This is a genomic window from Sphingomonas sp. Ant20 (assembly GCF_000783375.1).
Taxonomy (GTDB): domain Bacteria; phylum Pseudomonadota; class Alphaproteobacteria; order Sphingomonadales; family Sphingomonadaceae; genus Sphingomonas; species Sphingomonas aerolata.
On sequence record NZ_JRVI01000299.1, the window covers coordinates 56,451 to 114,121 of the forward strand.

Genomic DNA, 57,671 nt, shown 5'->3' on the forward strand with positions numbered 1-57,671 from the left:
TCGTACAATCGCAATTGAGGCGACTTTTTCACGCATCTGGATGCGAAACGGCGATAATGGAAGAAAGTCGCATTGCCTACTTTCGAAGCCGTAACTCGGGAGACCTGCTGCGAATGTGCTCGCCAATTTCATCATCTTCTTCGCATTAGAGGATGCAAAGCTTTTTGTCGATCTTTGGCCGATTGTGCGCTTTGTGAGCTAAGCATCACGAACGATTGTCGGTTGTCTGCGAGCGCGCTGCGACGTTTGGGTCTGGCCCGACATTGTTATCGGTGAGGAAACGGGCAACGGTCTGGATCATAGTCTGGTTCGTAACGCTGTCGAAAGTCGTGTTGAAATCATGACCTGAGTAAGGAAACAGCACCAGCTTGGTCTCGTTACCTTCAGCGGCCAACCGACGTGCAAAGTCCTCTATTGAAGCAGCTGGTAACAGCGGGTCGTTAGCGCCGGCTAGGAGCAGGGTAGGTGGGTTGGTCGGCCCAATGTAGCGGCGCACGTCTACTGCTGCGTAACGTTCGGGATAGCGCTCCGGCGGCCCGCCCAGATAATTAGACATATACGAGCGCTGCAGATCTTTCATCTCTCCTGCGTGCTGCCAGGATCCCAGCGCATCGATGAGCGGGGCCTTAGCAACGACAGCTGCGACATGAGGTACACGCGGCCCGCAACTCGTATCTCGAACGCCGCTGTTGGCCGAATAGGCCGCAGCGATTGCGAGGCTTCCACCGGCGGAAGCGCCGTTGAGTGTTAGTCTGGAAATGTCTACACCGAGTTCCTTAACAGCGAGCTTGGCAAGGCATTTGTTGGAACCGCTTGGGTTCTTCGTCAGCCCGTACGGCGATCACAGGCGTCGCGACTTGGCGGCAACTGGCCTGTCTACCCCGATGTCCGCATGCCGGGGCAAAATTTGTAGACATAGTTGGTGTCGAACCGGCGTCCGGAGTATTGGTCGAATCTTAGAGGAGGCTGCCTTATGTTCTCCACGCTGTTGCTCGCGGCGACCAGCCGTTGCGCCTCACTGCTGCTATGCCCCACCGACACAGAGTTGATAGACGCGCTGCTGGCCCACGATAGCACTGTTCGAAAGGTCGCCGCTGATGAGGCTCTCCGGAAGGGGGAAATCGTCCTGTTTCATCTGCCACAGGCAGCTTGGCAGATCCGGGACGTGAGTTGCGGCGACCGCGAGCCTGGCGAGCTGCCCATAACGACCTGCGAATTCACGGCTCGTTACACAGGCCGCGACGTTCATCAGATTGCACGATTAATACAGCAGACCGGCAACTGGCGTATTATCGAGATACAACCGGCAGCAGCCAGTCGCCGTTGATCTAAAGTGCGCGATGCACGAGATGGTGGATAAACATGTTAGTCGCACTCGCTCTCTTGGCTCAGGCACAAAGCTTATCGATGCCATCACAGCGGCTAAGTGAGCGGCTGTTCTATGCAGAGCCGTACCAGCAGGGTAATATCTCTTGTGATCGTAGCGTTGCGCGACGGCAACACCGGGAGTTTGATCGCCGCTTCGGCTCCCGTATCGCGGCGTTAAAGCGGAAAGATGCTGAGAGATGGGGTGCGGACCCGGGATTTGATGCAATCGCATTGGGCAGCTGCTTACGAAGCAAATCAAGCGCCCGAATAAGATTCAAAGCTGCCCTGAGGGAATTCGCCGCTGAGCTTTCCGCAATCGAACGTGAGTATCCCTGACCAATGCTTATCATTTTCGCCGGGCTTGCTATCTCGCAAGCCGAGATTAACCCGCTGGGCGATTGCGCCTTAATCCGACAAGTTACGTTTTATGATAATATGAGCTCACTTCCGCCCGAGATCAAAGCCGATATCGCAAAACGTCATGGTCCGATCCTACCGAGGATAGCCAGAGGCATTAGCTTTAGCGATGTAGCTAGCTCTAGCTCTAAACCAGGACCGCTACTTCTTTATGTCGCCCATGAAACAAATCAGTGGTTGGTCTCCTATACTTACGGTGGAATATCCATTCGAACAGTCACTGTTTCTTACGTTCAGAATGAAAGTGGGACGGACAAAACACCGCACTTGAAGGGTGCTTTAGAGGGTGACGGCTGCACAGTGGCCAACGCATTCCTAAAAGGAGTTAGCGTGGAGCCAGGCTGGCAGCGTTAATATTTGGAGTCTCTGATAGGTGCTTTGTCAAATATTTCTTCATTTGCAGGCTAGATAGCGTTCGAATATTTGTAACTAGGAAAATGACATCGACGACGGTAAAATGAAGGTAGCTGCTCCGACCTACAATTTGGACGATAAAAGCTGTGGCGTGAAGCACGCGTCTCGTAAGGTTGTACGGTAACGAGGTTTATACTTCGATACAGCGTCATCCTTGGTGTGGGCTGGGTCAATGCCGGGCACAAGGTTCGTTCCGAGGTCGGGAATACCGCCTCACGATGGTGTCCGTGGCTAAAGCTGCCTCAATGTTACTGCCGCGCGGGTCAGAGCCGCAACGATCACTACGAGGTCAACTTCGGCTCGCGTCCCGGCAAGGACGCCTCCCGTTGGGGAGCTTCGGGGAGGGAGGTGCTATGCTGCCGCTCTCCACTCAAATTCGGTGCCATCGCTCCAAATGGCATGCATCATGACTGCCAGTTTGCGCGCCACTGCGACCTGAGCCTTCTTCATTCCGCTGCGCTCTTTGAGCCGTAGCCCCCCATGCTCGCAACGGCGTCGGTTTGGTGACGCGCGTAAGGATGACGTTGGCAGCCTCGAACAGGTAGGCCCGGGTCATGTTGTCACCGGTTTTTGTAATCCGCCCGCTCCAGTCGACTTCGCCAGACTGATGTGTCCGCGGGGTCAGACCAAGATACGGGCCGACGTCATCCGAGCGTTTGAACCGGGCGGGATCCTCTATGGTCGAGTAGAACGCGAGAGCGGACAAGTACCCGATGCCTGGTACGGTCATCAGCCTGGCGATTGTAGCATTGCCCCTCACCACGCTCTGGAGCTGGCGTTCATATACCCGGATCTGAGCCGCCACGGTTTCCAGAACGGCTAGGATTGGCTGCGCGAAGGCGGCATAAGCAGGGTCGAGCTCCATAGCAGCAACGGCGCGGCGCGTGAATGTGCCGCCAGCCGTCTTTGTTATGATGAGCCCGAAGCGTTTGACTGCCCCGCGCAATGTGTTCTCAAGGGTTCTCCTCGTCACGAGCAGCATACGCCGTGCAAGCAGGAGGCTGCGGATAGCGTGGGCCGATGCGCCTCGGACCCAAGCCTCTCTATACCAGCCGACGCGAACAAGATCAGCCAATCCCCTCGCATCGTTCCGGTCGGTTTTGTTTCGCCTCGCGGACAAGACCTTATGCGCATGCCGAGTCTCCAGGCATACGACCGGAATTCCTGCCGTCTTCATGGCCTTGAATAGGAGCGCCGTCGTTTGACCCGTTTCGATCGCAACGCGCTCGGCATCGGCGGCATGTTGGCGGATGCAAGCCACCAAGTCGTCGGGCAAGCTTTTTGCCTTACCCTCGTACCGAACCTTTCCATCCGAGTTCAACACGCACACGCTGGTTTCTGCCAGCGATACATCGAGACCAACATAACTCGTCATGAGGCTTCTCCGTCACCTGTAGTGGCGGCAGCGCCACCTGACGACGATGCATCAGGACCGCGGACGCTGTTACCCCATGTTCGTTAGCATGGGCGGCCGTCCAAGCCAGCGCGCACAGTACGTCAAGAGTAGCCAGATCCCAGGTAGGACGATTGGGACGTGCCAGGCGGTAGTCGATACTGATTACCGTCCAGCCAGCTTCAGCGTAACTGCGCCTGTTCGCTGCACCCATCTTGCGCGTACCCTCGACGAAGCCACCACCATGAACGAACATTAGGACTGGGCTCAAGCGGCGCGGCAGTGTCTGGCTAGGACGATAGATGTCGAGCCACAGCGGTTCGCCGCCCGGTGTAGAATAGACACGGCTTTCGTCAGGGAATGCGTTCTCGCTGAAATGACGCGTCGAGAGCGTATCGACCAGGTTGATCCGTGCGCCATTGCTCTGGGCTATGTAGAGGAAATGGGCGAGCACCCCACTTGCCACGAGCACTGTTACCAATGCCGTTGCAATGAGACCCCGATCCCAAAGAGTCGCGCGGTGTGCCCGGGCGATAAGGCCGACGGCGAGCGCTGCTAGCGAGAATAAAAAAACCAGGGTGCCCGGTTGGGTACGACGTCGATTGCGTAGATCCGAACCCAAGGGATTATCGGCAGAATTGCGACATCAGCAGGAAAAGGCATGAGAGGGTGAGTAACCAAGCCAAGGTTAGCACGCCGGTGCGCAGAAGTTGCCAGATCGACGTCATCGAGTGGGCTCCCGCAGCGGACCGACAGAGGGCAATACGGTCATGATTGTCGCCGGCTCTGCACGTGACGAAAGCCCGAATATTCGCCCGGCACGCGGCAGGCTGCCGCAGAGCAGGCGCGCAACCATGAGTGTCAGCATCGAAAGCGTCAGCATGGGCAAACCCCTCATGCCACAGGCCGCCCACAAGCCAAACGCCATTGGATGCCATAGATAAAAGAACAGGCTGTCGCGTCCGACAGCAGCGATCGGAGGGACCGGAAGCGACAACCCTCGTACCCAGGGCAGAAGACAGATTAGCGGCATGCACGAGGTTAGTTGGGCCGCCACTTCGGCGGTAAGGCTAGGCGCCTGATATAATGTGCACCACCATGCGAATCCGATAGGCGCGAGCACCAATGCGGCACGTTCTTTCCAAGGGTCGGGTTCTCGGCAGGCGACCCATGATCCGTAAAAAAATAGATTGGGTAGATGAAGAATCGGCGGTCCGGCATCCAGGGCGGCATCTGCGCAACCGAATGACCGACCCCGAACATATACATTGCCAAGATGCTGATCGAGGTGGCGATGCCCAACATGACAAGCGGAGTGCGCCGGGTGATGGTTGCGGCGACAATGAACGCCATCATCACCGGTACGAACCAGAGATGAAACGGGGGCTGAACAAAGATTAAGAGCGGGGTGAAAATGCCAAATTGTTCGGTGCTTGTCAGGTACACGACGCATGCTACCAACCAAGGCAGAATGAGACGGCGGTAATATTTGCGTAGCAGATGCAACAGCGGGGTCGTCCGTGCGCGTTCGAAATTGAATAAATAGCCGGTAAGACCAATGAAAAGAGGCATGCGAAGTCCTGCACCGACCCAGGTCAGAAAACTCTCCCGTTGCGTCAGTTCGAAAAAGTGTCCGAGAATGACGGCGAGGACAAGCAGCCCCCTGAACAAATCTATCCCTGAATTACGTTCTTTTCTCGTAACGTCACCGATTAAAAGCATGCCGCACCCCGTCGGGTTGTGCCCTAACAGGATATTCGTCAGCGCGCGGTTAATGCTCCGCAGGTAGCTTCGTGCAATGAGGTCGGTTACCTCCGAACTGACGGTGGCCACCGGGCGGTGCGTCTATTTGGAGCTAAAGCGCTTGTGTCGATCGCCACGCCGGTGGTGTCTAGCTATCAACAAGATCACGCGCCGCTCGACTAATTAGCAACATCTGAGAGTAACTGGCACCGGCCATAGCGGATTAATCGTGGCGACCTGTCCGAAAACACAGGTGGGTTCAACGGGTGGTCGCAACACTTCATTCTTTGAGGAGAAGGAGTGTGGGGATGAAGCAGCGTCAGCGGATTTATTACTCGGCGGCACAGCGATCCGAGATTTGGGACCGGTGGCAGCGCGGGGAGTCGATGAGTTCGATCGGCCGGCGGTTTGATCGGCAGTCGTCGTCGATTTTCTCGGTGCTGTCGCCGTCTGGCGGCATTCGTCCGGCGGAGCGCAGGCGGTCGGGCCGATCCCTCAGCCTGAGCGAGCGCGAGGAGATATCGAGAGGTCTTATCGTCGGCCGCTCGCTCAGAGCGATCGCAGCCCAGCTTGGTCGGGCGCCTTCGACGATCAGCCGCGAGGTCGGCCGGGGTGGCGGTCGGGATCGGTATCGCGGGACCGTCTCGGATCAGGCAGCGTGGGATCGCGCGCTGCGCCCCAAGCCGTGCAAGCTGGCTTGCCATCCCGACTTACGCCGAACAGTATCACGCAAGCTGCGCCGCAGCTGGTCGCCCGAGCAGATCGCTGGCTGGCTCAAGCGCAGCTTTCCGGACGAAGAGCAGCACCGCGTGTCACACGAGACGATCTACAAAAGCCTGTTCATCCAGGCGCGTGGCGTCCTGAAGAAGGAGCTGCTCGAGCATCTCCGGGCGAAGCGCACGATCCGCCGCTCGCGCCACGCCAGCCTGAAGCGTGACGGGCTTGGCCAGATCAAAGATGCGATATCGATCAGCGAACGGCCGGCGTCAGTCGAGGACCGCGCCGTGCCCGGACATTGGGAGGGCGATCTCATCTCGGGCACGCGAAACAGCCATATCGTGACGCTGGTCGAACGCCAGTCACGCTATGTGATCCTGGCCAAGGTGGCGAACAAGGAGACCGCCAGCGTCGTCTCGGCCCTGATCAAGCAGGCGCGCAAACTGCCTCGCGAGCTCTATCAGTCGCTGACCTGGGATCGCGGCAAGGAACTTGCCGATCACAAGCGCTTCACCCTGGCGACCGAGGTCGACGTCTATTTTTGCGATCCGCAAAGCCCGTGGCAGCGCGGTACCAACGAGAACACCAATCGCCTGCTGCGCCAATATCTGCCCAAGGGAACGGATCTGTCGCTCCACAGCCAGGCCAAACTCAGCGCCATCGCTCGCCAGCTCAACGAGCGCCCCAGAAAGACCTTGATGTATCAGACACCGGCTGAAATGTTCGCCGAGCGTGTTGCGGCGACCCGTTGAACCCACCACTAATCCCGGCCATTCCGCTCCCGCCCGGGTAGCGACGCTCGCGCGGCCGATCGGCAACAACCCGAAGCGGCCAGTCTGCATTCGCCCACACCCGGCCATTCCAAGCGGCAGGTCGGAGACTCGAAAGCGGACATTCGTTCATCGCCACTATCGCTGATGCGAAAATCGAAAGTTTGCATCAGCCTAAGCTGCAAGTGCTAAGACCGCTTGAGCGGCGCGAAGGGCGGTTGCCGGTCCCGTTTCGCCGACCGTTTCAGCTATGTAGCGCCGCTGACCGAGCTCGAAAGATGGCTGTAGCTTAAAAGCACGGTCCAGCGCCGGCAAAATATCGCCGAAGCCGTCAACAACTTGGCCCTGTGTCCAAAAATCGTGATCGTCGGTCGCACGCCAATCAATATTGTCAGGATTGAGGAAAACGCACGGGCGGGGACGGAGCAGAAACTCCATCACCTGACTGGACGTGTCCCCGAGGTAAATATCGGCCGCAGCCATGTAGCTGCCGTCGACCATCGCGAAGCTGTCGAGATCGACATGAACATGGGGCAGATCACCAACGGAGGCTAAGACTTGGCGAACATCCGGGTCCTTTTCAACGAGGCGCTGGTGTGGCGCCAGGATGACGTTGTAGCGATCCTGCGCAGCAAGCAGCGCTACAAGCTCGCGGCCCCAACTCCACCAAGACGACCTATGCTGCTGCCAATGGGGAGCGTACACGACGACTGGCTTTGACGACACGAAGACGGGCCCTCCACTTTCACGGGCTCGAAAGGCAGATTTGACATAGCCAGTAACGATCAGCTTTTCATCAGGTATGCCGCGAGCTGTGTAAGTTTGTTTCTCTATTTCGCTAGGAACCAGTAAAAGACGCGCAGCACGGCGACGACGGTCATCACGTGCGCTCATCGAGCCAACGCCGTGAGACGTCTTGACGAAACGATCTCGAAAAAACGGAAGCAGAGTGGGGATCCACAGGCTTGTCTGTTCCGCACATACTACCGCCGAAGCCGTTATCAGGTGAGGCATGAGGCGAAGAAGCGTAAGGGACTTGGGCGGTAACTCGGGGACGTTGCCGAGAGGAAGGTCAGGAAGCATCCGAAAACCGGGTACGCGACGGATGCGAACATTGGGATTGTTGATGCTCAACTCACTCAACCAACCTTCAATCAGGCGTTCGTGAGTTGAGGTGGCTGTCCATATGTCGACGCGCACGTCACGAGCTTCTTGTGCGATTGCCTCAACAATTGGATGAAGGTGCGGAATGAGCAGCAGCTCGCCGAGGAACAGAAAGGCGATAATTTTACGGCGGTCACGAGTGATCGACTTATGCATAGCTGTAGAATGCTGCACCTTCCAAAATAGCCCACGCCGCCTGGAAAAATTCTGGAAACATATTGTTTCCAGAAGTTAACTCTCTCGGCAAACGCATTCGATGGCAGGTTTCTCGAAGTGCGGGCCCGAAAGCAGCCCGTCCGCTTTCCTCTCCAACCCAGACATTCCCGAAATTCGATCGTTTTTTGGGAAAGACCGTAGCGTCAGACCACGTCCGCTAAAGCCATCTACCGTTCCAATAGCGGACGGGCCGCTTTCCTGGCCAACTCGGACATTCCCGAAACTCGATCCTGAGCAGCCCCCACCGGGTGGTCCGGGTAGATAGTTAGTGCATTGTCGCCTCCGCCGCCATTGCCGGGCGTAGGTGGAGCGAAGCGGAACCGAAGGCTGGCAATGGCGGGGTCGCTGCTGCTGGCGCTGGAGGTCGATAGCCCAGGCTGCTGTGTGGTCGGACAGTGTTATAGTGACGCCGCCACGCCTCGATCAGCACCCTTGCCTCGGCGAGGCTGTAGAAGATCTCGCCGTTGAGCAGCTCGTCGCGAAGCGAACCGTTGAAGCTCTCGTTATAGCCGTTTTCCCATGGCGAGCCCGGCGCGATGTACAGCGTCTTCACGCCGATCTGGCCGAGCCATTTCTGGACCGCGGTAGCGATGAACTCGCTGCCATTGTCCGACCTGATATGCGCGGGCGGCCCCCGGGCGATGAACAGCTCGGCAAGCGCCGCCAGCACGTCTTCGTGTTTCAACTGACGTGCGACGATCAGCGCCAGGCATTCCCTGCTGGCCTCGTCGATGATCGTGAGGATCCGGAACTTGCGCCCGTCGTGCGTTCGCGCTTCGACAAAGTCGTATGCCCAGACATGCCCCGGATACTCCGGCCGCAGCCGGATGCACGAGCCGTCGTTCAACCACAGCCGGCCACGCTTGGGTTGCTTCTGTGGCACCTTCAGCCCCTCACGCCGCCAGATGCGTTCGACACGCTTATGATTCACCGACCACCCCGCGGCATGCAGCAGTGCGGTCACCCGGCGGTAACCGTAGCGTCCATACTGCCCGGCCAGCGCAACGATGTCCTCAGTCAGTGCCTGTTCGTCATCTGCCCCACACGGCACTTTGCGCTGCGTCGACCGATGCTGCCCGAGCACGCGACACACCCGTCGCTCGGATACGTCCAGCACCTCTTTCACTTGGTCAATGCAGCGTCGGCGCCGCGCGGGGCTTAGAAGTTTCCCCCGTGCCGCCTCCTGCAGGATCAGCTTGTCCAGTGTCAGGTCGGAGATCGCACGCCGCAGCCGCAGGTTCTCCTTCTCCAAATCCTTCATCCGACGAGCCTGATCCGTCTTCAGGCCACCATATTCCTTGCGCCAGCGGTAATAGGTTTGCTCGCTGACCGCGATCCGCCGACACGCCTCGGCGGTCGTCCCGCCCTGGCCCAGGACGATTTCAACTTCACGCAGCTTCCCGATGATCTCTTCCGGCTTATGCTTTTTCGCAGGCAGTCGTCGTCCCTTCCTTGATCCAGACTCTCATAGTCGTTGGACCGCTCAGAAGGGGGCAGCTCAATCCCAATCGCGACGCTCAACGACGCGCTGACGAGGCATTAGACCCGATGACTGCTGGAAGCCTTTGCGGCTCTGAGATGTTGGCGATGGAGTTGTCAGCAACGGAGGCGAGTCATGACGGATATGACGAAGTATGTCGGGCTGGATGTGCATAAGGCGACCATCGCGGTCGCGGTTGCCGAGGGCGAACGCGGGGGCGAGGTCCGCTTTTTCGGCACCATAGCCAACGATGATGATGAGGTTAGAAAGTTGGTCAAGCGACTGGCAGCACCAGGCGTTACGCTGAGCTTCTGCTACGAGGCTGGGCCTTGCGGCTACGGGTTGCAACGGTTGCTGATCAAGCTCGGACAGCCGTGCATCGTGATCGCACCGTCGATGATGCCGAGACGGCCCGGCGACCATGTGAAGACGGACCGGCGAGATGCGATGACGTTGGCGCGGCTGTTGCGGGCTGGGGAACTGACGGCAATCTGGGTGCCGGATGAGGCACATGAGGCGGTGCGCGACCTAATCCGCGCCCGGCGTAGTGCGCAGGAAGATGCGACCGCAGCCAAACAGACTGTTCGCAGCTTCCTCCTTCGGCACGATCGTCGTTTCGAAGGACGGTCTGCATGGACGAAGATGTATTGGCGATGGCTATCCGAACAGCGCTTTGATTATCCGCATCAGCAGCTGGCATTTGAGGAGCTTCAGAAGCGGGTGCTGGAGGCACAGGCCCGCGTCGTCCGCCTCGAGTCCGCGCTCGGCGAGGCGGTAGCGTCGTGGCATTTCGCGCCGTTGGTGCGCGGACTTCAAGCCCTGCGTGGCATCCAGCTGGTCAGCGCTGCCACGCTGGTGGCTGAAATCGGCGACCTCACTCGCTTTGATAATCCCAAGCAGCTGATGGCGTATGTCGGCCTCGTGCCGTCCGAGCATTCCAGTGGCGCGCGCGCGCATCGCGGCCGTATCACCCGAGCTGGGAACGCGCAGGCACGCACCACGCTCGTGGAAGCGGGCTGGTCGTACCGGCTGCCGGCGCGCGAGGAGCGGCGCTACCGTGAACGCGTCGCGGATCTGCCTGAGGACGTTCAAGCGATCGGCTGGAAAGCGCAGGTGCGACTGTGTCAGCGTTTCCGTCGCTTGTCGGCGACCGGCAAGCCGCAGCCGAAGGTGACAACCGCGATCGCGCGCGAATTGGTCGGCTATGCTTGGGATATCGCACGCCGGATGGCACCTGCGATGGCAAACTGATTTCGCCTGTGGCGACAGTAAGAGGAGGCGCCAGCTCACCAGCTGCATAGCCTTGGCCGGCGTGCCGCGGGCACCCGACTGTGATGGGCAATCCACGGTGTACGGTGGGGCAGGTTCGTCCGATGCCCGAGCTTAGACGGAGGATAGGCCCAGCGACGGATACGGGTAGTGCGGTGACCAATCCGCGGATGAGAGCTTGATCAATCGTCGTCGATCAGGAGTCCGCGGCACACCCGCCAAGGTTCAAACAGTCGCTGGCGTTGACGTCAGCGGAGGAGTAAACTCGGCCAGCGTCTCAGATGGCAGTCATGAGAGCGTATATGTGGGTCCGCTTTATGTGACGCACCCATGGAGCTGCTGCGGTGCAGTTTGATAGGGTGCCGTATGGTCTTTCTTGGCTAGGGCTCCAGGCAGACCGACGGGCAATTAGAGCCAAATTTTTTAGACGTTTGTTTTCGGCGCAAATCGGACCGGCCAGCGTAGGAACGCTGAGGGTATACCCAAAAATACCGTTACTATATTGATCAATGTCACAATTTGTAGCGGAGCGGGGGAGGGGGCTGTCGAGAGTACATGCCGACGTGGACTGTGGATCGGCGTCGAGTTGGGACTCTGCCTGCGATTCGGCTTGATATTTGTGACGACTGCAAAATAAAAAGATATCAGTTGGATACTGGTGGCGCCGATCGGACCCTTGCGCCCCGCATCTTCGGCTTTATTGCATTGCTTTGCTAAAAGTTCGGCGGGTTCCGCTTGGGCGCCGATGTACACGCCGAGCGCTGGGAAGCCCCCATCGCATCATCCGAGCCCTAGATGGTTGCCTCATACATCAGGCGAAGGACGCGTCGTAGCGCTAACCTCGGATTATAAGGCAGGCTTTTAGTCGTCAACCATAACGCCAGCTGACCTGCCCCCCGTCAGTCCCTCGATCATAACGAGAGTCTTGCGGTTAAATACGATGGCCCCTGCGCCTGCACAAGCGCGTCGGGCGTGATGCTCTCGTCCTGCTCGAACGCCCGACGCGCTTGTGCAGGCGTTCGATTTCCCAACGACGAGTGGGGCCGGACATTGTTGTAATCATAGCGCCAGATGGCCAGCTTCCGGCGGGCATCGGCCAGGCTGTCGAACAACTCCTCGTTGAGCAGTTCATCGCGCAGCGATCCGTTGAAGGACTCGATGAACCCATTCTGCTGGGGCTTGCCCGGATCGATGTAATGCCACTCGACCTTGTTCTTGCCAGCCCATTCCAGGATCGCCCGACTGGTGAACTCGGTTCCGTAGCACATTGGGAAGCGCCGGTTCGGGAGCCGCTATGGCCCTGATGGAGACAAGGCCGCGTAGCGGCCGCAGGGTTCATCAGGGCAAGCCATGGCCGGCCAGCGGGTGTCTAAAGTGAAGTTGTCGAGACAACACTTTGGAGGCCGACCGACCATGACCAAGCTCACCCCTACGCCTGCTGGCGCCGTGCTGGTAGCCATCGACATGTCCAAGAACCGGCAGGAAGTCCTGATCGAGCGACCGGAAGGCGGCCGGCGCCGGCGGCTGTCCGTCATGGCAACCAAGAAGGACTATGACGACTTCGCCGAACAGCTCGCTGCCATCGGCCGTCCCATCGTCGTCGGGTTCGAGGCGACGGGTAATTACCATCGCACGCTGGCACATCGGCTGCTGACGGCAGGGTTCGAGCTGCGCCTCATCTCGTCGGTCGCGCTCGCCAGACGCGCGAGGCGCTGCACAATGGCTGGGACAAGAACGACCCCAAGGACGCGCAGGTCATCCTGCACATGCTGCGGATCGGGGCGACGCAGCGTTATGTCGATCCGCTGGCGGCCGGGATCAACGACCTGCAGGAACTGTCGAAGACCCACGAAACGATCTCCAAGGCCAAGACGCAAACCTGGCATCGGATCCTCACCCACTATTTGCCGCTCTACTTCCCTGAGATCGCCCGCTTCGCCGGCAACAGCAGATCCGACTGGTTTTTTGCGCTCATCGAGCGGTTCCCCACTCCTGCCAGCATCACCGCGCTCGACGCCGAGACATTCTCGGCCGTGGCCTGGCCTCTCATCGGCCGCAAGGTTTCCAAAGCGCGTCTTATCAATGACATATACGAAAACGGCCTGCGCTTCGGTGGCTCTGCCAGTCCCGGAGGATTCGGCAGCAATCACCATGTTCCGTATGGTCATTGCGCAGGGGCGCAGTCTCATCCAGCAGCGTGACGAGATAGAGCGGCTTGCCCATGCCAGGCTGGCCGAGCATGTCGATTACCAGCTGCTGCGCAAGATTCCCGGCATCGGCCCGATCAACGCGCTGACCATCCTGGCGGAAGCCGGTGATCTGCGCCGGTTCAATCATCATCGCCAATTTCTGAAATTCTGCGGCCTCGATCTCGCGACGTGTCAGTCAGGCACGTTCCGTGGCCGGACAAAGCTGTCCAAGTACGGCAACGCACGATTGCGCCGGACTTTCTGGATGGCTGCTCAAGTTGCCGCGCGTCAGCGCGACAATAGCTTCCGCGATAAGCTCGGACGATATGTCGCCGGGCACGCGGACGATGCCGACCGTCGCCGCAAGGCGATGACGGCGCTCACCGCCAAGATGGCGCGCGTGGCTCACGCCGTCATCAAGACGGGGGACAGAGTACCCGGCCGTTCCTCGAACGGTCGGATGCCAGGTGGAAGGACCCCTCTCTGATGTGCCGTGAGGGCGCGAGAGCGACCCTGTAGATAATGTTCGGGCCTTCCACCTGGGTGCGTATCTCGTCTTAAGGATGGTGAGGACCACGGCCGCCTCGGCGCCGCTGGATCCTGTGTTTGCTATGGCAGGGAGCGATCCCGTTGACGGTGGGAGCCATCTGGCTCAGAATGCATGCCGCGCCGATGGTTGTCGGCGCATGGATATCTGCTGGCTGAAACCCGCCGCTGCTTCCCAACATAGGACGTTGTCCGACCTTATATGCGCTGGCGGACCTCGCGCGATGAACAGCTCGGCAAGCGCCGCCAGCACGTCCTCGTGTTTCAACTGACGTGCGACGATCAGCGCCAGGCATTCCCTGCTGGCCTCGTCGATGATCGTGAGGATCCGGAACTTGCGCCCGTCGTGTGTTCGCGCTTCGACAAAGTCGTATGCCCAGACATGCCCCGGATACTCCGGCCGCAGCCGGATGCATGAGCCGTCGTTCAACCACAGTCGGCCACGTTTAGGTTGCTTCTGTGGCACCTTCAGCCCCTCACGACGCCAGATGCGTTCGACACGCTTGTCGTCTAATTGGTCAAGCTGTTTGCCAAGGTGCTCGTAGTCGATCTGCTTTGCGCATCGTTGTCGTCTTCGAGGTCAGGACGGGTCCAGCCTCAGCATGGCGCCAGATCGCCGGCCTCTCGATGTGGTTCCCGTGTTCCAGATGGTCACGAAGCGGGTCACGAGATGGCCGTGGCCGCACCCTGGCGGGGCAGCAGCTCGGAAAGCTGATATCAGGCCATTGCAGTTATCTTCGGCTCAAAGCCCCGCCCGTCAATCCACATCCGGTGCAGTATCACTGCCAGCTTGCGGGCCAGTGCAACGCGCGCCTTCCAAAAGCCTGATCTCCGGCCGACGGCGGCACCCCAGTCCTTCAACGCCACGCCTGCGAGGTCCGTGACAGCATGACATTAGCCGCTTCGAACAGCAGTTTGCGGGTGAGGCGATCTCCGCACTTGGAAATGCGGCCGTTGATGTCGACCTCGCCCGACTGGTAGCGACGCGGGGTAAGACCAAGATAGGCGCCGACATCCTGCGAGCGTCGGAACCGGTGAGGATCCTCGATGGTGGTCATGAAGCTGACGGCCGTCAGCGGACCGACACCGGGCATCGTCATCATCAAGCGGCAGGCGCCACTCTGCCGGGCAACCCGGCCGAGCTGTTTGGCAATGGCATGCTGTCGCTCCCGCAACGTTCCCAGCATCGCCAGCAGGCTCTCGAACAGAGCAGCGACGACCGGATCGTCCGGCAACGTCGCCCGGACCTGACGCTCGAAGGTGCCACCCTTGCCAGGTCCGACCAGAATGCCGAACGTCTTCGCCAGGCCGCGTATCTTGTTGATAAGAGCGGTGCTCATGCCGACCAGCTGGTCTCGGGTAATCAGAAGCGCACGCAAACGGTGCGTCTCCATCGAGCGAACAGCGACCGGCCGGTACCAGCCCGAGCGGACCAGCCTTGCCAGCCCGAAAGCGTCGTTGCGGTCCGTCTTGTTCATCTGCAGCTTCAGCGCTGCCGCAGCATGCCTGGCATGAAGGCACACGACCGGCAGCTCCCGCTCGTTCAACGCATGCCACAGCCACACCGTCATCGGGCCTGTCTCGATACCGATTTTCACGCTCCGGCTGCCCTCCGCTCCAGCACGGCCGCAATGGCATCCGGATCCGTTCGCGACTTACCGTCCCATATGCGATCGCCCGTTTCGTCCACGACGCAGATCGCGGTTTCCTTCATCGACACGTCTAGGCCAACATAACAGGTCATCTTCCGTCCTCCTTCAGGGGACGACAGGCTATCTTAGGAAGCACCGCTCCCCATTACGCCATGTGGTTCACCGACCACCCAGCCGCATGCAACAGCGCGGTCACCCGACGATAACCGTAGCGCCCATATTTCCCGGCCAGCACGATGATGTCCTCGGTCAGCGCTTGTTCGTCATCTGCCCCGCACGGCACTTTACGCTGCGTCGACCGGTGCTGACCGAGTACGCGGCACACCCGCCGCTCGGATACGTCCAGCACCTCTTTTACCTGGTCAATGCAGCGTCGGCGCCGCGCGGGGCTCAGAAGTTTCCCCGTGCCGCCTCCTGCAGGATCAGCTTGTCCAGCGTCAGATCGGAGATCGCACGCCGCAGCCGCAGGTTCTCCTTCTCCAGATCTTTCATCCGTCGAGCCTGATCTGTCTTCAGACCACCATATTCCTTGCGCCAGCGGTAGTAGGTCTGCTCGCTGACCGCGATCCGCCGGCAGGCCTCGGCGGTCGTCCCACCCTGGCCCAGCACGATTTCAACTTCACGCAGCTTCCCGATGATCTCCTCGGGCTTGTGCTTCTTGGCAGGCATTCGTCGTCCCTTCTTTGATCCAGACTCTCATAGTCGATGGACCACTCAGAAGGGGGCAGCTCATTAGTCCCCCTGTAGGCAGGCGGGAGCTTTCCAGATGCTCTCGACCATGGATAAGATTTAGCTGCGTCACGAGCATAACATAGATCATAAATTTTTTACGAGCGCCTTGCCCATTATCCGGAAACGCCAAAGTTTTAATTGTTTTGAGTGACCGGATGTAAAATTCTGCCGCGGCTTGTTCGCGCGAAGTCTGTCCCTGATTTGGGATTATGCTCTAGGTGGCTTATCAGGACCGAACTCGCCGAAGCGGACGGTACGGCAAAATATCCAAAATCTGTTTGCGACGTCCTGAGGATTTCAAAAGCCTTCGCCGCTCGAAACTCTGACAGGCTCGACGCCAACGTCACAGAGCCTATATCCGAAGGAGGCACAGGGGGTAGTCGCAGCCGATGTTAAGTCACGAGCAGATGATCGAACGTCAACGCGTTCTTGCCAGGTTCGGCGAGCTTGCCTTGCGCAGTGAAGACCTGCACGAAATTTTGACCGAGGCCTGTCGGCTGGTCGCCGACGCACTTGGGGCCGACCTAGCCAAAATAATGGAGGTCGAACCCGAAGCCCAAGAGCTGTTTGTTCGCGCGGGCGTCGGTTGGAACGACGGCATCGTCGGCGTAGTCCGGTTGCCTATGCAGGAACGATCGTCGGAAACCTGTGCGATCGAGGTCGGGGAGCCGGTGATTACCCCCGACATCGCCAAAGAAAAGCGGTTTGTGTTTCCCGATTTTTTGATCGAGCACGGCGTTAAGGCGATCGTAAACGTGCCTATTTTCACACCCGGTCCAGGCCCCGCTTACGGCTTGCTTCAGGTCGACAATCGCGAGCCTCGCGAGTTTGATGAACAGGATACCGAGTTCCTCCGTACCTATGCTTCGATCCTGGGACCGGTGATCGATCGGCTGCACAAGGTCCATGACCTAAGAGCCGCACTCACGAAAAACGAGGGATTGCTGAAAGAGTTACAGCATCGGATCAAGAACAACATCGGCGTCATCACCGGTATCGTCTGGATGCGGTCGCGGGCGACAGAATCAGAGGAGGCGCGCCACGAGCTACAGGCGGTCGCGGAGCGTATCGAGACGCTTCGGCTCGTTCATGAGCAGCTTTACGCCGCTGGCACCGTCGACCGCTTACCGCTGCGGCCTTACCTGACGATTCTGGTCGAAAGTCTGGCAAGCCTGTACGATACGCAGTCGGGTGCTGTCCGCCTGAATATCGATGTCGATGACGTGGAGCTTGCCCCCGAAGTCGCAGCACCGCTCGGCCTGATATTGAACGAGTTCACAACCAACAGAGGCTGTTGAAAAAGTCGCTTCGGCTTGGAAGGGGCGTTGGTCCGAGCAATATTCTTCTCGTATCGCGTCAACCATCGCAACTCCTGGTGTAAAGCCGCTATCCGTAAGCAATCATATTACGCGCGACGTGGCTGCGCTGCCGGCTCGCCGAGTTTTTCAACAGTCTCAACAGTTTGAAATACGCATTCGATGGCAAGGGCGGCGAGATCGCCGTTCGTGTGAAGACACGGGCCGACGGCGGATTACGGGTTACTCTATCGGACGATGGGAAAGGTCTGCCTGCTAAGCCGCGCACTTTCCAACCAGGTTCGGGCACGGGAATGAAGCTGATCGAGGGATTGGCGCGCCAGGTGGGCTCGAAAGCAACGTGGTCCGGGTCGAACGGCACGATGTTGGAGTTGGAATTCGCTGGCCGCTGACGCTTGGGATCGCGACAAGTTTGGGAACGTGACACGCTACCTACCGTTGATCCGCGATGGAGCCGTCTCACCATCCACCGGTCGTCCTGATCGTCGAAGACGAGCTTTTTATCAGGATGATGGCCACCGATATCTTTTTGGACATAGGGTTCGTGGTTTATGAAGCGGCGTGCGCCGACGATGCGTTGCATTTTCTCGCGGCCCATCCCGGTATCAACCTCCTCTTCACCGACATCGACATGCCCGGCACGATGAACGGCTTGGCCTTGGCGGCGCTTGCTCACGAGAAATGGCCCAATACTGCACTGATCGTGACATCGGGAGGGCAGTGGCTCGGCAACGAAATCATTCCCGATGGCGGAGTTTTCTTACCCAAGCCCTATCGGTCTGACGAGCTCGAACGTGTTGTGCGCGCAAAGCTAGGCGCACTCGATAATCGTATCTGCTCACCCCCTTGCGGCGGTAACACAGGCGGCGTGACACGGGCTGCATAGTCCGAGGTTGGGTGGGGCTGCCGGATTTTGCTTGCGCCGTTGCGCGCTTGCTGATTCAGAATCCTCATGAACGTCGAAGCCGTCCGAGCGCTTTCGCATGATGAGCTGGTCGCGCTGGTGCTGGCGCAGGCGGAAGTTATTTCGCTTCAGGCCGCGCGAATTGCGGAGTTAAGCGCCCTGGTAGAGACTCAGGCGGCATCCATCACGCGCCTTGAGAGGCGTGTGGCCGAGCTGGAGGACAAGCTGGGCAAGCCGCCGAAGACGCCGGACAATTCCTCGATACCGCCGAGCGCCGGACAAAAGCCAAACCTGCCCGAGCGCCAGCGCAAAGACCGCAAGGGTCGCCCCGGTGTCACCCGCGCGCTGGCTGCCGATCCCGACCAGGTGGTCGAGGCCCTTGCCACGCAGTGCCCGAACTGCGCCGCGGCGTTGAGCCAGGACGACCAGCGCAAGGTTCATGCCTATGATCATATCGAGATCCCGCCGATCAAGCCGGTGACGACGCGCGTCCATCTGCATAGCGGAGTATGCCCGTGTTGCGAGGCCACCTTCACTGCACCTGTACCCGAAGGGATGGAGCCGGGCTCACCCTTTGGCCCCGGCATCCAGGCACTGCTGATCCATCTCCACGTCACGCAAGCGATCAGCTTCGAGCGTCTCAAGGAGATCATGAAGACGGTCTTCGGTCTCGACATCAGCGAAGGTGCGGTCGCCAATATCCTCCAGCGCGCGCTCAAGCCGATGCTGGAGGCGGTCGAGGAGATCGGCGAGGAAGTCCGCCGGGCCGAGGTGATCGCTTCCGACGAGACGTCGGCACGGGTCTGCGGGCGCAAGCACTGGCAGTGGGTCATGCACACCACTACCGCGATCTATCACATCATCGCCGACACCCGCGCCGCGCGGATCATCACCGACTTCCTGGGCGGGGCCAGGCCCAAGGTCTGGGTAGCGGACCGCTACGGTGCGCAGAACGGCCATGGCGAGCAGCGCCAGGTCTGCCTGGCGCACCTGCTACGCGACGCACAATATGCCATCGACAGCGGCGACATGATGTTCGCACCGGGCTTCAAGGCTTTGCTCAAGCGGGCCTGCAACATCGGCAAACGACGAGACCGGCTCAAGAATACAACGCTTGCCCAGTATCTCGCCCGGCTGGAGCGACAACTGACCGGCCTGATGAAGCTCGCAGTACCGCACAAGCAGGGGCAAAAGCTCATGCGCGCGATCAAGAGGTGCCGCACCGACCTGTTCGTGTTCATGACCCGGCGCGACGTGCCCTACACCAACAACGGCTCGGAACGCGCGCTGCGCATGTCGGTGATCTTCCGCAAGGTAACCGGTTGCTTCCGCTCGACCTGGGGCTCGCAGTTCTACGCTGCCACAGTCTCCGTGATCGCCACAGCAAAGCTACACGGCAAGACCGCCCTCCAAGCGATCGTAGACGTCATCTCACAGCGTCGTGCGCCGACCCTCGCCGCATAGGGGGTGAGCAGATACCGATAATCTCGCGGAGGAATGAAGAGCTAAACTACGACGCATCACCATTCAGATTTCAAATGTCAGTCCTGGACCATGCCAACGGGCTAACGCGAACAAATCGGTTCGGAAAGATCATCTTAGGGTCTAATATCAACGATATCTCCAAAACGAACCGTATGCAGCACCTTACCTGCATCATCGGCAATCTCAATCCGGTGGCTAGTATGGACTGTCTTGCCATTCTGAATATGCTCCGCGATCAACGCACGCGCGCCCCGAACGGCTTCAGACATAACGGTTTCAAGATCAGCGCGCTCGATGCCCTCTTCATCAATAGCGACAACATTATTGTACACGTTCATATAGAAATGCGGCATTTGTCATTCTCCGGCAAAACTATTTATCGTGCGCTTCCTGGCTCCGCCATAATGTGAGTTAGATGTTTGGTCTCAGCGATTGATGGTGCAACAACCACGAGTCAGTGGCAAGAAGCGCTATGACGGGCGATTCCGACTGGGGTCGAAATGACACCCTAAGCGCTGGCGTCCTTGGGCCAGAGGTATTCGCCAGTGAGGAGGATATGCGCCCATCCGAGCGGTGAGATATGGGCGAGAAGGTGATCGGGCGTATCGAGCCCTTCTCGGCGTCGGGCTTCGACGGCATGGCCGAGATGCAGCGTATTCCAGTAGACGATGATGGCGGTGAGCAGGTTAAGTCCCGCGATCCGGTAGTGCTGGCCCTCGGTGGTGCGGTCGCGGATCTCGCCCTGGCGGCCGATGCGCAGGGCGTTCTTCAATGCATGGTGCGCTTCGCCCTTGTTGAGGCCGACCTGCGTACGGCGCTGCATGCCGGCATCGAGGATCCATTCGATGATGAACAGCGTCCGCTCAATCCGGCCGACCTCGCGCAATGCGGCCGCCAAATCGTTCTGGCGCGGATAGGCGGCGAGCTTGCGCAGGATGCGGCTCGGCGCGACCTGCCCCGCGCTCATGGTGGCCGCGCAGCGGAACAGGTCGGGCCAGTTGGATACGATCAGCGCGTCGCGCGCCTTCCCGCCCACCAGCGGCCGTAGCTCGCTTGGTGTGGCGACGGGATCGAACACGTAGAGCCGTTTGGACGGCAGGTCGCGGATGCGCAGCACCAGGCGGTAGCCGAGCATGGCGCTGATCCCGAACAGATGGTCGGTGAACCCGCCGGTGTCGGCGTACTGCTCCTCGATCCGACGCCCGGCCTCGTTCATCGTCAGCCCGTCCAGCAGATACGGTGCTTCGCTGACGGTCGCGGGGATGGTCCGCGACGCGAACGGCGCGAAGCGGTCGTGACGTGGGTATAGGCCTTGATACCGGGATCATTGCCGTAGCGGGCGTGACCGTGTTCATCGCCTTGCCCTGCCGCGCGGCCGGGTAGAACTGGCCATCGGCCGATGCGGTGGTGCCCATCCCCCAGACCCGCGCCATCGGCAGCGCTCCTTGCGCGGCGACCACGTTGGCCAGCGCCTGCTCGATCGCTTCGCTTTCGATGTGCCAGTGCGCGAGGCGGGAGAGTTGCCAGTAATCGTGGGTGTTGCACGCCTCGGCCATCTTGCGCAGTCCCAGGTTCAGCCCCTCGGCGAGCAGGACGTTGAGCAGGCCGATCCGGTCGCCACACGGTACGCCGGTGCGCAGATGGGTGAAGGCGTCTGTAAACCCGAGTGCGGCGTCCACTTCGAGCAGCAGGTCGGTGATGCGGACGGGCGGCAGGCGACGATACAGGTCGAGCACCAGGTCATCGATTCCGTCCGGCGCATCGGCGGTCAGGCGATCGATGCGCAACGTGCCGCCCTCGATGCTGCCTTTCGGGATCGTGCCGTTGCGCGCGGCGCGACCGAGCCGGGCGAGCCCATCGGTAAGTCGCGCCTTGCGGTCGGCGAGCCAGACATGCGGGTCGGCCGGAATCGCCAGCTTCGCGGCGCGCGCGACCGCCATCGGCACGAGGACGTCGCGGAGGTCGCCGTAACGATGCGAGCGGTCGAGCCAAATGTCGCCCGAGCGCAGCGCGTCGCGCAGGTAGAACATGACCGCCACTTCCCGGAGACGCGCATCATCGTCGCCCTTCGCCCGCAACTGACGCCGCCATTTGGAACGCGGGCGAGGAAATCGTCGATCGCGGGAAGTGCGCCCTTGGTGGCGATGGCGATCGCCGCGTCCAGCAAGGACCGGGCGACCGGCGCGGCTTCGAGGTCGAGGCAGCGCAGCATGCGCGGGGCATAGCGCCGGAAGCGATGATAGCCCTGATCAACATGGGCCAGCGGATCGTCGCCAAGCGTATCAGTCAGCGTCCTGGCCGTAGCGACGAGGCGGGTGAGATGCTCCCATCCCGCTGCACGCCCGACCGCATCCTCCAGCGACGCGCCGTCGCCATGCGCTTCGAGTAGCGACTGGCCGAGCGCAGTGAAGCGGCTAAGCGTCGCAGTGACCCCACCTCTGGTTTCCGCGGCGCGTGCGTCATGCAACTGTTTTGCCTCGCGCCAGGTGCGCCCGACGATCCGGTCATGCGTCTCGATCACCGCATCGGCAGTCGCAGCGGCCCATTCGATGCCGCAGACCGCCAGGATAGCGTGGCGTCGATCGGTACTCAGGTCGCGCAGACCATCGGCGAAGTAGCGCTCTCCCTGCCGGCGCAACCGGGCGATACGATGTGGCGGGACGCCGGCGAGTAGGCTCGCGTCGAGGTTCATTGCGCGCAGGAACTCCAACCGGTCGAGCAGCCGGTTCGCCGCGGCGGAATTATTGCCCGGTTCAATCCGGCGCAGCCAGATGAAGCGGCTGATCGTCCCCGGCAGCATTTCGGTCGTCAGCCGGTCGAGCCGGGTGCAGGCGACAGGATCAAGGCGCGTGGCGATGCGCTTCTCGATACCGCGCTCGGCCGCGACCAGCGCGTCGGCGCACAGCCGCTCGATCGTCGTGATCGCCGGCAGGATGGTCATGGTGAGGGCGTAGCGTGGAAGGTACGCTAAACAACGCTAAGGGAGAACAACCGAGGAACGCTTAGGCGGCGCGGCTGTCCGGCGGAAGATTGAGGGCCTTGCGGCCAGCGGAAGCGGCTGCACGATCCCAAAGGAAATCGCCGGAAAAGGCAATATGCTCCCAGCCAACCGGTGACGTATGGACAAGCAGATCATCGGGGACCGGGACCGCTGCCGATCGCAGATGCTGGGCGGCGTCGTCCATGTAGATCGTGTTCCAATAGACGATCGCCGCGATGACCAGGTTGAGGCCGGATGCCCGATATTGTTGAGCTTCATGGCTGCGGTCGATGATGCGGCCCTGGCGGAAGGTGTAGATCGCCTGCGTCAGGGCATGGCGCTGCTCGCTGTTGTTGAGGCCGGCATGGCATCGCCGGCGCAGATCGGGATTTTCGAGCCAGTCCAGCATGAACAGAGTCCGTTCGATCTTCCCGATTTCCTGTAGTGCGACGTCGAGCTGGTTCTGCCGTTCGTAGGCGGCGAGCTTTCGCAGCATGACCGACGGCGCGACGTGGCCAGCCTTGATCGACCCTACGAGGCGCAGTACGTCGTCCCATTGTTCATTGATGATGTCGGTGCGGATACGCTTGCCCAACAACGGGGCGATGGACGGATAGGCCGAAACCGGCGCGATCGGCGCAAGCCGCCTGTCCGGAAAGTCGCGCAGGCGCGGGCAGAAGCGAAATCCCAGCATCGCGCACAGGGCGAAGACATGGTCGGTCGCCCCGCCGGTGTCGGTGTAATGCTCGACGATCCTGAGATCGGTGCCATGGCTGGTGAGGCCGTCGAGGACATAGGGCGCTTCATGCGTGGCGGCCGAGATCACATTGACGTGGTAGGGCCCGCGCTGATCGGAAACATGGGTGTAGAAGCTGAAGCCATGATCGACGCCATAGCGGGCGTTGATGTCGCCGCCCGATGCGCCGCGCTTCGCGCCCCTGAAGAACTGACCATCGGAACTGGACGTTGTGCCGTCGCCCCATACCCGCGAGAATGGCAGGCGGTGGTGCGCGTTGATGAGAACGGCGAGCGCCGCGCGGTAGCTCTCGTCGCGGATATAGGCGTCATGGGTCCACAGGAGTTGATCGCGCGTGACTCCCTGGCTCGCGGCGGCCATGCGCGACAGGCCGAGATTGGTGGCGTCGGCGAGGATGGTGGCGAGCAGCGCATTTTCATTGGGACATGGCTCGCCGGTGCGCAGGTTGGTGAACGCCGAAAGAAAGCCAGTTTCCTGCGCCACCTCATGTAGCAGTTCGGTGATACGGATGCGTGGCATCATCGCATCGAGCCGGTCGGCCAGCGCTTCGGCGTCGGGCGTTGCGATCGTGCGAACGGGGGATATCTGGAGGCGGTCGTCGCGGTATCGCACACCCTCCAAAGCGTCGCGCTTCAGGCGCTGGGCGAATTTCTTCAGCCGCCAGTCCAGTTCGCGCCCCCGCTGTTCGAGCCATTCGCTGGCTGTAGGGGGCAGGCCAAGAGGGGGCATCGCAGAATCTCTTTCTGCGCGTACGCTAAGCGTTGGGCGTAGCTGATCCGGATCGCAGGCGGTCGATCGTCTGCCGCTCGAACGCCTGGGGATTCTGGGCAGCAATCCGCAGCATGTCTTCGCCCAGCGCCAGTGCGACCTTGCCATCGGCGAGCATGAGGCCGGCGTCGCACGCCGAGGCCAGCGTGCCGAGGTCGTGGAGGGCGGTGATGAGCGTCAGGCTGGCATCGACCATGTCGCGCAGAACCTCGCGCAGGTCGAAGATCGCGACGGGATCGAGCCAGTTGAACGGCTCGTCGAGGATCACGAGGGAGTGGCCCCCCGCGAACGCCGCAGCGATGGCGATCCGCTGTCGCATGCCCGCAGAGCAGTCGCCGATCCAACGGTCTAGCAGCGGAGCCAGGCCCAAGGCTTCATGCAGGTTTCCCAGGCGGGAGCGGACATTATCGATGCTCCCGCGACGAGTTCGAGACGTCGCGTCCACGCAAGGCATCCGGCAGCTTGTCCGCAGGAGGAGAGAAACCGAAACGCAGCGCGCGAGCGGCACGATCGTCGACCAGCTCCTCGCCACCGATCCGGCATGATCCGCCGGCGAAGGGCAGCCGGCCGGCAAGCGCTCTCAGCAGGCTGGTCTTGCCCGATCCGTTGGCGCCGATGAGGCCGAACCACGATCCGGGTGCGACGGTCAGATCGACGTCCTGCACGACGCGCTGTTCGCTCCGCTCGACGGTTACGCCTGTCAGTGCGACAGCGAGGTTCATGCCAGCAGCCACGTCTTCGTCCGCCCGCGGCGTTGCAGCTGCCAGAGCATCGCGAGCGCGAGGACGGGCAAGGCCACCGGCATCGAATAGGCGACCAGCATGAGCAATCCTGTGAGGATGGAGACGAGGAAATCGGCGAACCGCTTGGTATGCAGCCGATAGGCGAGGACGCGCAGCGTCAGGAGCAACAGTATGGCGACGCAAGCGGCAGCGGCGATGCCGCCTGCGACCGGCCCCAGTATGATCCAGCATCCCGGCACCGACACGGCAAGGAAGGTCGCGATCCCCTTGCCGTGGTGAACGAAAATGCGCCGCGATCCGTGTCCGGCGATCGTCATGAAACGGACGACGGCGTCATCGACGCTGGTCAACGTCAGCGCGAGCAGTACCGTGCCGATGCCGACCACCGCCATCAGCGCATTCGTGCCCAGTGCGCGTGCTGGCGATAGCAGCAGGAGCAGGACCGTCGCAGCCGCTACCCCGGCGATCGGGCGGTGCGACCATGCCCGGAGCGTCCATCCCGGTCGCGCCGTGCCAGCGAGGCGCTTCGGCATCCCGAAGTTGCCCGTCAGTCCGGCAACCAGCATGCCGGCGAAATAGGCGGGCATGCTGACGACCAGCAGCGAAGGGCGCACGATCAGGGTCATCACGGCCAGCAGCGCCAGTCCGACGCAATGCCATGCCGCCATGTAACGCCGACGTGCCTGCGGGTGCAGGGCATCGGCCGCGAGCAACCCGTCGAAGGCATGGAAAGCGAGGCGCGCCCTGACAAGGCGTCCTGCCCCGATGCCGATCAGCGTGCCCGCAGCGAGCGCCGCCCATGCCGCAACCGTCCAAGGCCGGTCGACGAACCACGTGCGGGCGGCCGCTAACGCTGCAAGCAGCATGAGCGCGGCGATCGCTTGGTCGTGCCAGCCCGCGAAAGTCGCGCGGATCGTGTTCGAGGCGATCATCCGATCCTGACGAAACAGGCGGTTCATTTTGGCTTGCGCCGGTCGAGCAGTCGCTGCCCGTCATTGCGCAGTTCGCCCTTAGGGCCGACGAAGCGATAGAGCGTCTGGCGGGTGATTCCGAGTTCGGCGCACAGCTCGGCGACCTTGGTTTCCGGTTTACCCATCGCGGCCTGGGCGAGACGCAGCTTGGCGGGCGTCATCTTGAACGGGCGACCGCCCGTACGACCGCGCGCACGCGCAGCGGCCAGCCCGGCTTGGTACGCTCGACGATCAGCTCGCGCTCGAACTCGGCAAGCCCTGCGAAGATCGCAAAGACGAGCCGGCCATTGGCGGTGGTGGTGTCAATCGACGCGCCCTCGCCGGCGAGTACCTTCAGCCCGATATCGCGCTTGGTCAAGTCGCCGACCAGGTTGACGAGATGGCGCAGGTCGCGCCCCAACCGGTCGAGCTTCCACACCAACAGCGTATCGCCATGCCGCAGCGCCTTGATGCACGCCTCCAGCCCCGGCCGGTCGTCGCGCTTTCCCGATGCGGCGTCAGTATAGAGGTGATGTTCCAGATCGACCCCGCCTTGGCCAAGCGTCGCGCTGGAGGTCGATGACTTGGCTGCCGTCCGCCTTCGACACCCGCGCATAGCCGATCAGCGCCGTCACTTTAACGAGCGTCTGCGTGACAAAATCCGCGCAAGCCGGAATTTGGCAGCCGCTCGTCACTTAACCAGTCACTCAGTCTATGTCGTGTGAACGTCATCATCCAGCGGTTGTGTGACTAGAAAGAGAAAGAGGTCAAGATGGTCGGGCATGTTCTGTCGTTTGCGCAACGCGCCGCGCTGTTCGACCCGCCTTCTGATCCGGGCATGGTGGAGCGGCTATACACGCTCGGCCCCGACGATCTGGTAGAGGTATTCCGAAGACGGCGTCCCGCCAACCGCCTCGGCTATGCCGTCCAGCTTGGATACCTCCGGTATCCCGGACGGGCGATCGAACCCGGCGAGGTGCCGCCCTTGGCGATGCTGGCAATCCTCGCTCGTCAGATCGAATGCGCGCCAGAGGTGTTTGCAGATTATGCCACCCGTGACACGACCCTGCGCGAACACCGCGCCGCGATCGAACAGCGGCTGGGCCTTCGTGCCTTCGAACGCGCCGATCGTGCGAAAGCCTTTGCTATTGGCAGCGAGGTCGCGGCGTCCACCGACCGCTGCGACGCCATCATGGCTGCGATGGTCGAACAGCTGCGGGGTGCTCGCATCGTCCTGCCGATCCCAACCGTCCTAGAGCGCATTGCCTTGGTCGCGCGTGCGGACGCAAGACGACAAGCCTTTGCCCGGCTTGGTCGTGATCTGTTGGGGTGACTACACGAAAGTGACGTATCTGCACGGAAAGGGCGAACGGATAGCGAACGTCACGCGGCAAGTAGGGAGTTGACGGCGCGCAGCGGTCGCAAGGCGTCCGGATCGGGTTGATCTTCAACATTCCAGCTATAGTCACCGGTCAGCGAGATATGCTCCCAGCCCAATGGCGCGATGTGGCGTGCGATTTCGTCGGCTGTGCCGATGTCCGCCAGCGCCATTTCGAGATAGCGAGTGTTCCACAAGATGATGGCGGCGACGAGCAGGTTGAGGCCGGAGGCGCGATAGGTCTGGTTCTCGAACCGACGATCGCGCAGTTCGCCGAGCTGGTTGAAGAAGAGCGCGCGGGCGAGCGCGTTGCGGGCTTCGCCTTTGTTGAGGCCCGCCTGGGTGCGCCGGCGCAGGTCGATGTCGCGCAGCCAGTCGAGCATGAAAATGGAGCGTTCGAGGCGGCCCAGCTCGCGTAGTGCGAGGGCCAGTCCGTTCTGTCGCGGATAGGCGGACAAGCGGCGCAGCATTGCCGAAGCAGTGACGGTGCCGGTGCGGATCGACGTGGCGAACCGCAGCAGTTCGTCCCAATGCGCCGCGACATGACCCAATGCGATCGGTTCGGCCGTCATGCCGGCAAGCAAGGGGCCGGATTCTTGGCCGGGAAGGAGGTGTAAACGACGCTCCTTGATGTCGCGCAGGCGCGGCGCGAAGCGGTAGCCGAAGAAGGGCATGAGGCCGAACACATGGTCCGATGCCCCGCCCGTATCGGTGTAGTGCTCCTCGATCGTCAGGCCGGTCTGGTGATACAGCAAGCCATCCAGCACATAGGGCGCTTCGCCAGCGGTCGCCGCGATCACCCGACTTGCGAAGGGGTCATATCGATCCGAGACATGGGTGTAGAAGGCAACGCCTGGTTCGTTGCCGCTGCGCGCGTTGATGTCGCCGATCGCGGCCCCACGGCCCCCGGCATGAAATTGCTGTCCGTCGCTCGACGAAGTGGTGCCGTCTCCCCACAGCGCGGCGAGCGGCATGGCGCGATGGGCGTCGATCAGCCTTCCCAACGCTTCGCCATAGGCGGCTTCGCTGATGTGCCAGTCGTGAAGATGGGCGAGCTGACGCAGACTTGCGCCCCGGCAGGTTTCCGCCATGCGTGTGAGGCCGAGATTGATGCCATCGGCGAGGATGACCGTGAGCAGCGCATTGCGATCGTCGGCTTCCCGGCCCGAACGACGATGGATGAAGCATTCGCTGAACCCGGTCCAGGCATCGACCTCCAGCAGAAGATCGGTGATCTTCACGCGCGGCAGTCGATCATAGGCGGCGCGACGGGCAATCTCGGTGGCGGGCGGTGTTGCCGCCTTCAGCGGCGAGATGATGAGACCGTTTTCGTCAAGCTTAACCTGGGGCAGCTCCCCTTGCCGTGCAAGGACCGTTACCTGCTCGATCGCCGTGTCGAGCCTGGTGCGCCGTTCCTCGATATGGCGCTCGAAATCCGTTTCGATGGCGAGCGGCAACGGCCCCTTCTCGCGCAGCGCCGCAAAGGTCGCCGGCGGTATGAGATAGCTGTCGAAATCGCGAAACTGCCGGCTTCCCGCGACCCATATATCCCCGGCTCGCAACCGCTCGCGTAGTTGCGACAAGGCGCATAGTTCATAAGCGGCACGATCAACGATGCCATCCCGCAGGACGAACGGGCGCCATGCGGGCGGCACAAAGCGTAGCGGCACGCGATCAGGCAAGCGCCGTTTGCCGGTCCGATATAGCTCCGCGATGATGGCCAGCGCTGACAGGAGCCCCTGAACCGCGCCGGCGCCGCGAAACTCGAGGCGTTGAGAAAAGCGCCGACAAAGAGCTTCACCGTCCGATGCCGCTCGATCAATTCGGCGGTGCGATCGACGGTTTCCGGTCGCCCGAGCACTTCGGCCTGCTCGACGGCCACGGCGAAGTGCTGCCAGTCCAGCGCCTCGATCTGCGCCAGAGAATCCACGCCCTTGCTGCGCGCGTCGATGAGGAGGCGGCAAGACCCCGTGAGCGTCCGGAGGTGGCCTTGCAACTCGCGCACCGTCTTGAGGGCTTTGTCGCGGGTCCGGTTCTCGGCGCGGCGCGCCATGCTGCCCAACAGCTTGTCGAACATCGTCAGGGTGGCGTCGGTCAGGCTTTCCTCAAGCCGGATGCCGGTTGCCGCCAGCGTCGCATGGCGGCGCAGGGCATTGAGTTCGCCAAGGTGCTGGGGTGTGATGCGGCTGCCTTCGTCCGCCAGCCTGTCAAAAGTCAAAGCCGGGATCATGTCGGCACGGGCGCGATCGAGGCCCAGCGCGCGGATATAGGCGAGCCGTTCGATCAGGCGCAGGATGTTGCGCGCTGCCGGCGATTGTGGCGCATTGCGCATCCAGGATAGCCATGTCGCGACCTGCCCCGGTCGTCGGGCCAGCAAATCGTCCAGGCCCTGAAGGGTGTCAGGCAGCAGGCCATTCGTGAGCACTTCATAGGTAAGCTGTTCGGCTTGCTGGCGCGCCCGCCGCAGCACCGCTTCGAGAATCGACGGAGAAGGCAGGAGGATCTGCAGGCGCCGGAGTTCATCGACGATGACGTCTGCCATCTGGCCGGGGTGTATGATGGTCTGCGCGATTGGGACCGAGAAGGCGACAACTTCACGGAAAGCGTTGCGGTCAAAAATCCTGAACCCGTGCGATCGTCGGATTTCGACGAGATGCTCGCGACGGGTCTGGTCCCGATGGGCATAATCCGCGAAGGCTGCCGGCGCGACGCCGAGTTGCTGCGCCACATAGGCGAGCACAGGAGCGGGCGGGACTTCGCCCGCTTCCAGCGCACGGCCAGGCCATCTCATATATAGCATGAGCATCGCATAGCCGAGCCGGGTGGCATCGCCGCGACGGCGGCCGACAATTTCCAGGTCGTCGCTGGTCAGCGTATAATGACGCGCGATCTCGCGCTCATCGAGCGGCGCGCCATAATGCCTCGCCCAGATTTCCAGGCTCACCAGTCGCCGTCTCGCCAAGCATCATCTCCTTCGCTTTGCGTGTCCGTCAGACGGTCCTCTGGCGGCCAACAGGAATATGTCCGTTAACTCTGGACCTGTAACGGCGATTCGGACAAGATCGCATAATGACGGGAAAACGGACAGGATCGGGCATCATGTGGCGCTGATCGGCTATGCGCGCGTCTCGACCGCAGACCAGAAGCTGTCGCTCCAGCTTGACGCGCTGAACACTGCCGGGTGCGACCGTATATTCGACGATCACGCATCCGGGGCAAAAGCCGATCGGCCTGGCCTAACCGAAGCGCTCGCCTATTTGCGCCCCGGCGACACGCTGGTGGTCTGGAAACTCGACCGCCTCGGCCGCTCGATGAGCCACCTGATCGAGAAGGTCGGCGAGCTTGCGGCGCGCGGCATCGGGTTCCGCTCACTCACCGAGAATATCGACACCACCACTTCGGGCGGCATGCTGGTGTTCAACATCTTCGGCTCGCTGGCCCAATTCGAGCGTGACCTGATCCGTGAACGCACTCATGCCGGCCTCAAGGCCGCACGCGAGCGGGGCAACAAGGGTGGTCGCCGGCCTGTCGTTACCCCCGACAAACTACGTAAAGCGCGGGCGCATATCGCAGCGGGCCTCACTGTTCGTGAGGCGGCGGCCCGGCTCAAGATCGGCAAAACCGCCCTATACAAGGCTCTGGAAAACGCGTGAAACCGCTGGCGATCAAGAACTCGTGGGTGCTGGTCACAGGGGCTTCGACCGGTTTGGGCAGAGCGTCCGCCCTCCGCTTGGCGGCATCGTACCAGGCCAAGCCCCTGATTGTTGGACGAGGCTCGACAACTTGCGGGAGCTACAGACCGAAATTGACGAGCGGTTCAATGTGCCGTGCGAGATTATAGTGGCTGATCAACGTGAAATCGAGGGCAGGGAGAAAATCGCGGCTAAGGTTGCAGAATTGCAAGTAACAGCCGCTTTGTTGGTTGCCGGAATGACGAGCGTTGGTTCATTTGATGCAGGCCGTGCCGACACTTATGCCGAGGTAATTGAAACAAACATACTCGGTTTCACGGATTTGCTGGCTCGCCTGATTGCGATTTTCAGGGAGCAGCCGTTTGAATCCTCAGTAATCGCCGTGTCGAGCCTGGCGGGCGAAACATCCGTGCCCTTCCAAGCGGTCTACGGCGCGTCGAAAGCCTATGTGAGCACCCTCATGCGAGCGCTTTCCGTGGAGCTTGCCGGGACGGGAGTGAGTGTTGGGTCTTTTGCACCCGGTGGAATCGACACAGACATGGCTGCCCTCAGCGATTTGAAGTGGGGGAGGTTGGGTTTGATGGACGTTGACCGGTGCGCGGCCCATGCAGTCCACGCTCTGGTTTATCGGCAATCCTTCGCCATACCGGGGATGGGCAACCAGCTCACATATTTGGCGAGCAGGGTTCTACCTCGATCGTTGGTCAATCGGATTGCCGCCCTCCCATATCGGCGCCCGTAGGGCGGCACCACATAAAAGGGGCAGGAAAGCCTGCGAATAGCATCTGCTGGCATCGTACCGGATTTGTTCGCCCTTAGCGTGCAGATACGTCACTTTCGTGTAGTCACCCCCTGTTGCCGGAACAGATCGAGCGTCTGGACGCCCTGCCGCGGCTCGACGGGGAGGCAACACGCTCGCCACTTGCGTGGATACGCGACTGGCCGGAAGCGCCGGGTGCCAGCAATCTTAAGGCGTTGGTCGAACGTCTCGATCATGTCCGCGCACTTGGTATCGAACCCGATCGGGCGAGACGCATCCATGCCAGTCGATATGCCGTCATCGCACGTGAGGCAGCGATCATGACCGCGCAGCATTTGACGCGCCTCGAAAGCCGGCGTCGTCTTGCCACGCTTGTCGCCTTTGCAATCGAGATGGAGGTAGCGCTGACCGATGCAGCCATCCAGATGGTTGAAAAGTTGGTGGGTGCGATGTTCCGCCGTGCCGATCGCACCCGCTCTGAGCGACTGATCGACCAAGCCCGCTTGTTTAGGGAAACCGCGCGTCTTCATATCCGGCTCGGCCGGATATTGCTTGATGCCCGGGACGGCGGGGCCAATGCGTTGATGCTCGTCGGCGAACGCATCGGCTGGCCAGCGCTCGAACAGAGCCTGCATGCGGCCGAGGACCTGACACGCTCAGGTGAGGACGGCCTTGCCGAGATCGTCGAGCGCTATGCGGCGATACGTCGTTTCCTACCGACGTTTCTTGCCAGGTTTCGCTTCCGGACGGCTCGCGCTGGCGACCCATTGATCGGCGCCATCGAACTCCTTCGCACCGTCTATATGGAGGGGCGCACGATCCTGCCGGGCAAAGCACCCCTCTCCTTTCTCAAGCCGAAATGGCGCAAGGCCGTTCTTCCCCCTGATGGAAAGTTCAACCGGCGCGCTTGGGAGATCGCAGTGCTCGTGCATCTACGCGATAGGCTCGGCTCCGGTGCAGTTTGGGTCGATGGCAGCCGCGCCTATCGCACCTTGGACGATTATCTGCTGCCGTCCGCAGCATTCACGACCATGCGGGACGAGGGGCAGCTCGGACTTGCGGTGACTGGTTCAGCCTCCGAATGGATCGTCCAACATCGAGATCGACTCTGCCGGCGCCTGGACGAGGTAGAACGCGCTGCGGCCGACGGCACGTTGCCAGATGCCACAATCTACAATGGCCGGCTCACCGTCTCTCCGCTGCGGCGCGCGACGCCCGACGAGGCGGAGGATCTGAAAGCGCGTCTTTACGGATTGCTCCCCCGCATTCGGATCACCGATCTGCTGGCCGAAGTCGCAACCTGGACCGGCTTTGCCGATCGTTTTGTTCATGCGCGAAGCGGCATGGCAACAAGCGACCAGCCCGCGCTCATGGGCGCGATCCTCGCCGATGGCACCAATCTTGGCCTGTCGCGCATGGCGGAGAGTTCGCGCGGCCTAACCCATGCGCGGCTGCTTTGGACCGCCGAATGGCATATTCGTGATGAAACCTATGCCAGCGCGCTGGCCGCTATTGTCGACTATCATCATGCCCATCCGTTCAGCCGACTATGGGGACCGGGCGATACCTCGTCGTCGGACGGACAGTTCTTCCGGGCCGGCGGACACGGCGAAGCCCGTGCGGACCACAACGCACGTTACGGCAGCGATCCGGGCGTGCTGTTCTACACCCACGTTTCCGACCGCTTTGCGCCGTTCCACACAAAAGTGATCGCTGCCAATGCCGGTGAGGCCGCGCACGTCATCGACGGCCTGCTCGACCATGAGAGCGACATTGCGATCCGGGAACATACGACCGATACGGCAGGAGCCGTCGATCATGTCTTCGGCCTGTGCCATCTGCTGGGCTTCCGATTTGCGCCGCGTATCCGCGACCTCGGCGAACGCCGACTCTATGCGCTGGGTAATATGTCACGCTGGCCGACGCTGCGGCCCCTCATCGCGGGGCCGATCAACGTCTGTGCTATTGAGGACGACTGGCACGAAACCCTGCGCCTGGCGGCATCGATCCGAGCCGGCACAGTCCGGGCATCAGTGATGCTGCGCAAGCTTGCCGGCTATCCGCGGCAGAACCCGGTCGCACGCGCGCTGCGCGAGATCGGACGCGTTGAGCGCACGCTGTTCATGCTCGACTGGCTCGACGATCCGGACCTCCGCCGACGCACCAACGCCAACCTCAACAAGGGCGAGGCGCGCAACGCGCTCGCTCGCGCCGTCTTTTTCAACCGGCTTGGAGAGCTCCGCGATCGCACCTTCGAGAACCAGCGACACCGTGCCTCCGGCCTCAACCTCATCGTGTCGGCGATCATCCTGTGGAATACGGTCTATCTCGAACGCGCCGTCCGCCACTTGCGCGACCGCGGTGTCGACGTGCCGGACGCGTTGCTTGCTCACGTCGCGCCACTGGGATGGGAGCATGTCAGTCTCACAGGAGACTATCTTTGGAGTGAGATCGACAAACCGCGTGAACGGTTCAGGCCGCTGCGCACACCGGGATCTACCAATCGCTCTTAGCGTACGCGTGGAAAAAGATTCTGCGATGACCCCCAAGAGCCGATACGACCGGTTTCGCCTTTGCTTCGCTGAGCAGGTAGCTGTCGAACCGGCGGTATCCCGCCGATCGCTCCACCCAGACATCCCCGGAGCGGAGCTTGTTGCGCAGATGCGCGATCGTCGCGATCTCCCAGAGCCGTCGATTGATCTTGCCGTCGTCGCCCACGACGATTTTCCGCCATTCCTTGCGGAAGGGCATCGGAGCGTCGGTAGGCACATCGCGCTTGCCCGACCTGTTGACGTCGCGCAGTATCTCAATGGCGGCGATCGTTTTCGCGCTGCCCTTTCCGGCCCTGAACTGCAGCGCTTCAAGCAGATCAGGGGCGAACTTGCGCAACGTCGCATAGCGGTCGGCCGCGACCGTCAGCGGATCAAGATTGGCGGTTTCCGCGATCGTCGCCACTTCCGGTCTGGCCTTCAGGAGGGTGTGCCATCCTACCGAGCGTCCAGGACCTCCATCGGGTCTTCGCCGGTATCGACCGCATCGGTCAGCGCGTCGATCGTCCTGCCAAAGATCAGCATCAGCCGCGCCACGTTCTTCGACGTGGTGGCATAGCTGCGTGCCTGAGCGTTTTTTCGCGCGGGTGAAGATGCTGCCGATCAGCTTGTCCGCCATTTCCAGGGCGTTGTCGGTCAGTCGTTCTTCAAGATCGAGCAGGAAAGCGACAAGTGTGGCGCGTCGGCGGGAGGGGATATACCGCTCAATCATATAGGCAGGAGAAGCGCGGCCTTCCCTGACATATTGCCGAAAGCGGTCCGCATGGATGCGGCCAGCCACGTCCGGAGAAATGCCGATCTTCCGCACTTGCCGCAGGCGGTCGAGGATCTGGCGGATGTGATCGGGCTTAGGCGCAATGGGAATGGTCTTGAGCAAAGCGAGTTGGCTCGTGCCGCCGGCGTCGTCGAAGAGCTGATCGAGGGCGTTGACCTGTTCGGTGCTGAGATCGGCGATCAGAGCATAGGCAGCTTGCTTGCGCGCACGCGCGCGTCCCGCGCTGCTGGTGCGTTCGATGGTGGAGATGGACGGCAGCAAAATCCGGGCCTCGCGCAGGGCGGTGACCACGCCCATCGCAATCGTCATCCCCTTGTCGGTCGCCCATGCCGCTTTCGCGGCCGCTTCGATCATGAAGGGAATATCCGCACGGGTCGCCCCCCGAAGGCCCAAGCGCACCGCCAACTCACGGGCATGATCCGTCATTGTCTGATCCCGCGCCGCATAGTTGGCCAGGTCGGTTACGTGCAGACCAAGTTGCTCCGCGACGAAAGCGGCGAGATCATGGGGTATTGCTCCCCTGTCCTGTATCAACTGCGCAAGCGTGATACCCGGGTGCCGCAGGAGCGCGAGTTGCAGCGCCACGCCCAACTGGTTCCGTCGCTCCCGTCGCGCGCCGATGATCTCGATATCCGAAGGTTCGAAGGTGTAGAGCCGTGCCAGGCGGTCGCGATCGGTCGGGATGGCGAGGATCTGATCGCGCTCGCGCTCGGTCAGGAGTTGATGCTTGCGCTTCGTCATGCCGGTTCCCGTCCACAAAAGGTCATCTGCGCCTATGGACAACCATGAGTAAAGAGACATAGTATGTGGACGGATGTCGATGGGGCGAAGCGGCTGTCCTCCATAGCGTCCACAGAACGACCGTTGGGGAGACGCACGGCATGGGCGATATTCTGGGCTATGCCCGCGTCAGCACCGGCGATCAGGATGTTTCGGGCCAAACCATGCGACTGGAGAAGGCGGGCGCCATCAAGGTGTTTACCGACGTCATGTCGGGCAAGAGCATGGAGCGGCCCGGTCTGGCCGAACTGATCGCCTATGCGCGTAAGGGTGATACCCTAGCGGTGGTCCGCCTCGATCGGCTCGGGCGCTCGTTGGCCGAATTGCTCGCCACGGTCGAGACGCTACGCGGCCAGGGCATCGCTCTTCTGAGTCTTGAGGAAAAGATCGACACATCGTCGGCCGCCGGCGAACTCATCTTCCATGTGTTCGGGGCCATTGCCCATTTCGAGCGACGGCTGATTTCCGAGCGGACCAGGGACGGCATCGCTGCCGCACGCGCCAAGGGCAAGCAGCCTGGCCGTCAGCCGCTCGACATGTCCAAGGTGGATGCCGCGATCAAACTGGTTGAAGCCCGTATCTCGCCGACCGAAGCGGCGCGGCAACTCGGCATCGGCCGATCGACTATCTATCGCGAAATGCGCCGCCTTGGCGTGGAAAGGCCTGCCTGAATGTCCAGACCGAAATCCGCTCACGATCTTTCCGGATTGATGAAGTACTTGGGCCGTGCGCCCTGGGACGAGATGATGGACGAGATGCTCGTCGCGCATCTTGGCCCGGCCTGCGATGCGATGGATCTTGAGCCTGATGATATATTCGACATCATCGGCGATCATTGGGAGGCGCAGCTGTGGGGCTGTGCTTTCGAAGACTTGCTCACACAGGAACTCGAGCCTGAAGGCCTCAATCTCGTCGATGAGTATCTCAAGCGCCGGGGCTGGAACGAGAAAGCGCCGAACAAGGCTTACATGCGCGCACTGCGCGATACGGTGATGTCGCTCTATGAGGTTAGCGAGGTCGTCCCCGGGCAGTCGATGACCTTGCGGGATCTTCTGCGCGATATTGCGCCGGTCACGGTGCGCGAACATAGCGCAACGCAGACCCTAGTTAGCTGGGACAAGATCGCCGCACGGGTCATCGAGGTGAATGGCCGCCATGGGATTTCCGGCGCCTTATTACCGTTCAGCCCGGACGGCGCCGGGCGAGTGATCGAGGCCTTTTCCCAACTTGAAGACGATGGGCCAGGTACTGACCGACTGTCCCCTCCCGAAAGGGAAGGCCTCCTAAAAGCGTCAGGTCCGATTTTCACCAATATCTGGCTGCTTGATTGTCTGGGCAAGGCCATGTCCGGCAGCGTGCCGGAAATGGTCAATGCCGATGGCGATGATCTTGTGTTCCACCGTATCGTGTTCCCCCTGGCGAAGGGCGTGATCGGCAAGAGCGTGGTTCGCAGGCTGAACGCGGCGCAATGGCTGGAACCTGCGAGCGATACGTTCTGGAACTGGCTGGCGCCAGTGACGAAGAACAGGAAACCACGAACGACCAAAGGCGGGCAGGCTTTTGTGACAACCATGGAGGACGGCACACCTGTTTTTGCCAATGTCGAACTGGTGGGTCGCAAACTGATCGTTGAGGTCAATAGCGCCGCCCGCGCGGAGCAAGCGATCACGCATATGCGCGAATGGCTCGGTGATTGCGTGAGCACACCTATGACCGAAATTCGGACTATGGCCCAGTTCATGGCCGATGACGCCGCCGGCGCTCCGCAGGAAGAGCCGCTCGATATCCCGTCGGACGAAAGGGAGCGCATCGTTCATGAGATGCTGACACGCGAATATACCAAAACGCTTGATGAAGCGGTGCCCGCCCTCGGCAACAAGACACCGCGGGCTTTGGCCCGTACAAAGGCAGGCCGGGCGAAAGTTGCCGACTGGCTAAAATATATAGAGAATGGTGCGGCAAAATCCGGGACTGGCGAGCCAATGGCCACCTATGATTTTACGTGGATGTGGCAAGAGCTGGGGCTGATTGACTTCCGCCGTTGACCGCCCTCACATCGCCGTTCTGGTATTGTTCGGGTTTAGCGTTGTCTGGCGTACCATCCACGCGATGCCCTCATGGTGTCACGGCACCGGACGACGAACCGTCGGGCGAGATCGTCGTTCGAGCGGGCCTGCTCGGCTTCGGCAAGCAGCCAGTTATGGAATGCGCGTGCCGGCGCACCCTGACCGGGAAATGCCCTGTAACCGTAGGTCCGGCGCAGCACCTCCATGTGCTGCTGGCGCGTCTGGCGACGAACGGCGTAACGGACGAGCGTGTCGTCGCGATGCCGAGCTGGGTACCGAGAAAGGCGCACACCGCCAGTGGGATCACTTCGCCCGGCGCCAGCATCCGGCCGGGATAGCGCAGCGCGCACAGTTGCAGCGCGAAGCCGATCCGGTTCTCCGGCCGTCGACGCCGGTCGATATGGATCAGATCATCGTCCGCCAGGATGTAATGCCGCAGCAGCGACGCCGCGTCGGTCGGCAGGTCGAGCAGTGCTGACCGCTGCCGGGCGCTCAGGATATGGCGTCTCGGCATGCATCAGTGTCCCTGTTGAACAGAAGTCTGTTTTGGACAACACTGACCCCACGCAAATCAAGGGTTTTCGAAGCCTAATTTCAGGAAGGTTCAATTGGGACAACGCGCCGCCATTTACGCTCGCGTCTCGACCGCCGACCAGTCGTGCGAGCGGCAGCTCCGCGACCTCACCGGTTTTGCCGAGCGTGGCGGATATGATGTGGTCGAGGTTTTTCGCGAAACCGCCTCCGGTATGAAGGCCAATCGCGCGGCGCGAGCAGAGGTGATGAAGCTGGCCCAGGCACGCCACATCGATGCGATCCTCGTCACAGAACTCAGCCGCTGGGGGCGCTCGACGCAGGATCTGCTCGACACGTTGAACCAGCTTTCGGGCTGGAAGGTGTCGGTGGTCGCGATGAGCGGCATGACGTTTGAGGTCGACACGCCGCACGGGCGGATGATGGCCACGCTGCTCGCAGGCATCGCGCAGTTCGAGCGCGACATGCTGGGTGAGCGCGTCCGTTCGGGGCTTGCCGCAGCGCGCGCACGCGGCCGCAAACTTGGGCGGCAGGCGGGAGACCGGCCGAAATCCGACCGGCTGGCACCCAAAGTGCTGGCGCTCATCGCCGAAGGACGCAGCTATCGCTGGATCGCGCGCGATCTCGGCCTCAGCAAGAACACGGTCGGCGCGATCGTCGGCCGTGCCAGGGCGGCTGACACCTTGGAGCTGGGCCCGGAGGCGATGGCATGAGCAGGAAGCCGGAGCGTCCCCCGCCCGATCCCAGGCGCAAAGCGCGGTTTCGGGAGATCGCGCGCGGGATCGTCGCCAAGGACCGCTACAACCGCAAATACGGCCTTGCCGTTGATACGGCAGGCGCCATCGCCCAGGCATTGGAGCGAGCTTGGCGCGATGGTGTTGGCGGTGACGGCGCCGAGCCGGCCAACCCGATATCCGCTGTCGAGCAACCGGGTGCCGGGCCCATGGAATGGGTGCTGATCCCGCCCCGCCCAAGAACTGCTTTCTGGAGCATTTGCCTGTTCACGCTCGGGCGTGGCGCCGAGCCGGCATGGGGCGGAAACCTCGCTTTGACCATCACCGAACGGGGAACGGCCGGATGGGAACTCGTCGTCCCCGGGCGTGCCATCGATAAGGCCATCGGCGACAAGACGATCGCACCGCTCCTTCGTCTCGGCCTCTTGGAACCGATGCCAGATGATCCGGAATGTCTCGTGGTTTCAGAGTGCGGTAAAAAAACTTGGGAGGCCTTTTGCCAACGCGGTGGGCGATACCCCGAGGATCTCACGGATCTGTAGCGCACCCACGTGACGATTACCCCAGAAGTGGCGTTTCACGAACCTCTTCAGCGTCCTGGGTCGAGGTATGAACTTCCTCGCGAATGATCCGATCGGTGATCTCGCCCAGATGCGAAGTCAGCGCGACGCTCAACTCCTCGAATTCCGGCCAGAGTACACCGTCCACGAAGCTGCGCGGTCCCTGCACAACAACTGACTGGCGGTGCATCCGGCTGTAGCGAAACGGCCTCAGACCGTACCGGCGACATAGCGCGACGAACAGCTGACGGGACCAGGGATCGGAAATCGAGAACCTGAACTCCTCGCTCGCCTCTTCGCCCCGCGTCTTCTCGAAGCGGCGCCGGAGGCGCTCGGCTGCGGCACCGGCCGCAACCTTCTCGCCCTGGGTCCCAGCCGCGGCATACAGCGCTTCGATCTTGCGCAACGTCTCGCGCAGACGCTCCTCGTTCGGAGCCCCCATCAGTGCACTGTGGGGTTCATGGTCGGAATGCCCTCGATCATCTGCCGACGCGCGCGCGTGCAGGACAGCACCGCCTCGTGGATCTCGCCTTCCATGATCCGGGTCAGATCCCGCAAGCCCCGGGATTTGATCTCAAGCTGCACACGGTCGTCAGACACGAGATCGCGGTCAACCAGGTCGACGATGCCCGCCATTATCGCATGCATCTCTCCGACCAACCCAACCGCGACATGGGCGCGCTCGGGCAAGTCGATCTCGTCCTCGCCAGCGAACAGGCGTCCACGAAGCCATCGAGCTCCTCCATGCGGACCTGCCCAAAATACCGCAGGCTCGGGACGGTCGCTTCAATCGGCAACCGCGTCAGCCGGAAGGGCTGGCTACGTTTCTGGTGCCGGGCCAGGTCGTTCCAGAGCCCTTGGAGCAGCATGCCGATCAGCGTCTCGGCTTCCGCCACGCTGTCGAACTCCGGCATTTTGCCGCCCCACAGCCCTTCCACGACCAGCAACGGTGATGCGCTCAACAATGGCGTCGCGATGTTGCCGAGAAAGCGGGTACGGACCGCATGGAACAGCACCGGGCAGGCATGGCGACACAGCAGTGCACGAACCATCTTCGTATCCGGAGCCTTGCCTTTGTCCGCTGTCATGGGACGTCACGCTACCGTCCGAGACCGCTCACTACAAACACGATCTACCGTCCGCGCATGCAAAGCAGCCGAGACACATCCGCTTAGGGTGTCATTCCGCCCTCAGCCGGAACTGACCCCATGATCCCGACACCCAACGACGATGCGTTTTTCGCGATGATGCTGGATGAGGGCGTGCCCCCTCCCCTCGTCTCGCAAATCCTGCTCCGGCTGCTCGATCATCCCGACGCCGATCGGTCCCTGCCGGTCACGCCGATGGGCGCGCACTGATGCCGAGGCGACGGATCAGCCCGCTGTTCGCGGTCCTCGTCGCCTTCGTGGTGCTGATGGCGAGCAACGCCTGGCTCAAGAGCATCTTCGGCTATGGCGAGATCGCGACCGACATTCCGTTCCTGCTGGCCGGCGCGATCCTGCTCCTGGCCTGGCGCTTCAACCGGCGTGCCGCCAACCAGCACAATGATCTGCTCGGCTCTGCCCGTTTCGGCGACCGTGCCGACGTGCGGAAGCTGGAAGCGAACGGGGATCTTCTTATCGGCCGCTCGGCGAAGTCGGGCAAGCTGCTGCACTACGACGGCGCGGCGCACCTGCTGACGATGGCACCCACCCGATCGGGCAAGGGCGTCGGCACGATCATCCCCAACCTGCTGCTGCTCGATCGCTCGGTGATCTGCATCGACCCCAAGGGCGAGAACGCCCGCGTCACCGCCCGCGCGCGTGCCGCCAAGGGCAAGGTCTGGTGCCTCGATCCATTCGGCGTCTCGGGTCAGCCCCCGTCACGCTACAATCCGCTCGACCGGCTCGATCCCGCCAGCCTTGATCTCGCGGAAGATGCCAACACCCTCGCCGACGCGCTGGTGCATGACGCGCCGGGGCAATCGGGCGAAGCGCACTGGAATGAGGAAGCCAAGGCGCTGATCGCCGGGCTGATCCTGCACACCGTCGTCCACGAACCCGCCGATCGTCGCGTTCTGGCGACGGTGCGCGACAAGCTGACGCTCGCCCCTGCCGGCTTCGCCGCGCTGCTGACCGATATGCAGGACAGCGCCGGCGCGGGTGGCCTGATCGCCCGCGCCGCCAACCGCCAGCTCGGCAAGTCCGATCGCGAAGCGGCCGGCGTGCTGTCCTCGGCGCAGCGCCATACCCACTTTCTCGATAGCCCCCGCATCGTCGCCAGCACGGCCGCATCGGATTTCACCTTTGCCGGGTTGAAGGACACGACAGCTACCGTGTTCCTGTGCCTGCCACCCGATCGGCTCGATACCTATGCCCGCTGGCTCCGCCTGCTGGTGAGCCAGGCCGTCACCGACATGGCGCGCTCCACCGCCCGGCCTGTCCGGCCCGTATTGTTCCTGCTGGACGAGTTCGCCGCGCTTGGTCGCCTCGAACCGGTCGAGCGCGCGATGGGGCTGATGGCGGGCTATGGCCTCCAGCTCTGGCCGATCCTCCAGGACATGCACCAGCTTAAGGCGACCTATGGCGAGCGCGCTGGCACCTTCATGTCGAACGCCGGCGTGATCCAGACGTTCGGGGTGAACGATCACGCGACTGCGACATGCTCTCGCGCACGATCGGCGACACCACGATCGAATATGATACCGTCAGCACGTCGCGTGGCACGGGCTGGGGCGACAACCGCGCCGGCCCTTCGGAAAGCATCAGCGGACACGTCTCGGCACGACGGCTCGCCACGCCCGACGAAATCATGCGGATGCGGCCCGACCAACTTCTGCTGCTGCGCCAGGGCGAACACCCCCTCGCGGTCGAGAAAATCCGCTATTACGACCAGCGCGAGTTCGCCGTCGATCCGGCCTGATTTAAGCCCCGCTGGCGACGTTCGCCGGAACAAGCCCCCGACCCACCTAAAAAGTCCTTTCCTGCCCTCACGGCGCGCCTGGGCGGCCGTAGCGAGCAATATCCATCGCCACCCGCCTCACTTCTTCCCCGCCTAGCCAGCGGCGCTTGCGCCGCCCTTGTGACGCCGAAGGCGGCACGCTGCGAAAACCTATCGGCCGGTAGGTCGATTCCGCAATGTCTTTTTCTTCACTGGTTGGTCATGCCCGGTTGGCTTGTACCGCGTACTATCGGGGTTTTGGCCCCCGCTTGATGCCTTGGCTCGGGTTATCCACAGGCGGGATTCTTTAAGAAGAATCTCCTATGTAATAGGAGGTTTAAGACTCTTACGGAGCCATTTTTGGCCATTTACTCAATGGCTTAGCGGCAGTTCCAGGGGCCAAAACCCCGTGATTCGCGGGGCCAAAACCCCGTGATTCGCAGGGGCCATTCCCCCGATAGTTGGAGCTCGCTCACTATCGGGGTTTTGGCCCCTGGCGATCAGTCGGCTGGAAACCCCATCGGTGGGCGCGGCAAGCGCTTGAACTGAAAGCCCGGGTGGTCGGTCGAAAGTTGGCATCTCTCTGTGAAGTTAAGAACCTCCTCACCTTCATCGTTCCTCACCAATTCCAGCCAATAGCCGGGTAGCCGCTGCCGCTCGACCGCAACTCGCAACTCCTTGGCGAAGTCGGCCACGCGCTGGGTGCTGCCGCTTTTGTGGTGGAGCTGCTTCATGGTGAAAGCCCAACCTGCCGCCTGATGACCGCCATGCTTCCGCACGACGCGGTAAAGCCACCGCTCGATCCCGCCGGTCAGCTTGAAATAGGCTCGGTCGATGCCGAGCACGAGGCGATCGGTCAGCACGCCCTCGTAGAGCCAATCGGATATGGTAAACTCGACGCCGGTCGATCGCCCAAGGCCGTCGGTTGGTGCCGAGTAGCGCTCGATCCAGTGGAAGCCCTCTGGGCGCTTCTTCTTCCCCTGGCGGATGTTGGTGCGGATCAAGGTGGCGCTCAGCCGCTCAAGCGCCTCCACGATCCGGCGATACTCGTTTCCTCCGGTGGGCCGATCGATCCCGCGTAGCAGCTCGTAGAGCGGGACGTGAAAGTGCGGCGTGGTGGGTTGTCCCGCCGCCTTCGCCGCCCGGAGCTGCGACACCGCCCATATCAGGATGTCGCAATCCCATATGGTCGCGATGCCGATCTCGGCCGGGGCCGTGACGTTGACGGTGACGGTGGCGGTGCCGTTCTGCACCGAATAGTCGATCGGTTCGCTGCGGCGCTGTTTGGAGAGGCTGAAGAATGGCCGCTCCATCATCTCCTGCTCGTCGTGGGTCGGTATGTCGCCGGGCAACGTCACGAATAGGTCGAGCTGGCCGAGCAAGCCGACCGGGTCACCTTCTTTCCTTCTGCCCTTCTTAGTCATAAAGGCTCCAAGGTCAGCGGCGCGATCGGCCGCTCGGCACGCTCGCGGCTACCGCCTCCAACGGCTCCAGCCCACGCGCTTCCAACAGTCGGTTCCACGCCTCATGCCCCAGCTTCTGCAAGCTAAGCCCGGTGTCGAGGCTAAGCTGGCGAAGCCGCTTACGGTCGCGGGGGGTGACTTGCACGTTGATCGGCACGATCGCCGGCGATGCGGCGTCTCGAACGGGAGCGGCGTTAGCCGTCGCCACAGCGATCGGGGCCGCGGCGGGTTCTTCGTCCAGCTCGCCCATCACGTCGGCGAGCGCGCGACCGGTGCGCTTACTGCTCATGTCGTATCTCCTGAATCCAGCTCCAAACCTGGCGTAGCTCGTCGGCCGCGTCGCGTGCGGCTTGGCCGCGCATTTCGGTCACGCCCCTCCCCTCAAGTGAGGCGTCCAGATAAACGGTGCGGTCGGATAGATGGGTCGGGCAAACCGGGACTGGGTAGCGCGACAACGCGGCGCGGGCCGCGGTCGCGCGGGAGTCGTTCTTCGCAGCGTTGACGATAACGACTGCGCGCTGGTCGAGCCGGCGGAGAATCTTCAACGTCTCGCCAACCGCCTCAAGGTCGTCGGGAGACGGCCGCACCGGCACGATCACCAAGTCCGCCACGCGCGCCGCCTCGGCCTCCGGCTCTTCGACGGCCGGGCGGGTGTCGATGAACAACGCACCCTCCGGTTTGCGGCGAAGGCTCTTGGCCGCGTCAGTCAAGGTGGTGCCGTCTAGGTCGATCAGCTCGGGGCGCTCAATGGCCGGCTCGATTTGCTCGCGGCGCGTCCACCATTTCGTTGTCGTACGCTGTGGGTCGCGGTCGATGATGAGGCTCGGCTCCGTCTCGCCCGCGAGAACCGCAAGCTGACGGGCAAGGGTGCTTTTACCTGCCCCGCCCTTCTGGCTGATAAGTGAGTAGATTTGCACCTTCGCCCCTTCTGCTCCTCTTACCTGTGACACTATGAAGGTTCTTGGGCGTGAAGGGAATACCCTTTATCCTGCCGCGAGCGATCGTCACGCGCTAGCGCTGAGACGTGGGCATGGCGGCTCGGTCGAAGCGCAGCGGAGATAGAGCGCGGCCCCGCAAGGGGGGGCGCTCGCAGTGCAACTATTCCCTAGCGCTTGGGTTTCTGATATGTTGGCCTATGCCCGTCGTCTATCGCATCGGTGGCCTGCGGGTCGTGATCTGGCCCAACGATCATCGACCGGCGCATGTCCATGTGAAGGGCGCGGAAGGGGAGGCGGTGTTCAACCTGAACTGTCCCGGCGGTCCACCCGACCTGCGGGAAAGCTACGGCTTTAAGGTGCCGGACGTGAACCGGATCGAGGAGGCGCTGGTCGAGCTGGTGCCGACACTATGCGCGGAATGGAGGACGATACATGGCGATTACTGAGCAGGAGCTGGCGCAAGCCGAAGCGCGTATGGAAGCGATCCGCGCCGCGGGTCATGCCGTGTCCGCCCGCTACGATCGTCGGCGGTCGCGGGTCGTGGTTGCGCTGAACACCGGGGTCGAGCTGACGTTTCCGACGCGGCTCGCAGAAGGACTGGCCGATGCTTCGCCCGACAACCTCGCTGAAATTGAAGTCAGCCCGGCGGGCTTGGGACTGCACTGGCCCAAGCTCGATGCGGACCTCTACGTTCCGGCGCTGCTCCAGGGCGTGTTCGGCTCCAAGCAATGGATGGCGCGCCAGCTCGGCGCGGAAGGGGGGCGCTCCCGGACGGCTGTCAAGGTCGCCGCCTCGCGCGCCAACGGTCGTAAGGGTGGTCGGCCGCGGAAGTTCGCATTGGTGTAATTCTGCACTGTTAGCCTTTATACCTGTGACACTAAGAAGGTTTGCAGGAGAGTAGGGACATAAGGCAAGTTTCCGCTTTCGTTCTGGCCGGCAGTGAATCATAGAATCGTCATGCCGATCGCGCCCGAACATCGTTGGCTCTACCCGATCGACTGGCGCGAACTGTCGAACCTTATCCGCTTCGGCCGCGCCAAGGGGCGCTGCGAGCATTGCCGGCGTCCGCACGGCCGAGACGTGCTGCACCTCGGTGATGGCGTATGGTGGGACGAGGACGCAAGCCGCTGGCGCGACGGGCAGGGCGGGGTGCTACGCTGCCTCGCCGCGCCTGCGGACCTGGCGGGCGCGCAACCGGGGTTCGCTGGCATCGACCCGCCCGCCTCCATGCGCGTCACGCGTGTCATTCTCGCCAGCGCGCACCTGAACCATGATCCCGGCGACAACCGGCCGCGCAACCTCGCCGCGCTCTGCCAGCGGTGCCACATGCGTCACGACGCTGGGGAGCATCGTCGGCGCCGATGGCTCAATGCCTTCCGGGTGCGCGCGATCGGCGACCTGTTCGCCTGATTGGAGATCTTTTGCTGGGTTAAAGGCCAGGCCCACAGGGTTAGGTACCCTCGTGAGAAGGGGAGCGGCTGAGCATCGCCCTTTTCAACAGCCCCGACCGTTTGCAGGAGGACTTAGTTTAACGTCGTAGTCCTGCTAGGGCTGCAACGTCATCGCCGCCACCTGCTGGAGTGGCAATCAGATCAAACAACTCGCCGTTAACGCGTCGCAAGTCTTCAGCATTGCCCTGAGGAACCATGAGAAGCGCGTGGGTGGTCTCAAGGATGACGCGATCGTTGCGATGCTGTGGTTTCTCCAAGCCGCAGATGACGCGGAGCGGCAGCACCGGGACGCCGTGGCGTCGTTGCGTGGCCTGGAGGTCCAGCGCGGTGCGGATGTTCTCGTAGCCGCACCTTGACGGCCTTGAGACGCTTAACACCCGTTTTTGTTTTTGAATAATGGAGCTGGGCTTCGGACAGCCAGGAGAAGAAGCCGGCCTGGCCTTCGCCACCGGCTTCGATATTCGTCTTTATCTGTGTGCCCTGTAGGCGCTCCAACGCGTCCGAAAGTCGCGAGTAGGATCGAGCCGACCCGCTAACCCCTGTAATCCGGAACAGGTCATGGGCAGTGAAATAGAATTCCTGGCTGACATCGATGCCGGCCTCGAGCTTCGCGACCATCAGGCTGGCGATATAGAGGAGGACCTCCTTGTCATAGATCGTCGCCACGCCCTTGGCGGTCGCCGTGATCTCGATCGACACCGCGTCGCTCTTATAGGCCAGCGGCTTGGTCCATTTCCCCTTGCTCAAGGCGAAGAAGGGGAACGCCATAAGCGACTGCTCGCCGCGTACCTCTGTCAGCAGCGGGCTGTCGAGGGTGAACAGGTCGCCCTGAGGTGTTACGGCTTGGCTCATAGTTCGCTTCCGTAGGTCAGCCAATCGGTCGGCGAAAACACGAAGATTGGCCTGTTAAGCGACCCTACCTCTCCGAGAAGCGGCAATCGAGCGCGAAAGTTCGTGTTTTCGCCGACCGTTCGGGAGTCGGCGTCGGTGCTTCGTGCTTTCGGCGACCGTTGGCCAGATTGCTGGTCGGCTGTCGCACAAACGATCGAGGCTGTTGAAAAAGTCGCTTCGGCTTGGAAGGGGCGTTGGTCCGAGCAATATTCTTCTCGTATCGCGTCAACCATCGCAACTCCTGGTGTAAAGCCGCTATCCGTAAGCAATCATATTACGCGCGACGTGGCTGCGCTGCCGGCTCGCCGAGTTTTTCAACAGTCTCGGTCGGTTGTGACACCATCACCCGCATTCGCGCGCGTGCGGTTTTGCGAAGGTCAGAACCCCGCTTCATAATATCAGCTGCTGGGATCGACAGCCCAGCTCGGTCGTGACCGCCACATGGCCGCTGCCGAAAAGACCAATTCCGGGCTACCGTGAATCTGTGTCCGAATAATGCACAGGGGCCTAGCTGCCTGTCAGAAATGTCCCCACAAGCAGTCTGTCGGCAGCCAGTCGGCTCCCGACCCAAAGGCAGACGTAGCCGAGACAAGTTGCCGGTCTCGGAAGCTGACATTCTGAACCGGGTTCTGACACACGCAAACCTCCGGAAACCGTGGTCGCGTCTGCCGGTGTCAAAACCGACCGAGACCGTTGAAAAAGGCCTGCGCGAAATCGGCGTGGCGGATGGCTGGTGACGCCGGCACGGTAGGATACGCCGCGTATCAGGCCGGCGCAGCCTGCCGGGCGAGCAGCTGAAGGTTGTATGCCGCGGCGGCCATGGTGAACTCCTCGGCGGCTCCTGACAGGCCTCGCAGCTTGAGCGTTCGTATTCCCAGGTTGCGTTTCAGGTGGCCGAACACGCGCTCGATCCGCTGTCTTCGACGCCGTGCGCACACATAGGCGTCGGTGCCGGCAAGGGCGCGCACGGTATCGCGGGCTTCCTCGCTGACGAGCCGGGTGACACCTCGCTTCGGACCATGGTGCATTGCGGCTTCAGCTCGCAGGCGGCGCAATCGGCTGGCCGGCTTCGGTAGACACGCACCTGCTTGGTCCGGTTGGTGCCGCAATAGCTGAGCAGCTTGTCCGCCGGACAGCAGTAGGCATCCGCTTCCCGGTCGTAGCGGAAGGCATCCCGGGTGAAGAAGGCGTCCCGCTGGCGGGTCCGGTCTATGACCGGGATGTATGGCGTAATGTTCCGGTCGATCAGCCAGCCGAGCAGCCGACCGCTACCATACGCCTTATCGGCCGAGAGACTGACGGGTTCGATGCCCAGTCTAGTGCCGGCGCGTGACACCAGCGTCCGGGTCGCCGCCACCTCGGCTGCGAAGCGGGCGGGCGTCGCCTCCACGTCGAGGATGCAGTCGGTGTCGAGGTCGAGCAGGGGGTTAATGGCGTATGCGAAGCGCGCCGGTCCGTGCTTGCAGGTGAGCGCCGCCTGCGGGTCGGTCGGCGAGATGCTGGTCGGATCGACGGGCGCTGGTTCGTCGGGGTCCGGCGGCAACGCGGCATCGAGCGCCGCCAGATATTCGGCGACGGGTCGCGATATGCTTTCCCCGGCACGAAGCTCGTCTGCGGCGTCGGCCCCCTTCAGCTTCTTCTCGCGGCTGGCGTCGGCCATGATCGTGCTGCCGTCCACCGCCAAGTCGCGCCCCGTTACCAGCCCGGCCGCGGCGCACCGCGCGACTACCTGCTCGAATACCAGACGATGTAGGTCGCAGGCGCGGAAGCGGCCGTGCCGGTTCTTGGAGAAGGTGGAATGGTCGGGCACTCGGTCGCCCAGATCGAGCCGGCAGAACCAACGATATGCGAGGTTGAGGTGCACCTCCTCGCACAGGCGGCGTTCCGAGCGGATGCCGAACAGATAGCCAACCAGCAGCATCCTGAGCATCAGCTCCGGGTCGATCGAGGGTCGCCCACTCGTGCTGTAGCTCGACGCCAGCGCCTCGCGCACGAAGCCGAAGTCCAACACGCCGTCGATGCGTCGGAGCAGGTGGTCGACCGGCACATGCTCATCGAGCCGGAAACCATAGAACAGCGCCCCCTGCGCCACCTGCCGACCCATCATGTCCGTGATCCCCCTACCGCCTTGCAGGAGTGAATCACGCCCTCGTCACCGTCGCAAGCAGTCGTTTTTTCAACAGCCTCGAACGGTTGTGACACCACGTGCCGGCGGCTTTCGACCGTTCCAATCCTGAAAGCTGACTGGCAGGAAAGTCCCCAATTTAAGACGTTGCGGGTCACGTGAACGAAGGGCGAGTTCTAGAGCCACGACGGAGAGCGCTACCCTCTCTTGGAATTCCGTTACTGCCCTTCCGCGCTGATGCTTTCTTGCTCCGGCGCTGGAAGGTGGCGGTAGAGTGTTGGAACTGAGACCCCGATCGCGGGGGCGATCTCACGCATCGGCATCCCGGACGCCAAGAGTTTGCGAGCAGCCGCGAGCCGGTTGGGCGTCATCACCGTCTTCCGGCCGCCCACCCTCCCCTCGCGCCGCGCCACCGCCAGGGCGGCTGTCGTGCGTTCGCGGTTAAGGTCGCGCTCCATTTCAGCCATGGCCGCCATAATGTGGAAGACGAGCTTGCCGGCAGTGCCGGCCGTGTCGATGCCGTCGGTCAGCGATCGGAACCCGATGCCGCGCTCCGCCAGATCAGCGGCCAGGTCGACCAACCCCTTCATCGTCCGGCCCAAGCGGTCGAGCTTCCACACGACCAACACATCGCCGGGTCGGGCATGGGAGAGCGCGTCTGCCAAGCCGACGCGGTTCGCCTTCGCACCGCTCGCCTTGTCGCTGAAGGTCCGTTCGCAACCTGCCTCGCGCAACGCATGGAGCTGCGGTGTCAGATCTTGTTCGGCTGTCGAGACCCGGGCGTAGCCGATCAGCATGAAGCGTTCTCAAAACTCATCTCTTGTGCCTAGCACGGGCCCCAGCAATCGAGAATGTGTTTTGATACGCCCGTGACCGCTGCTAGACGTTCTCACATGATGGGGCGTCAAAATCGATCGAGACTGTTGAAAAACTCGGCGAGCCGGCAGCGCAGCCACGTCGCGCGTAATATGATTGCTTACGGATAGCGGCTTTACACCAGGAGTTGCGATGGTTGACGCGATACGAGAAGAATATTGCTCGGACCAACGCCCCTTCCAAGCCGAAGCGACTTTTTCAACAGCCTCGACCGGTTATGACACCAGCGACTTTGTCGATTGGGATCCCATTCGAGAAAGGCCCGGTCGCGCCGATCGCCGTTCTCAATCGGGAGAGCAAAACTGGTGGGCAGCCACCGATGCACGCTAGACCACCGGGATGAGGGGTCCTTTTTCCACGCCGATCCGCAGATCGGCGGCTAGCGCTTCGCAGTCTATGCTAGCCTGATCCGGGCCGACGTCCATCGCTTGCGGTCGGTGCCGGGCGAGGAAGGCGGACCACATTCCTTTTGGCTGGTAAGTGTCTCCGCCGTTATTTACGATAGGCATCGTCAAGATCGGCAACCCAGCCTGCTGTCGCCCCCGGTTGCGTTTCTCGGCTAGGCAGGACGTTGGCATTGGGACGCACGACCGCTTTTCCCCGTGCCAGGTACGGATCGACAGTTTCCGCGAACCTCAAACCCGCAGAGTCTTCTTTTACCCACACGACCGTTGCGCCAACGGCCTCGAGGCGGCCGATTGCTACAAGGACGGTTGCCCCAACCTGTAAGCCTGCTGCCTGATCGATGCGCATGCCCTTAGGAGACAAATCACGGACGCGATGTTGCGTCGTCTCAGCGCTCCCAAAGCGTTCAAGCGATGTGCTCAGGAAAACCCTTTGGCGAGGCTCCCGCTGCGCGGTCACGCGATCGCCTGCTTCCGTTGGGTCGACGCCATCGGTCATGCAGGACAAATGCGGGAAGACGTTGAAGCACGCAACGCTATTCGACGCAACGAAGCATAAGGCGGTCAGTGCTGACAATTAACCGTTGCGCAGAGGGATACGAGAAATGCGATTCAGATCGCCGACGACGAATGGAAGGATTTGATAAATTGCAGCTCGGCAACTTTTGGGCAGTGCCCGCAGCGGGCAACCATGCCGCAAGCGGACCAGAACGGCGCATTTGAGCGAGCGCTGAGCATTTTGCCGACCGATTAACGACGTTGCGGTCAGAACCAAGCACGCCATAAGAAGGAAAAAGATAGCAGCTGGAGAGTGTGATGCCAACCGAGCTCGACCTCAAGATGAACGCGATGATAGCGTCGCTGACGAGCGAAGGCGGTCCGCTGGTGCTGGGCAGCGTCGAACGCTTCGGTCGCCGGCTGCCGATCGTCGCCGGAGCGCCGCCCACGCTTTCCGACTATTTCGCATATTTCTGCGACCAGCATGGCGGCTCGACATTCCTCGTCGCCGACGATGAACGGCTCACTTTTACCGAGACGCATGCCGCCGCCAAGAGTGTGGCGCGTGCGCTTGTGGCTGAGGGGGTCATCAAGGGTGACCGCGTCGGCATCGCCATGCGCAATTCGCCGGCATGGATCATCCTGTACATGGGTATCATGATGGCAGGCGGCGTTGCGACGCTGCTCAACGGCTGGTGGCAGTCCGAGGAGTTGGCGTCGGCAATAGACGAGGTTGGATGCAGCCTCGTCTTCGCCGATGCCCCGCGAGTGGCCCGGCTGCGCGCTGTGTCCCGTCTTTCCGCCCGCATCGTCCAGGTGGACGACACGCTCCCGATCGGCGAGGCGCTGCTCGGGGTAACAGCGAACAGTCGGCCCGACACGCCATTGCCGACGATCGTCGCCGACGACCACGCCACCATTCTGTTTACCTCCGGGTCAACCGGGCAGTCGAAGGGCGCGCTTAGCGATCATCGCGCGGTGGTGCAGGGAACGTTCGGTTTTCTGTCGCAGGCGTTGACGATGCTCGGCATTGCAACGGCTGAGGGCAACCCGCCCGAGGGTCAGCCCGCAACGCTGCTCAACCTGCCGCTGTTTCACGTCACCGCCGAGGTGGCGGTGCTTCTGCAAAGCTTCGCGCTGGGGCGCAAGCTGGTCTTGATGTCAAAATGGAATGCCGAGGAGGCGATGCGGCTGATAGCGCAGGAGCGCGTGACCTACTTCGTGGGCGTGCCGCTGATGAGCTTTGAGATACTCACCCATCCTGATCGGGCAAATTATGACCTGTCGACCGTCAGCGACTTTGCGGCCGGTGGGGCGCCTCGCCCGGTGGAACATGTTCGCCGTATCGATGCCGAAATGGAGGGAGCACCGTTGATCGGCTATGGCCTGACTGAGACCAATGCAGTGGGAACTGGCAATTGGCGGACGAACTACACAGCCAAGCCGAACTCCGCCGGCCGGCCTTCCGCGCCCTTGGTGGAGATCGCTATCCTGGATGACGCGGGCGCCTCACTGGCGCAGGGCAGCAGGGGAGAGATCGGCATCCGTTCCGCAGCGAACTTTCTTGGCTATTGGAACAACCCGGCCGCTACGGAAGCAGCGTTCACCGCCGACGGGTTCTTCCGAACCGGGGACATCGGCTTTCTGGACGAGGACGGATATCTCTTCATCGTCGACCGCAAGAAGGACATCATAATCCGCGGCGGTGAGAACATCGCCTGCCAAGAGGTCGAGGCTGCGTTGTACAACGATCCGCGCGTCGCCGAAGCGGCGGTATTCGGCCTGCCTGACGAGCGCTTCGGCGAGGTGCCCGGCGCCGTGGTCCACGCCGCCGAGGGCAAGAGCCTGGATCCAGAGGAACTACGATCTTTTCTTGGCCAGCACCTCGCCGCCTTCAAGGTGCCGGTAAAAATCTGGTTGTCGGCCGCGCCTCTGCCCCGGTTGGGCACGGAGAAGATCGACAAGGTCAGCTTGCGCCAGCAATATCGCGCGAGTGTGGCGAGCGAGGTCGATCGCTAGCAGAGAGACGCCCCGTGTCGCCGTCCCTTCAAGACCAAATGACGAGACATCAGGCCTTTCAGCTGGTCCGAACGGTCTAGCACAGGAGCATACGTGCTGATTTTAGCGGCCGTATGCTGACATCAGAACTGCCGGATCCGATCGATGTGCCCACATGCGCCTTAATTGTGATGCACATTTGCAACACCCTCTACTGGATTTTATCTCCTGCCTTCCCCTTCAAGGAGATACCGTCAGTCCGAAGCGTTAGGGCGGCTTACGTGAGGAACAAGCATTGTTGCGCATCATCCGTCTAGCAAGCTTACCGACAGCGGCTCTCGCTCTTGGCTTGGCAGCCCCCTCCTCGGCACAGGAAGCACCACCCTCGCCTGAGGCCAGGGAGATGACCGATCAGCTAGGTGGGGACACCATCACGGTTGCGGCAGCTGGTGTGTATCTGCCGGATTACGATGGATCGAATGACTATCGTTTTACAGGCGGTCCGGTCGCGATCGGATCGGTAAAGGGATTTGCGTTTACGGTGCTTGGTACGCGCGCCAGCCTGGACCTGATCCCGAACCGCGAGGGCGACACGATCGATTTCCAGCTCGGGCCGATCGCTGCGGTGAACTTTGACCGCCAGAGCATCAAGCAGATCGATGACGTACGGGTTCGCGCCCTTGGCAAGGAAAAGACCGCGATCGAGGTCGGCGGATATATCGGCATCGGCAAGACCGGTGTCATCACCAGCCCCTACGATAAGCTTTCGGTGTCGGTCAGCTATCGTCACGACGTGAACAACGCGCATGACAGTGAAATCTGGCAGCCCTCGGTCAATTACCTGACCCCGCTCAGCACGAAGGCGGCGGTCGGCCTGTTCGCCTCGGCCGAACACGCCGGGCGCGGCTATGCCGATACCTACTTCACCGTCTCACCGACGCAGAGCATTGCGAGCACGCTGCCGGTTTACAACGCCAGCAAGGGATGGAAAAACTATACCGTGGGCGGACTGGTCACCTATTCGTTGACCGGCAATCTACTCCATGGGTTCAAACTTATCGCCGGGGGCACCTATCGCCGGATGCTCAATGATTTCGCCGATAGTCCGGTGGTGAGCGTTGCCGGATCAAAGAGCCAGTGGCTGGGCGCGGTCGCCATCGGATACACATTCTGATAGTGAATTATCCAGGCCGGCTTTCTGCTTGCTTTGCGAAAATCGATCTCCTGTGAGGTCGCAAAAAAAGCCGACTGGATTTTAGCGGCCCGCCGTGGTGCCTTTGCCAGCCGCGTACAGACACCTTCGAGGATCTTGCGGCGATTCAACCGGCTCGAACGCGTACGGCCCCATGTCACATCGCAGGTCATGACCCATGCACGGCGCAATAGCCGAGGCGTGAAGGAACCGATCTCGCAAAAGACCGGCGCGCATTGCTGCGGCCGGCCGGGTTGATCGGTCCCTTTGCGATCAGAAGCGGCTTCGCAGCGTCACGCCATAGGTGCGCGGCTCGGCCAGAAACGACGAATAGAGTGCGTTGGCGGTGGCGCCAAAGCGCTGCGTGTTGGCGACCGACCCGGCACCCTGGAACGGCGTGTTGAATGCGACCTGGATGTAATCCTTGTTCGTCAGATTCTGTGCCCAGAATTCCAATGCCCATTTCTGATCGCGTCCACGGATACCGATACGCGCGTTGACCAGCACATAGCCGTCCTGGATCTTCTCAGGCGCCAGATCCGAACCGGTATTGTAGTCAGACGTCATGCGGCTATCGACGTAGAACAACGCCGACATGCCGTTCGACCCGATCTCGGGGGTCCATGCGAGCGAGGTCGTCACGACGTTCTTGGGCGCGTTCGACAATTGGCTTCCCGGCAGCAGGAACAGCGCCGGATCGAGCGGCTCCCCTTGCGCATTGCCGACCAGATTCCGGCGGAAATGCGTGTCCGAATAGGTGTACCCCGCGGTGAAGGTGACATTGCGAACCGGATTGAGAGTCGCTTCTGCCTCGACACCCTGTGAGATCAAGCCGGGCTTGTCGGCACTGCCTGCGCAACTGCCGTTGCCCGCGAGGCTGTCAGTGTCTGCCCCGTTGAGGTTGTTCTTGCAGCTTTGCAGGTTCTGCACGACGTACACCGAGCCGTTGAACGTGTTGAGCTGGAAGTCCTTGAACTCCTGCCTGAAGGCGGCGAGGTTCAGGCTGAAGGCACGGCTGATGTTGTACTTGGCACCGATTTCATAGGCGTCCACCTTTTCGGCGTCGAAACGCAACCCTGGCGCGTCGGCGTTCGTACGCGGCGTAAATACGCCCGGCAGGCCACCAAGATCCGATCTGTCGAGGTTGTAGCCACCCGCCTTATAGCCCTTGGCATAGGACGCGTAGGTGAGCAGCCGCGGCGTCGGCTTCCACGACACCACCGCGGTGCCGGTGAATTCACCGTCCGAGAAGCTGTCGTTGAGGTTGAGCGCGTTGATTGTCGACGAGCTATTGCCGGTGCAGGTCAGCGTCACGATGCCGCCGATGAAGGTACGTGCGGTGGCAGGCACTGCGGCATTCGACAGTAAGGGCGAAAGATTGGCCTGCTGTACCGGGCAGACTGTATTATTGTTGTTCAGATTGGCCCGAAAATCCTTCGCCTCGTGTGTGTAACGTAGGCCAAGCGTCAGCGACAGAGTGTCGGTGATGTTGAAGATATTATGAGTGAAGAATGCATAATTCTCGCTGGTCTGGCGATAGCGCGATCCCTGGTCGCCGACGTCGTTGACGCCTCCGACGCGAACGCCATTGACGATCGTACCGGACAGGCGATCCAGCCCGCCGAGTACTGACGGGGCAATTCCACCGAAAGCGCCCGTGACCGTCGCGCGGCCTGCCGCGCTGAGGCAACCCGGCGCGTTCTGATCCTGAAGAGCTACCGCGGGGTTGAGCGTCGCTACCAGACGACAGGCAGCAAAGGTACCATATTGCGTACCGAACTTGGTGCTGTCGACCACATTGAGTTTTTCGTGCGAATAGAAACCGCCGACGAGCCAGTCGAGCTTGCCATTAAACGCAGAGCCCTGGAGACGAACCTCCTGCGTGAACGTCTTGAACTGTCGATAGGAATCATTGTCGCGGTAGCTGAAGTCAACATTTCCGTAGTCGGTATCGCCGGCGTTGTCCGATTTGTTTTCACGATAGGCCGTGATCGACGTGATGTTGATGCCGCCGAGATCCCAGTCGATCTGCCCGGACCCGCCGTAATCCTCGGTCACGTTGCGGAAGGTACGGCCCGGCGAGATTGCGACACTGCGATCGAACGGATTGGCACGCGTATCGGTTGTTGGGCGGACCGCGCCGAGCCGGTTGAGAACACCAAGTATGCGGTTTGAGTCCGAATAGGCGACAGCGCCATCGGTGTTTATACTGCTGCCGTTCGACTGCACAGCATTTACTGTCGGGTCGAAGGTTTCGAACTTGCTGTAGTAGGTCGCGCCGCAGCAGCTTTCGTCACGGTGGCTGTAGTCGCCGATAAGGCGCAGTCTGAAATCATCGCTCGGCTTGAATAGTAGCTGACCGCGCACAAAGTAGCGGTCGCGGTTATTGACCCGCGCCTCATTGTCGCTCTGCGTGATATTGCGATAGAAACCATCGCGCTTGTTATAGATGCCGTCAACCCGGAAGGCGATCGTATCGGTCAGCGGGCCGGTGATGCCGAGCTGCGCACGCTTGTTGTCGTAGTTGCCGTATGTAAGCTCGGCGATACCGCCAAAGGTGAACTCCGGTGCCTTGGTGACGATGTTGATGAGGCCCGCCGATGCGTTGCGGCCGAACAGCGTACCCTGCGGTCCGCGCAGCACCTCGACCCGCTCGATCTCCCCGAGTTCGTTGAGGCCGACGCCGGTGCGGCTCCGATAGACACCGTCGATGAAGGTAGCGACGGAGCTTTCGAGGCCGGGATTGTCGCCCACTGTACCGATACCACGAATACGCGCCGAGGCGTTCGACTCATTACCGGTCGAGGACACCAGCAGCGACGGTGCGAGCTGGTTCAGCGCGCGGATGTCGTTGGCGCCGGTATTCTGCAATGCCTCCTGCGTGATCGCGCTTACCGCAATCGGGACGTCGCTGAGCGGGCTGGCGCGGCGCGTGGCGGTGACGATGATGTCACCCGCGCTACCGCCCGCTTGCTCGCTGACGGCAGCATCGCCACGTCCCGCGGTTTCCGCCTGCACCGCGCCGCTCGCGGTCCCCCGCGACGGTACCTGCCGCTCGGCGTTGGTCGTGGGGGTCACCTCTTGCGCCACGGCGGGCGTGGCAATCGCGATCGTCGCT

41 protein-coding genes and 13 pseudogenes (1 of these 54 only partly in view) are annotated in these 57,671 nt (G+C 61.8%); 23 read left to right on the forward strand and 31 right to left on the reverse strand.

The features are described 5' to 3' along the window. Window positions 1–205: 205 nt before the first annotated feature. Window positions 206–829: an alpha/beta hydrolase gene (locus NI18_RS23965; protein WP_084215408.1), complete on the reverse strand. Its 624-nt coding sequence runs from the start codon at window positions 827–829 to the stop codon at window positions 206–208. A gap of 144 nt (window positions 830–973) precedes the next feature. Here NI18_RS23965 and NI18_RS21550 point away from each other — a divergent pair, with 144 nt between their 5' ends. Beyond that, on the forward strand, window positions 974–1,327 hold the full coding sequence (locus tag NI18_RS21550) for a hypothetical protein (RefSeq protein WP_037533425.1): 354 nt from the start codon (window positions 974–976) through the stop codon (window positions 1,325–1,327). Between the two features lie 1,242 nt (window positions 1,328–2,569). Here the strand turns inward: NI18_RS21550 and NI18_RS21555 are convergent. Next, on the reverse strand, window positions 2,570–3,574 hold the full coding sequence (locus tag NI18_RS21555) for an IS110 family transposase (RefSeq protein WP_084215410.1): 1,005 nt from the start codon (window positions 3,572–3,574) through the stop codon (window positions 2,570–2,572). 1,059 nt (window positions 3,575–4,633) lie between these two features. Then, window positions 4,634–5,425 (reverse strand): acyltransferase, encoded by a 792-nt coding sequence (locus NI18_RS21560; RefSeq protein ID WP_052149424.1) that lies wholly within the window; start codon window positions 5,423–5,425, stop codon window positions 4,634–4,636. A gap of 218 nt (window positions 5,426–5,643) precedes the next feature. Here NI18_RS21560 and NI18_RS21565 point away from each other — a divergent pair, with 218 nt between their 5' ends. After that, window positions 5,644–6,804: an IS30 family transposase gene (locus tag NI18_RS21565; protein WP_037533428.1), complete on the forward strand. Its 1,161-nt coding sequence runs from the start codon at window positions 5,644–5,646 to the stop codon at window positions 6,802–6,804. Between the two features lie 192 nt (window positions 6,805–6,996). On the opposite strand, the gene NI18_RS21570 is transcribed toward NI18_RS21565, so the two are convergent. Together NI18_RS21570 and NI18_RS21575 are read right to left on the reverse strand one after the other, a co-directional pair. Next, entirely contained in the window at window positions 6,997–8,142 is a 1,146-nt protein-coding gene (locus tag NI18_RS21570) for a hypothetical protein (RefSeq protein ID WP_052149425.1), read from the reverse strand. A gap of 325 nt (window positions 8,143–8,467) precedes the next feature. Further along, window positions 8,468–9,640 carry an IS3 family transposase gene (locus NI18_RS21575; RefSeq protein ID WP_084215414.1) on the reverse strand — a complete coding sequence of 391 codons (1,173 nt, stop codon included), beginning with the start codon at window positions 9,638–9,640 and terminating at the stop codon, window positions 8,468–8,470. Window positions 9,641–9,817: 177 nt separating this feature from the next. On the opposite strand from NI18_RS21575, the gene NI18_RS21580 reads away from it, so the two are divergent. After that, window positions 9,818–10,933 (forward strand): IS110 family transposase, encoded by a 1,116-nt coding sequence (locus NI18_RS21580; protein WP_037533431.1) that lies wholly within the window; start codon window positions 9,818–9,820, stop codon window positions 10,931–10,933. Window positions 10,934–11,862: 929 nt separating this feature from the next. Here the strand turns inward: NI18_RS21580 and NI18_RS21585 are convergent. Beyond that, window positions 11,863–12,210: pseudogene (locus tag NI18_RS21585) on the reverse strand (integrase core domain-containing protein); the annotation flags it as partial. Window positions 12,211–12,364: 154 nt separating this feature from the next. Between NI18_RS21585 and NI18_RS21590 the strand changes: the two are divergent. After that, window positions 12,365–13,627 (forward strand): annotated as a pseudogene (locus NI18_RS21590) (IS110 family transposase). 246 nt (window positions 13,628–13,873) lie between these two features. Here NI18_RS21590 and NI18_RS21595 read toward each other — a convergent pair. The 4 genes and pseudogenes from NI18_RS21595 to NI18_RS23975 all read right to left on the reverse strand — a co-directional run. Continuing rightward, window positions 13,874–14,200 (reverse strand): annotated as a pseudogene (locus tag NI18_RS21595) (DDE-type integrase/transposase/recombinase); the annotation flags it as partial. A 343-nt stretch (window positions 14,201–14,543) separates the two neighbouring features. Beyond that, on the reverse strand, window positions 14,544–15,257 hold the full coding sequence (locus NI18_RS21600; RefSeq protein ID WP_306286598.1) for an IS110 family transposase: 714 nt from the start codon (window positions 15,255–15,257) through the stop codon (window positions 14,544–14,546). Between the two features lie 23 nt (window positions 15,258–15,280). Next, the gene (locus NI18_RS27640) at window positions 15,281–15,430 is read right to left on the reverse strand and encodes a hypothetical protein (RefSeq protein ID WP_306286599.1); all 150 of its coding nucleotides are present in this window, start codon (window positions 15,428–15,430) and stop codon (window positions 15,281–15,283) included. A 65-nt stretch (window positions 15,431–15,495) separates the two neighbouring features. Continuing rightward, window positions 15,496–16,007, reverse strand: a pseudogene (locus NI18_RS23975) (transposase); the annotation flags it as partial. A gap of 470 nt (window positions 16,008–16,477) precedes the next feature. Between NI18_RS23975 and NI18_RS25380 the strand changes: the two are divergent. The 4 genes from NI18_RS25380 to NI18_RS21620 all read left to right on the forward strand — a co-directional run bounded on the left by NI18_RS25380 (window position 16,478) and on the right by NI18_RS21620 (window position 19,754). Beyond that, window positions 16,478–17,368 carry a histidine kinase dimerization/phosphoacceptor domain -containing protein gene (locus tag NI18_RS25380; RefSeq protein ID WP_037533434.1) on the forward strand — a complete coding sequence of 297 codons (891 nt, stop codon included), beginning with the start codon at window positions 16,478–16,480 and terminating at the stop codon, window positions 17,366–17,368. Between the two features lie 164 nt (window positions 17,369–17,532). Beyond that, a complete protein-coding gene (locus NI18_RS26035) occupies window positions 17,533–17,778 on the forward strand; it encodes an ATP-binding protein (RefSeq protein WP_128082383.1) in 246 nt (81 codons plus the stop codon). Between the two features lie 56 nt (window positions 17,779–17,834). Then, a complete protein-coding gene (locus NI18_RS21615; protein WP_084215422.1) occupies window positions 17,835–18,272 on the forward strand; it encodes a response regulator in 438 nt (145 codons plus the stop codon). A 117-nt stretch (window positions 18,273–18,389) separates the two neighbouring features. Next, window positions 18,390–19,754 (forward strand): IS66 family transposase, encoded by a 1,365-nt coding sequence (locus NI18_RS21620; RefSeq protein WP_157840599.1) that lies wholly within the window; start codon window positions 18,390–18,392, stop codon window positions 19,752–19,754. Window positions 19,755–19,888: 134 nt separating this feature from the next. Here the strand turns inward: NI18_RS21620 and NI18_RS24865 are convergent, their stop codons facing one another. The 7 genes and pseudogenes from NI18_RS24865 to NI18_RS21650 form a co-directional block, all read right to left on the reverse strand. Next, window positions 19,889–20,128 (reverse strand): hypothetical protein, encoded by a 240-nt coding sequence (locus NI18_RS24865; protein ID WP_128082384.1) that lies wholly within the window; start codon window positions 20,126–20,128, stop codon window positions 19,889–19,891. Between the two features lie 155 nt (window positions 20,129–20,283). Continuing rightward, a pseudogene (locus tag NI18_RS21630) lies at window positions 20,284–22,719 on the reverse strand (Tn3 family transposase); the annotation flags it as partial. A 58-nt stretch (window positions 22,720–22,777) separates the two neighbouring features. Next, window positions 22,778–24,232, reverse strand: a pseudogene (locus NI18_RS21635) (Tn3 family transposase); the annotation flags it as partial. Window positions 24,233–24,266: 34 nt separating this feature from the next. After that, complete coding sequence (locus tag NI18_RS27645; RefSeq protein ID WP_306286600.1) at window positions 24,267–24,734, reverse strand: ATP-binding cassette domain-containing protein; 468 nt, start codon at window positions 24,732–24,734, stop codon at window positions 24,267–24,269. Continuing rightward, window positions 24,685–25,002, reverse strand: a complete 318-nt coding sequence (locus tag NI18_RS27650; protein ID WP_306286601.1) for an ATP-binding cassette domain-containing protein — start codon at window positions 25,000–25,002, stop codon at window positions 24,685–24,687. Before NI18_RS27650 ends, NI18_RS27645 begins: the two co-directional genes overlap by 50 nt. Continuing rightward, complete coding sequence (locus tag NI18_RS21645; protein WP_037533440.1) at window positions 24,999–25,982, reverse strand: hypothetical protein; 984 nt, start codon at window positions 25,980–25,982, stop codon at window positions 24,999–25,001. The genes NI18_RS27650 and NI18_RS21645 overlap by 4 nt, the downstream gene beginning before the upstream one ends. Beyond that, a pseudogene (locus NI18_RS21650) lies at window positions 25,979–26,608 on the reverse strand (recombinase family protein). The gene NI18_RS21645 and the pseudogene NI18_RS21650 overlap by 4 nt, the downstream one beginning before the upstream one ends. A 137-nt stretch (window positions 26,609–26,745) precedes the next feature. Between NI18_RS21650 and NI18_RS21655 the strand changes: the two are divergent. After that, the gene (locus NI18_RS21655; protein ID WP_037533443.1) at window positions 26,746–27,306 is read left to right on the forward strand and encodes a DUF4158 domain-containing protein; all 561 of its coding nucleotides are present in this window, start codon (window positions 26,746–26,748) and stop codon (window positions 27,304–27,306) included. 50 nt (window positions 27,307–27,356) lie between these two features. Here the strand turns inward: NI18_RS21655 and NI18_RS21660 are convergent. After that, window positions 27,357–30,313, reverse strand: a pseudogene (locus NI18_RS21660) (Tn3 family transposase). A gap of 139 nt (window positions 30,314–30,452) precedes the next feature. Between NI18_RS21660 and NI18_RS21665 the strand changes: the two are divergent. From NI18_RS21665 to NI18_RS21675, 3 genes and pseudogenes are all read left to right on the forward strand, one after another. After that, the gene (locus NI18_RS21665; protein ID WP_004213210.1) at window positions 30,453–31,004 is read left to right on the forward strand and encodes a recombinase family protein; all 552 of its coding nucleotides are present in this window, start codon (window positions 30,453–30,455) and stop codon (window positions 31,002–31,004) included. Between the two features lie 130 nt (window positions 31,005–31,134). Further along, on the forward strand, window positions 31,135–31,785 hold the full coding sequence (locus NI18_RS21670; RefSeq protein WP_306286602.1) for an SDR family NAD(P)-dependent oxidoreductase: 651 nt from the start codon (window positions 31,135–31,137) through the stop codon (window positions 31,783–31,785). Window positions 31,786–31,910: 125 nt separating this feature from the next. After that, a pseudogene (locus NI18_RS21675) lies at window positions 31,911–34,316 on the forward strand (Tn3 family transposase); the annotation flags it as partial. A 31-nt stretch (window positions 34,317–34,347) separates the two neighbouring features. Here the strand turns inward: NI18_RS21675 and NI18_RS21680 are convergent. Next, window positions 34,348–35,868: pseudogene (locus NI18_RS21680) on the reverse strand (DUF4158 domain-containing protein); the annotation flags it as partial. 140 nt (window positions 35,869–36,008) lie between these two features. Here NI18_RS21680 and NI18_RS21685 point away from each other — a divergent pair. Next, the gene (locus NI18_RS21685) at window positions 36,009–36,578 is read left to right on the forward strand and encodes a recombinase family protein (protein ID WP_017501669.1); all 570 of its coding nucleotides are present in this window, start codon (window positions 36,009–36,011) and stop codon (window positions 36,576–36,578) included. Further along, window positions 36,579–37,952, forward strand: coding sequence for a hypothetical protein (locus tag NI18_RS21690; protein WP_037533447.1), 1,374 nt, complete (start codon window positions 36,579–36,581; stop codon window positions 37,950–37,952). Window positions 37,953–38,032: 80 nt separating this feature from the next. Here the strand turns inward: NI18_RS21690 and NI18_RS21695 are convergent. Next, window positions 38,033–38,487: pseudogene (locus NI18_RS21695) on the reverse strand (DUF4158 domain-containing protein); the annotation flags it as partial. Window positions 38,488–38,581: 94 nt separating this feature from the next. Here NI18_RS21695 and NI18_RS21700 point away from each other — a divergent pair. Both NI18_RS21700 and NI18_RS21705 read left to right on the forward strand, forming a co-directional pair. Beyond that, window positions 38,582–39,217 carry a recombinase family protein gene (locus NI18_RS21700; protein ID WP_037533450.1) on the forward strand — a complete coding sequence of 212 codons (636 nt, stop codon included), beginning with the start codon at window positions 38,582–38,584 and terminating at the stop codon, window positions 39,215–39,217. After that, a complete protein-coding gene (locus NI18_RS21705) occupies window positions 39,214–39,780 on the forward strand; it encodes a hypothetical protein (RefSeq protein WP_037533452.1) in 567 nt (188 codons plus the stop codon). Before NI18_RS21700 ends, NI18_RS21705 begins: the two co-directional genes overlap by 4 nt. A gap of 16 nt (window positions 39,781–39,796) precedes the next feature. Here NI18_RS21705 and NI18_RS21710 read toward each other — a convergent pair whose 3' ends face one another. Genes NI18_RS21710 through NI18_RS27660 form a run of 3 tightly spaced genes read right to left on the reverse strand, consistent with a single transcriptional unit; the run spans window position 39,797 to window position 40,850 of the window. Then, complete coding sequence (locus NI18_RS21710; RefSeq protein WP_306286605.1) at window positions 39,797–40,204, reverse strand: hypothetical protein; 408 nt, start codon at window positions 40,202–40,204, stop codon at window positions 39,797–39,799. 35 nt (window positions 40,205–40,239) lie between these two features. Further along, the gene (locus NI18_RS27655) at window positions 40,240–40,434 is read right to left on the reverse strand and encodes a hypothetical protein (protein ID WP_306286606.1); all 195 of its coding nucleotides are present in this window, start codon (window positions 40,432–40,434) and stop codon (window positions 40,240–40,242) included. Then, a complete protein-coding gene (locus NI18_RS27660) occupies window positions 40,434–40,850 on the reverse strand; it encodes a hypothetical protein (protein WP_306286607.1) in 417 nt (138 codons plus the stop codon). Before NI18_RS27660 ends, NI18_RS27655 begins: the two co-directional genes overlap by 1 nt. Window positions 40,851–41,006: 156 nt before the next feature. Here NI18_RS27660 and NI18_RS25385 point away from each other — a divergent pair, with 156 nt between their 5' ends. Beyond that, entirely contained in the window at window positions 41,007–41,156 is a 150-nt protein-coding gene (locus tag NI18_RS25385) for a hypothetical protein (protein WP_157840600.1), read from the forward strand. After that, window positions 41,156–42,699 (forward strand): annotated as a pseudogene (locus NI18_RS21720) (type IV secretory system conjugative DNA transfer family protein). Before NI18_RS25385 ends, NI18_RS21720 begins: the two are co-directional and overlap by 1 nt. A gap of 518 nt (window positions 42,700–43,217) precedes the next feature. On the opposite strand, the gene NI18_RS21725 reads toward NI18_RS21720, so the two are convergent. Genes NI18_RS21725 through NI18_RS21735 form a run of 3 tightly spaced genes read right to left on the reverse strand, consistent with a single transcriptional unit; the run spans window position 43,218 to window position 45,097 of the window. Continuing rightward, on the reverse strand, window positions 43,218–44,099 hold the full coding sequence (locus tag NI18_RS21725; RefSeq protein WP_306286608.1) for a replication initiator protein A: 882 nt from the start codon (window positions 44,097–44,099) through the stop codon (window positions 43,218–43,220). Between the two features lie 55 nt (window positions 44,100–44,154). Further along, complete coding sequence (locus NI18_RS21730; protein WP_037533456.1) at window positions 44,155–44,469, reverse strand: hypothetical protein; 315 nt, start codon at window positions 44,467–44,469, stop codon at window positions 44,155–44,157. Continuing rightward, on the reverse strand, window positions 44,459–45,097 hold the full coding sequence (locus NI18_RS21735) for an AAA family ATPase (RefSeq protein ID WP_037533458.1): 639 nt from the start codon (window positions 45,095–45,097) through the stop codon (window positions 44,459–44,461). Before NI18_RS21735 ends, NI18_RS21730 begins: the two co-directional genes overlap by 11 nt. A gap of 218 nt (window positions 45,098–45,315) precedes the next feature. Between NI18_RS21735 and NI18_RS21740 the strand changes: the two genes are divergently transcribed. From NI18_RS21740 to NI18_RS21750, 3 genes are all read left to right on the forward strand, one after another. Next, a complete protein-coding gene (locus tag NI18_RS21740) occupies window positions 45,316–45,564 on the forward strand; it encodes a DUF4160 domain-containing protein (RefSeq protein ID WP_037533459.1) in 249 nt (82 codons plus the stop codon). Then, on the forward strand, window positions 45,551–45,964 hold the full coding sequence (locus NI18_RS21745; protein ID WP_037533461.1) for a DUF2442 domain-containing protein: 414 nt from the start codon (window positions 45,551–45,553) through the stop codon (window positions 45,962–45,964). The genes NI18_RS21740 and NI18_RS21745 overlap by 14 nt, the downstream gene beginning before the upstream one ends. Before the next feature lie 111 nt (window positions 45,965–46,075). Continuing rightward, window positions 46,076–46,528 carry a hypothetical protein gene (locus tag NI18_RS21750; RefSeq protein WP_037533463.1) on the forward strand — a complete coding sequence of 151 codons (453 nt, stop codon included), beginning with the start codon at window positions 46,076–46,078 and terminating at the stop codon, window positions 46,526–46,528. A gap of 257 nt (window positions 46,529–46,785) precedes the next feature. Here NI18_RS21750 and NI18_RS21755 read toward each other — a convergent pair whose 3' ends face one another. From NI18_RS21755 to NI18_RS23990, 4 genes and pseudogenes are all read right to left on the reverse strand, one after another. Continuing rightward, window positions 46,786–47,421, reverse strand: coding sequence for a replication initiator protein A (locus NI18_RS21755; RefSeq protein ID WP_332747797.1), 636 nt, complete (start codon window positions 47,419–47,421; stop codon window positions 46,786–46,788). Between the two features lie 803 nt (window positions 47,422–48,224). Beyond that, window positions 48,225–49,567, reverse strand: a pseudogene (locus NI18_RS21760) (IS1182 family transposase). 236 nt (window positions 49,568–49,803) lie between these two features. Continuing rightward, entirely contained in the window at window positions 49,804–50,382 is a 579-nt protein-coding gene (locus NI18_RS21765) for a recombinase family protein (RefSeq protein ID WP_037533465.1), read from the reverse strand. Window positions 50,383–50,953: 571 nt separating this feature from the next. Then, window positions 50,954–51,364: a PilZ domain-containing protein gene (locus tag NI18_RS23990; RefSeq protein WP_084215426.1), complete on the reverse strand. Its 411-nt coding sequence runs from the start codon at window positions 51,362–51,364 to the stop codon at window positions 50,954–50,956. A 317-nt stretch (window positions 51,365–51,681) separates the two neighbouring features. On the opposite strand from NI18_RS23990, the gene NI18_RS21770 reads away from it, so the two are divergent. Continuing rightward, window positions 51,682–53,382, forward strand: a complete 1,701-nt coding sequence (locus NI18_RS21770; protein WP_037533466.1) for a class I adenylate-forming enzyme family protein — start codon at window positions 51,682–51,684, stop codon at window positions 53,380–53,382. A gap of 382 nt (window positions 53,383–53,764) precedes the next feature. After that, on the forward strand, window positions 53,765–54,535 hold the full coding sequence (locus NI18_RS21775; protein WP_084215428.1) for a MipA/OmpV family protein: 771 nt from the start codon (window positions 53,765–53,767) through the stop codon (window positions 54,533–54,535). A gap of 291 nt (window positions 54,536–54,826) precedes the next feature. Here NI18_RS21775 and NI18_RS21780 read toward each other — a convergent pair whose 3' ends face one another. After that, window positions 54,827–57,671: the 3' portion of a TonB-dependent receptor gene (locus NI18_RS21780; protein WP_037533468.1), read on the reverse strand. Its footprint extends 29 nt past the window's final position; 2,845 of the gene's 2,874 nt are visible here — the last part of the coding sequence; its start codon lies beyond the right edge, outside the window — the gene reads right to left on this strand; its stop codon occupies window positions 54,827–54,829.

Bases quoted from the DNA above. Each gene is read 5' to 3' on its own strand.
- NI18_RS21550 (WP_037533425.1), top strand. From the start codon at position 974: ATGTTCTCCACGCTGTTGCTCGCGGCGACCAGCCGTTGCGCCTCACTG.
- NI18_RS21555 (WP_084215410.1), bottom strand. From the start codon at position 3,574: ATGACGAGTTATGTTGGTCTCGATGTATCGCTGGCAGAAACCAGCGTG.
- NI18_RS21565 (WP_037533428.1), top strand. From the start codon at position 5,644: ATGAAGCAGCGTCAGCGGATTTATTACTCGGCGGCACAGCGATCCGAG.
- NI18_RS21570 (WP_052149425.1), bottom strand. From the start codon at position 8,142: ATGCATAAGTCGATCACTCGTGACCGCCGTAAAATTATCGCCTTTCTG.
- NI18_RS21580 (WP_037533431.1), top strand. From the start codon at position 9,818: ATGACGGATATGACGAAGTATGTCGGGCTGGATGTGCATAAGGCGACC.
- NI18_RS21600 (WP_306286598.1), bottom strand. From the start codon at position 15,257: ATGACGGTGTGGCTGTGGCATGCGTTGAACGAGCGGGAGCTGCCGGTC.
- NI18_RS27640 (WP_306286599.1), bottom strand. From the start codon at position 15,430: ATGACCTGTTATGTTGGCCTAGACGTGTCGATGAAGGAAACCGCGATC.
- NI18_RS25380 (WP_037533434.1), top strand. From the start codon at position 16,478: ATGATCGAACGTCAACGCGTTCTTGCCAGGTTCGGCGAGCTTGCCTTG.
- NI18_RS21615 (WP_084215422.1), top strand. From the start codon at position 17,835: ATGGAGCCGTCTCACCATCCACCGGTCGTCCTGATCGTCGAAGACGAG.
- NI18_RS24865 (WP_128082384.1), bottom strand. From the start codon at position 20,128: ATGCCGCATTTCTATATGAACGTGTACAATAATGTTGTCGCTATTGAT.
- NI18_RS27645 (WP_306286600.1), bottom strand. From the start codon at position 24,734: ATGCCTTGCGTGGACGCGACGTCTCGAACTCGTCGCGGGAGCATCGAT.
- NI18_RS27650 (WP_306286601.1), bottom strand. From the start codon at position 25,002: ATGAACCTCGCTGTCGCACTGACAGGCGTAACCGTCGAGCGGAGCGAA.
- NI18_RS21645 (WP_037533440.1), bottom strand. From the start codon at position 25,982: ATGAACCGCCTGTTTCGTCAGGATCGGATGATCGCCTCGAACACGATC.
- NI18_RS21655 (WP_037533443.1), top strand. From the start codon at position 26,746: ATGGTCGGGCATGTTCTGTCGTTTGCGCAACGCGCCGCGCTGTTCGAC.
- NI18_RS21685 (WP_017501669.1), top strand. From the start codon at position 36,009: ATGGGCGATATTCTGGGCTATGCCCGCGTCAGCACCGGCGATCAGGAT.
- NI18_RS21690 (WP_037533447.1), top strand. From the start codon at position 36,579: ATGTCCAGACCGAAATCCGCTCACGATCTTTCCGGATTGATGAAGTAC.
- NI18_RS21705 (WP_037533452.1), top strand. From the start codon at position 39,214: ATGAGCAGGAAGCCGGAGCGTCCCCCGCCCGATCCCAGGCGCAAAGCG.
- NI18_RS27655 (WP_306286606.1), bottom strand. From the start codon at position 40,434: ATGGCGGGCATCGTCGACCTGGTTGACCGCGATCTCGTGTCTGACGAC.
- NI18_RS27660 (WP_306286607.1), bottom strand. From the start codon at position 40,850: ATGGTTCGTGCACTGCTGTGTCGCCATGCCTGCCCGGTGCTGTTCCAT.
- NI18_RS25385 (WP_157840600.1), top strand. From the start codon at position 41,007: ATGATCCCGACACCCAACGACGATGCGTTTTTCGCGATGATGCTGGAT.
- NI18_RS21730 (WP_037533456.1), bottom strand. From the start codon at position 44,469: ATGAGCAGTAAGCGCACCGGTCGCGCGCTCGCCGACGTGATGGGCGAG.
- NI18_RS21740 (WP_037533459.1), top strand. From the start codon at position 45,316: ATGCCCGTCGTCTATCGCATCGGTGGCCTGCGGGTCGTGATCTGGCCC.
- NI18_RS21745 (WP_037533461.1), top strand. From the start codon at position 45,551: ATGGCGATTACTGAGCAGGAGCTGGCGCAAGCCGAAGCGCGTATGGAA.
- NI18_RS21750 (WP_037533463.1), top strand. From the start codon at position 46,076: ATGCCGATCGCGCCCGAACATCGTTGGCTCTACCCGATCGACTGGCGC.
- NI18_RS21755 (WP_332747797.1), bottom strand. From the start codon at position 47,421: ATGAGCCAAGCCGTAACACCTCAGGGCGACCTGTTCACCCTCGACAGC.
- NI18_RS21765 (WP_037533465.1), bottom strand. From the start codon at position 50,382: ATGCTGATCGGCTACGCCCGGGTCTCGACAGCCGAACAAGATCTGACA.
- NI18_RS23990 (WP_084215426.1), bottom strand. From the start codon at position 51,364: ATGACCGATGGCGTCGACCCAACGGAAGCAGGCGATCGCGTGACCGCG.
- NI18_RS21770 (WP_037533466.1), top strand. From the start codon at position 51,682: ATGCCAACCGAGCTCGACCTCAAGATGAACGCGATGATAGCGTCGCTG.
- NI18_RS21775 (WP_084215428.1), top strand. From the start codon at position 53,765: ATGACCGATCAGCTAGGTGGGGACACCATCACGGTTGCGGCAGCTGGT.